This is a genomic window from Pseudomonas sp. GM21 (assembly GCF_000282215.1).
Classification (GTDB): domain Bacteria; phylum Pseudomonadota; class Gammaproteobacteria; order Pseudomonadales; family Pseudomonadaceae; genus Aquipseudomonas.
On sequence record NZ_AKJS01000142.1, the window covers coordinates 1 to 57,671 of the forward strand.

The 57,671-nt window shown below is 54.5% G+C and carries 50 protein-coding genes and 4 pseudogenes (1 of these 54 running past the window's edge); 33 read left to right on the forward strand and 21 right to left on the reverse strand.

Translation table 11 applies throughout. The annotated features are described in order from the left end of the window. Positions 1-28: 28 nt before the first annotated feature. Positions 29-1,228 carry a tyrosine--tRNA ligase gene (gene tyrS, locus PMI22_RS06325; protein WP_007947965.1) on the reverse strand — a complete coding sequence of 400 codons (1,200 nt, stop codon included), beginning with the start codon at positions 1,226-1,228 and terminating at the stop codon, positions 29-31. A 213-nt stretch (positions 1,229-1,441) separates the two neighbouring features. Between tyrS and PMI22_RS06320 the strand changes: the two genes are divergently transcribed. Continuing rightward, positions 1,442-2,854 (forward strand): peptidoglycan DD-metalloendopeptidase family protein, encoded by a 1,413-nt coding sequence (locus tag PMI22_RS06320; protein ID WP_007947967.1) that lies wholly within the window; start codon positions 1,442-1,444, stop codon positions 2,852-2,854. A 3-nt stretch (positions 2,855-2,857) separates the two neighbouring features. Beyond that, positions 2,858-3,949, forward strand: coding sequence for an anhydro-N-acetylmuramic acid kinase (locus tag PMI22_RS06315; protein WP_007947968.1), 1,092 nt, complete (start codon positions 2,858-2,860; stop codon positions 3,947-3,949). 69 nt (positions 3,950-4,018) lie between these two features. On the opposite strand, the gene erpA is transcribed toward PMI22_RS06315, so the two are convergent. Together erpA and argC are read right to left on the reverse strand one after the other, a co-directional pair. Then, a complete protein-coding gene (gene erpA / locus PMI22_RS06310; RefSeq protein WP_007947969.1) occupies positions 4,019-4,369 on the reverse strand; it encodes an iron-sulfur cluster insertion protein ErpA in 351 nt (116 codons plus the stop codon). Positions 4,370-4,524: 155 nt separating this feature from the next. After that, a complete protein-coding gene (gene argC, locus PMI22_RS06305; protein WP_007947970.1) occupies positions 4,525-5,559 on the reverse strand; it encodes an N-acetyl-gamma-glutamyl-phosphate reductase in 1,035 nt (344 codons plus the stop codon). 135 nt (positions 5,560-5,694) lie between these two features. Between argC and hemJ the strand changes: the two genes are divergently transcribed. The 6 genes from hemJ to coq7 all read left to right on the forward strand — a co-directional run bounded on the left by hemJ (position 5,695) and on the right by coq7 (position 10,226). Continuing rightward, entirely contained in the window at positions 5,695-6,123 is a 429-nt protein-coding gene (gene hemJ, locus PMI22_RS06300) for a protoporphyrinogen oxidase HemJ (RefSeq protein ID WP_007947971.1), read from the forward strand. A gap of 33 nt (positions 6,124-6,156) precedes the next feature. Continuing rightward, positions 6,157-7,125, forward strand: a complete 969-nt coding sequence (locus tag PMI22_RS06295) for an NAD(P)H-dependent flavin oxidoreductase (protein ID WP_007947972.1) — start codon at positions 6,157-6,159, stop codon at positions 7,123-7,125. A 97-nt stretch (positions 7,126-7,222) separates the two neighbouring features. Beyond that, the gene (locus PMI22_RS06290; RefSeq protein ID WP_007947973.1) at positions 7,223-8,200 is read left to right on the forward strand and encodes a DUF805 domain-containing protein; all 978 of its coding nucleotides are present in this window, start codon (positions 7,223-7,225) and stop codon (positions 8,198-8,200) included. A 61-nt stretch (positions 8,201-8,261) separates the two neighbouring features. Further along, entirely contained in the window at positions 8,262-9,050 is a 789-nt protein-coding gene (locus PMI22_RS06285; RefSeq protein WP_033049586.1) for an SDR family NAD(P)-dependent oxidoreductase, read from the forward strand. Between the two features lie 81 nt (positions 9,051-9,131). Continuing rightward, positions 9,132-9,470: a histidine triad nucleotide-binding protein gene (locus PMI22_RS06280; protein ID WP_007947975.1), complete on the forward strand. Its 339-nt coding sequence runs from the start codon at positions 9,132-9,134 to the stop codon at positions 9,468-9,470. Positions 9,471-9,578: 108 nt separating this feature from the next. After that, positions 9,579-10,226 (forward strand): 2-polyprenyl-3-methyl-6-methoxy-1,4-benzoquinone monooxygenase, encoded by a 648-nt coding sequence (coq7, locus tag PMI22_RS06275; protein ID WP_007947976.1) that lies wholly within the window; start codon positions 9,579-9,581, stop codon positions 10,224-10,226. A gap of 57 nt (positions 10,227-10,283) precedes the next feature. On the opposite strand, the gene PMI22_RS06270 is transcribed toward coq7, so the two are convergent. Continuing rightward, a complete protein-coding gene (locus PMI22_RS06270; RefSeq protein WP_007941657.1) occupies positions 10,284-10,706 on the reverse strand; it encodes an OsmC family protein in 423 nt (140 codons plus the stop codon). A gap of 236 nt (positions 10,707-10,942) precedes the next feature. Between PMI22_RS06270 and crp the strand changes: the two genes are divergently transcribed. Next, positions 10,943-11,587, forward strand: coding sequence for a cAMP-activated global transcriptional regulator CRP (crp, locus tag PMI22_RS06265; RefSeq protein ID WP_007947977.1), 645 nt, complete (start codon positions 10,943-10,945; stop codon positions 11,585-11,587). Here crp and PMI22_RS06260 read toward each other — a convergent pair. The 4 genes from PMI22_RS06260 to PMI22_RS06245 form a co-directional block, all read right to left on the reverse strand. Next, the gene (locus PMI22_RS06260) at positions 11,584-12,285 is read right to left on the reverse strand and encodes a lipoate--protein ligase family protein (RefSeq protein ID WP_007947978.1); all 702 of its coding nucleotides are present in this window, start codon (positions 12,283-12,285) and stop codon (positions 11,584-11,586) included. The genes crp and PMI22_RS06260 overlap by 4 nt on opposite strands. Positions 12,286-12,430: 145 nt before the next feature. Beyond that, a complete protein-coding gene (trpC, locus tag PMI22_RS06255; RefSeq protein ID WP_007947979.1) occupies positions 12,431-13,261 on the reverse strand; it encodes an indole-3-glycerol phosphate synthase TrpC in 831 nt (276 codons plus the stop codon). Beyond that, positions 13,258-14,307, reverse strand: a complete 1,050-nt coding sequence (gene trpD, locus PMI22_RS06250; RefSeq protein ID WP_007947980.1) for an anthranilate phosphoribosyltransferase — start codon at positions 14,305-14,307, stop codon at positions 13,258-13,260. Before trpD ends, trpC begins: the two co-directional genes overlap by 4 nt. Before the next feature lie 9 nt (positions 14,308-14,316). After that, the gene (locus PMI22_RS06245; RefSeq protein WP_007947981.1) at positions 14,317-14,910 is read right to left on the reverse strand and encodes an aminodeoxychorismate/anthranilate synthase component II; all 594 of its coding nucleotides are present in this window, start codon (positions 14,908-14,910) and stop codon (positions 14,317-14,319) included. Between the two features lie 810 nt (positions 14,911-15,720). Between PMI22_RS06245 and PMI22_RS06240 the strand changes: the two genes are divergently transcribed. From PMI22_RS06240 to PMI22_RS06215, 6 genes are all read left to right on the forward strand, one after another. Then, the gene (locus tag PMI22_RS06240; protein WP_007947983.1) at positions 15,721-16,050 is read left to right on the forward strand and encodes a hypothetical protein; all 330 of its coding nucleotides are present in this window, start codon (positions 15,721-15,723) and stop codon (positions 16,048-16,050) included. A 70-nt stretch (positions 16,051-16,120) separates the two neighbouring features. Further along, entirely contained in the window at positions 16,121-17,089 is a 969-nt protein-coding gene (locus tag PMI22_RS06235; RefSeq protein ID WP_007947984.1) for a DUF932 domain-containing protein, read from the forward strand. An 81-nt stretch (positions 17,090-17,170) separates the two neighbouring features. Then, a complete protein-coding gene (locus PMI22_RS06230) occupies positions 17,171-18,175 on the forward strand; it encodes a YqaJ viral recombinase family nuclease (protein WP_007947985.1) in 1,005 nt (334 codons plus the stop codon). A gap of 106 nt (positions 18,176-18,281) precedes the next feature. Further along, on the forward strand, positions 18,282-19,202 hold the full coding sequence (locus PMI22_RS06225) for a recombination directionality factor (protein WP_007947986.1): 921 nt from the start codon (positions 18,282-18,284) through the stop codon (positions 19,200-19,202). 36 nt (positions 19,203-19,238) lie between these two features. Next, entirely contained in the window at positions 19,239-19,736 is a 498-nt protein-coding gene (locus PMI22_RS06220; RefSeq protein WP_007947987.1) for a JAB domain-containing protein, read from the forward strand. A 308-nt stretch (positions 19,737-20,044) separates the two neighbouring features. Beyond that, positions 20,045-21,604, forward strand: a complete 1,560-nt coding sequence (locus tag PMI22_RS06215) for a GGDEF domain-containing protein (protein ID WP_007947988.1) — start codon at positions 20,045-20,047, stop codon at positions 21,602-21,604. 77 nt (positions 21,605-21,681) lie between these two features. On the opposite strand, the pseudogene PMI22_RS32140 reads toward PMI22_RS06215, so the two are convergent. After that, a pseudogene (locus PMI22_RS32140) lies at positions 21,682-21,794 on the reverse strand (inovirus Gp2 family protein); the annotation flags it as partial. 391 nt (positions 21,795-22,185) lie between these two features. Between PMI22_RS32140 and PMI22_RS06210 the strand changes: the two are divergent. Next, positions 22,186-23,136 carry a YagK/YfjJ domain-containing protein gene (locus PMI22_RS06210; protein WP_007947989.1) on the forward strand — a complete coding sequence of 317 codons (951 nt, stop codon included), beginning with the start codon at positions 22,186-22,188 and terminating at the stop codon, positions 23,134-23,136. 84 nt (positions 23,137-23,220) lie between these two features. Here PMI22_RS06210 and PMI22_RS32145 read toward each other — a convergent pair. Then, positions 23,221-23,994: pseudogene (locus PMI22_RS32145) on the reverse strand (IS5 family transposase); the annotation flags it as partial. 292 nt (positions 23,995-24,286) lie between these two features. Here PMI22_RS32145 and PMI22_RS06200 point away from each other — a divergent pair. The 12 genes from PMI22_RS06200 (at position 24,287) to PMI22_RS06155 (ending at position 42,587) form a co-directional block, all read left to right on the forward strand. Further along, positions 24,287-25,228, forward strand: a complete 942-nt coding sequence (locus PMI22_RS06200) for a glycosyltransferase family 2 protein (RefSeq protein ID WP_033049590.1) — start codon at positions 24,287-24,289, stop codon at positions 25,226-25,228. 129 nt (positions 25,229-25,357) lie between these two features. After that, positions 25,358-26,194, forward strand: a complete 837-nt coding sequence (locus PMI22_RS06195) for an ABC transporter permease (RefSeq protein ID WP_007947994.1) — start codon at positions 25,358-25,360, stop codon at positions 26,192-26,194. Beyond that, positions 26,184-27,608: an ABC transporter ATP-binding protein gene (locus tag PMI22_RS06190; protein ID WP_007947995.1), complete on the forward strand. Its 1,425-nt coding sequence runs from the start codon at positions 26,184-26,186 to the stop codon at positions 27,606-27,608. Before PMI22_RS06195 ends, PMI22_RS06190 begins: the two co-directional genes overlap by 11 nt. Before the next feature lie 4 nt (positions 27,609-27,612). Further along, positions 27,613-32,007: a glycosyltransferase gene (locus PMI22_RS30020; RefSeq protein WP_007947996.1), complete on the forward strand. Its 4,395-nt coding sequence runs from the start codon at positions 27,613-27,615 to the stop codon at positions 32,005-32,007. Between the two features lie 21 nt (positions 32,008-32,028). Beyond that, positions 32,029-34,488 carry a rhamnan synthesis F family protein gene (locus PMI22_RS06185; RefSeq protein ID WP_007947997.1) on the forward strand — a complete coding sequence of 820 codons (2,460 nt, stop codon included), beginning with the start codon at positions 32,029-32,031 and terminating at the stop codon, positions 34,486-34,488. A gap of 1 nt (position 34,489) precedes the next feature. Further along, complete coding sequence (locus tag PMI22_RS06180) at positions 34,490-35,422, forward strand: NAD-dependent epimerase/dehydratase family protein (protein WP_007947998.1); 933 nt, start codon at positions 34,490-34,492, stop codon at positions 35,420-35,422. Further along, positions 35,419-36,405: a glycosyltransferase family 2 protein gene (locus tag PMI22_RS06175; protein ID WP_007947999.1), complete on the forward strand. Its 987-nt coding sequence runs from the start codon at positions 35,419-35,421 to the stop codon at positions 36,403-36,405. The genes PMI22_RS06180 and PMI22_RS06175 overlap by 4 nt, the downstream gene beginning before the upstream one ends. 2 nt (positions 36,406-36,407) lie before the next feature. Then, positions 36,408-37,739 carry a rhamnosyltransferase WsaF family glycosyltransferase gene (locus PMI22_RS0129705; RefSeq protein ID WP_007948000.1) on the forward strand — a complete coding sequence of 444 codons (1,332 nt, stop codon included), beginning with the start codon at positions 36,408-36,410 and terminating at the stop codon, positions 37,737-37,739. A gap of 139 nt (positions 37,740-37,878) precedes the next feature. Next, a complete protein-coding gene (locus tag PMI22_RS06170) occupies positions 37,879-38,859 on the forward strand; it encodes a glycosyltransferase family 2 protein (protein ID WP_007948001.1) in 981 nt (326 codons plus the stop codon). Continuing rightward, positions 38,840-39,514: a class I SAM-dependent methyltransferase gene (locus tag PMI22_RS06165; RefSeq protein ID WP_007948002.1), complete on the forward strand. Its 675-nt coding sequence runs from the start codon at positions 38,840-38,842 to the stop codon at positions 39,512-39,514. The genes PMI22_RS06170 and PMI22_RS06165 overlap by 20 nt, the downstream gene beginning before the upstream one ends. Beyond that, the gene (locus PMI22_RS06160) at positions 39,495-39,908 is read left to right on the forward strand and encodes a GtrA family protein (protein ID WP_007948003.1); all 414 of its coding nucleotides are present in this window, start codon (positions 39,495-39,497) and stop codon (positions 39,906-39,908) included. Before PMI22_RS06165 ends, PMI22_RS06160 begins: the two co-directional genes overlap by 20 nt. A gap of 93 nt (positions 39,909-40,001) precedes the next feature. Next, entirely contained in the window at positions 40,002-42,587 is a 2,586-nt protein-coding gene (locus tag PMI22_RS06155) for a hypothetical protein (RefSeq protein ID WP_007948004.1), read from the forward strand. A gap of 103 nt (positions 42,588-42,690) precedes the next feature. Here the strand turns inward: PMI22_RS06155 and PMI22_RS06150 are convergent, their stop codons facing one another. The 7 genes from PMI22_RS06150 to rfbB all read right to left on the reverse strand — a co-directional run bounded on the left by PMI22_RS06150 (position 42,691) and on the right by rfbB (position 49,274). Further along, the gene (locus PMI22_RS06150; RefSeq protein WP_033049593.1) at positions 42,691-44,076 is read right to left on the reverse strand and encodes an FAD/NAD(P)-binding protein; all 1,386 of its coding nucleotides are present in this window, start codon (positions 44,074-44,076) and stop codon (positions 42,691-42,693) included. Continuing rightward, complete coding sequence (gene cysC / locus PMI22_RS06145) at positions 44,073-44,666, reverse strand: adenylyl-sulfate kinase (protein WP_007948007.1); 594 nt, start codon at positions 44,664-44,666, stop codon at positions 44,073-44,075. Before cysC ends, PMI22_RS06150 begins: the two co-directional genes overlap by 4 nt. A gap of 557 nt (positions 44,667-45,223) precedes the next feature. After that, positions 45,224-45,370, reverse strand: coding sequence for a hypothetical protein (locus PMI22_RS32545; RefSeq protein ID WP_443200814.1), 147 nt, complete (start codon positions 45,368-45,370; stop codon positions 45,224-45,226). Between the two features lie 68 nt (positions 45,371-45,438). Beyond that, complete coding sequence (locus PMI22_RS06140) at positions 45,439-46,362, reverse strand: glycosyltransferase (protein WP_007948008.1); 924 nt, start codon at positions 46,360-46,362, stop codon at positions 45,439-45,441. A 55-nt stretch (positions 46,363-46,417) separates the two neighbouring features. Next, positions 46,418-47,308: a glucose-1-phosphate thymidylyltransferase RfbA gene (rfbA, locus tag PMI22_RS06135; protein ID WP_033049605.1), complete on the reverse strand. Its 891-nt coding sequence runs from the start codon at positions 47,306-47,308 to the stop codon at positions 46,418-46,420. Continuing rightward, positions 47,308-48,201: a dTDP-4-dehydrorhamnose reductase gene (rfbD, locus tag PMI22_RS06130; protein WP_007948010.1), complete on the reverse strand. Its 894-nt coding sequence runs from the start codon at positions 48,199-48,201 to the stop codon at positions 47,308-47,310. Before rfbD ends, rfbA begins: the two co-directional genes overlap by 1 nt. Further along, on the reverse strand, positions 48,198-49,274 hold the full coding sequence (gene rfbB / locus PMI22_RS06125) for a dTDP-glucose 4,6-dehydratase (RefSeq protein ID WP_007948011.1): 1,077 nt from the start codon (positions 49,272-49,274) through the stop codon (positions 48,198-48,200). Before rfbB ends, rfbD begins: the two co-directional genes overlap by 4 nt. Positions 49,275-49,635: 361 nt before the next feature. Between rfbB and PMI22_RS32550 the strand changes: the two are divergent. From PMI22_RS32550 to rfbC, 3 genes and pseudogenes are all read left to right on the forward strand, one after another. Continuing rightward, positions 49,636-49,764, forward strand: a pseudogene (locus PMI22_RS32550) (dTDP-glucose 4,6-dehydratase); the annotation flags it as partial. Next, positions 49,765-49,911 (forward strand): annotated as a pseudogene (locus PMI22_RS06120) (dTDP-glucose 4,6-dehydratase); the annotation flags it as partial. Between the two features lie 83 nt (positions 49,912-49,994). Then, entirely contained in the window at positions 49,995-50,540 is a 546-nt protein-coding gene (gene rfbC / locus PMI22_RS06115; protein WP_007948013.1) for a dTDP-4-dehydrorhamnose 3,5-epimerase, read from the forward strand. A 389-nt stretch (positions 50,541-50,929) separates the two neighbouring features. Here rfbC and PMI22_RS06110 read toward each other — a convergent pair whose 3' ends face one another. Genes PMI22_RS06110 through PMI22_RS06105 form a run of 3 tightly spaced genes read right to left on the reverse strand, consistent with a single transcriptional unit; the run spans position 50,930 to position 54,308 of the window. After that, positions 50,930-52,135, reverse strand: a complete 1,206-nt coding sequence (locus tag PMI22_RS06110) for a hypothetical protein (protein WP_007948015.1) — start codon at positions 52,133-52,135, stop codon at positions 50,930-50,932. 22 nt (positions 52,136-52,157) lie between these two features. After that, entirely contained in the window at positions 52,158-53,093 is a 936-nt protein-coding gene (locus tag PMI22_RS30030; protein ID WP_007948016.1) for a helix-turn-helix transcriptional regulator, read from the reverse strand. Between the two features lie 15 nt (positions 53,094-53,108). Then, a complete protein-coding gene (locus PMI22_RS06105) occupies positions 53,109-54,308 on the reverse strand; it encodes a tyrosine-type recombinase/integrase (protein ID WP_007948017.1) in 1,200 nt (399 codons plus the stop codon). 223 nt (positions 54,309-54,531) lie between these two features. Between PMI22_RS06105 and PMI22_RS31470 the strand changes: the two genes are divergently transcribed. Next, on the forward strand, positions 54,532-54,885 hold the full coding sequence (locus PMI22_RS31470) for a hypothetical protein (RefSeq protein ID WP_157214456.1): 354 nt from the start codon (positions 54,532-54,534) through the stop codon (positions 54,883-54,885). A gap of 12 nt (positions 54,886-54,897) precedes the next feature. Continuing rightward, complete coding sequence (gene estP / locus PMI22_RS06100; protein WP_007948018.1) at positions 54,898-56,808, forward strand: esterase EstP; 1,911 nt, start codon at positions 54,898-54,900, stop codon at positions 56,806-56,808. 170 nt (positions 56,809-56,978) lie between these two features. On the opposite strand, the gene trpE is transcribed toward estP, so the two are convergent. Next, positions 56,979-57,671 carry the final stretch of an anthranilate synthase component I gene (gene trpE / locus PMI22_RS06095; RefSeq protein WP_007948019.1) on the reverse strand. It continues 789 nt past the right edge of the window, so the window shows 693 of its 1,482 coding nt (coding positions 790-1,482); the start codon falls outside the window, past its right edge; the stop codon is at positions 56,979-56,981.

The window sequence follows — 57,671 nt, forward strand, 5'->3', positions numbered from 1 at the left end:
AATCTGCCGTCAAGCATTGATTGCAGCTTTACTCGGATTTCAATGTAATACGCGCAAATGACTTCTTACCGGCCTGGCAAACGTGCGTCGCACCCAGTACGTATATAAAGGTGCGATCGACCACTTCACCATCTATACGTACGCCGCCAGAGTTCAGCAGGTCACGCGCCACTGCCGAATTCTTCACCAGCCCGGCCTTATTAAGAACAGCCGCAATCGGCATATCTTCGGCAGCAGTCAATTCGATTTCCGGCAGATCATCTGGCAGCTCGCCTTCTTTCATACGATTACCCGCCCCGCGGTGAGCACTGGCCGCAGCCTCCTCGCCATGGAAACGCGCAACGATCTCTTCTGCCAGTTTGATTTTGATGTCACGCGGGTTTGCACCAGCCTCGACATCCGCACGGAATGCATCGATCTCATCCATGGAGAGAAAGCTGAGCAGTTCGAAGTAGCGCCACATCAACGCATCCGGAATGGAAACCAGCTTGCTGTACATGACACCCGGTGCTTCCTGGATACCGACGTAGTTGCCCAAGGACTTGGACATCTTCTTCACCCCATCCAGGCCTTCGAGCAACGGCATGGTCAGAATGCACTGCGGCTCTTGGCCGTACCCGCGCTGCAGCTCGCGCCCCATTAACAGGTTGAACTTCTGATCGGTACCGCCCAACTCAACATCCGCGCGCAACGCCACCGAGTCGTAACCCTGCACCAGCGGATAGAGGAACTCGTGAATAGCGATTGGCTGATTGGTGGTGTAGCGCTTGTCGAAGTCGTCGCGCTCGAGCATGCGAGCAACCGTGTACTGGGAAGTCAGGCGAATGAAGTCTGCCGGCGCCATCTGGTCCATCCAGGTGGAGTTGAACGCAACTTCGGTTTTTGCCGGATCAAGAATCTTGAAGACTTGAGTCTTGTAGGTCTCGGCATTCTCGAGAACCTGCTCACGGGTGAGCGGCGGACGAGTTGCACTCTTGCCACTCGGGTCACCGATCATCCCGGTGAAGTCCCCTATCAGGAAGATCACTTGATGCCCCAGCTCCTGGAACTGACGCAGCTTATTAATAAGCACGGTGTGACCCAGGTGCAAATCCGGCGCGGTCGGATCGAAGCCAGCCTTAATACGTAGCGGTTGGCCACGCTTGAGCTTCTCGATCAGCTCGGACTCAACCAACAGTTCTTCCGCACCACGTTTAATCAGCGCTAGCTGCTCTTCAACCGACTTCATAACAGACCCGCAAGGCTCGAATTCAAAGGGGACCAACCATACAAGATCACGCGTCAAATACAAAGTTTGGCCGGCGCAATGACGCCAATCCGCTGGCAGAGTGTCCGCGGACTTGCTTCAGAGATGATTTGGTTATATTTTATACAGTTATTTCATCTTCATCATGTCATTCATCTTTTCCAATTCATCTTTTTCAAAGTCAAAAAATCACTTATGACCAAAGAATCGTCTAAAGCGCCGCCGCTTTACCCGAAGACCCACCTCCTCGCAGCAAGTGGCATCGCCGCCCTGCTGAGCCTGGCGCTTCTGGTATTCCCTTCCAGCGATGTTGAAGCCAAAAGGACAACCCTGAGTCTTGAACTTGAAAGCCCTGCCGAACAATTGTCACAAGACCAAGACGCTGCTGACGCCGCTCAAGCCACAAATGAGCCTGTAGTCACCCCTTTCGCGCAAATCGAAAACAGCACCGAAGAACCGCAGGAGACCGCTCAAGCCGAGCCGGTGGTCGAAGAAAAGAAGCCTTCAAGCCACAGGGAAGTGATCGTTTCCAAAGGCGATACGCTGTCCACGCTGTTTGAAAAAGTCGGCCTCCCGGCCACATCGGTGCATGAAATTCTGGCCAGCGACAAACAAGCCAAACAGTTCAGCCAGCTTAAACGCGGCCAGAAGCTCGAATTCGAACTAAACCCCGAAGGCCAACTGACCAACCTGCACAGCAAGCTCAACGACCTCGAAAGCATTACCCTGACCAAGAATGACAAGGGTTATGTGTTCAACCGCGTCACCGCCAAACCTACCGTGCGCTCAGCCTATGTTCATGGCGTGATCAACAGTTCGCTATCGCAATCCGCCGCTCGCGCCGGGCTCTCCCACAGCCAGGCCATGGACATGGCCAGCGTGTTTGGCTACGACGTCGACTTCGCCCAGGATATTCGCCAGGGTGACGAGTTCGATGTGATCTACGAGCAGAAAGTCGTCAACGGCAAGGCTGTCGGCAACGGGCCGATACTCTCCGCGCGGTTCACCAACCGCGGCAAGACCTATACCGCCGTGCGTTATACCAACAAGCAAGGCAACGCCAGTTACTACACCGCTGAAGGCAACAGCATGCGTAAAGCATTCATCCGCACGCCGGTTGACTTTGCCCGCATCAGTTCGAAATTCTCCATGGGGCGCAAGCACCCAATCCTGAACAAGATCCGCGCCCACAAAGGCGTCGACTACGCAGCACCACGGGGCACACCGATCAAGGCTGCGGGTGACGGAAAAGTATTGCTGGCCGGTCGCCGCGGTGGCTACGGCAATACCGTAATCATCCAGCACGGCGCCACCTACACCACGCTGTATGGCCACATGCAAGGCTTCGCCAAAGGCGTAAAGACCGGCGGCTCTGTGAAACAAGGCCAGGTGATCGGTTATATCGGCACCACCGGGCTCTCCACCGGTCCGCATCTGCACTACGAGTTCCAGGTCAATGGCGTGCACGTCGACCCACTAGGCCAGAAGGTGGCGATGGCTGATCCAATTTCCAAAGCCGAGCGCGCACGCTTCCTTGCGCAGAGCCAACCGCTGATGGCACGCATGGATCAAGAGAAATCCACCCTGCTGGCTTCGAGCAAGCGCTAAGCCATGACGCTCTATATAGGTGTGATGTCCGGAACCAGTCTCGATGGCCTGGACATCGCGCTGGTCGAGCTCTCCCCGGCGATCAAGTTGATTGCCACGCACTACATTCCCATGCCCGAATCCCTACGCAATGAGCTGCTTGGCTTGTGCGCCAGCGGCCCGGACGAGATTGCCCGCTCAGCCATCGCCCAACAAAACTGGGTAAAACTGGCCGCCCAGGGCATTCATACCTTGCTTAAACAACAAAACCTGAAGCCCGAAGACGTTCGCGCGATTGGCAGCCACGGCCAGACCATTCGCCACGAGCCGGCGCGCGGTTTCACGGTGCAGATCGGCAACCCAGCCCTGCTGACCGAGTTGACCGGCATTACCGTAGTCAGCGATTTCCGCAGCCGTGATGTAGCGGCTGGCGGGCAAGGTGCGCCACTGGTTCCAGCCTTCCACGAAGCCTTGTTTGATGAGCGCGCCGGTCATCGCGCGGTCTTGAACGTTGGTGGGTTCAGCAATCTCAGCCTGATCGAACCCGGCAAACCCGTTGCGGGTTTCGACTGCGGTCCGGGTAATGTGCTGCTGGATGCCTGGATCCATCAACAGCGCGGCGACAACTTTGACCGCGACGGCCAATGGGCTGCCAGCGGCAATGTCCAACAGGTATTGCTGAATGAACTACTGAGTGATCCCTTCTTCGTGACCAAAGGCCCCAAAAGCACCGGCCGCGAAGTGTTTAACCTGCCATGGCTGACACAGCACCTCGCGAAACTACCGGCCTTCGCTGCCGAAGACGTGCAATCGACCCTGCTTGAACTCACCGCGCTGACCATCGTCGAGTCACTGCAACACGCTCAATCGGACACTCAGGAATTGCTGGTCTGTGGCGGTGGCGCACACAACGTTACGCTGATGAAGCGCTTGGCCGAGTTGCTGCCTAATGCGCAAATCAGCAGCACCGCCACGCATGGTGTGGACCCCGACTGGGTTGAAGCCATGGCGTTCGCCTGGCTGGCCCATTGCTGTCTCGAAGGCATCGCTGCCAATCGCCCCAGCGTCACCGGCGCCCGCGGCCTGCGCGTACTTGGCGCTATCTACCCCGCGTAAACATCAGACAGCAAAACGCCGCACAACCCAAAAGGTTCTGCGGCGTTTTGCATTGCGCTGAAAATGCGATCAGATCGAGAACGAAGAGCCGCAACCACAGGTTGTGCTGGCGTTCGGGTTCTTGATCACGAAGCGCGAACCTTCCAGACCTTCCTGATAATCCACCTCGGCACCTGCCAGGTACTGGAAACTCATCGGATCCACGACCAGGCTCACGCCTTCGCGCTCGACGATGGTGTCGTCATCGGCCACTTCTTCATCGAAGGTAAAGCCATACTGAAAACCTGAACAACCGCCGCCCGTAACGAATACGCGCAGCTTCAAGCGATCATTCCCCTCTTCATCGACCAGGCTCTTCACCTTGTGCGCGGCACCGTGGGTGAATTGCAAAGCCGTGGGGGTGAAGGATTCGACGCTCATGCTGACTATCTCCCGGCGTTACGCCGCCATAATGCGTGATGACGCGCATTATCCGCTTGTCCTAGAAAATCGGTCAACTATTTGAGGAGCAGCTGCAAGCTTCAAGTTGTTAGCTTCAAGCTTGCGGCTTACAACTTGAAGCTTGTAGCTGCTCTTTAAGGCAACATACCCGCGTGGGACAAGCCCAAGCGCTCATCCAGACCAAACAGGATGTTCATGTTCTGCACCGCCTGACCCGACGCCCCTTTGACCAGGTTGTCGATCACCGACAACACCACCACCAGATCTCCATCTTGCGGGCGATGCACGGCGATACGGCACACGTTGGCACCGCGCACGCTACGTGTTTCCGGATGGCTGCCGGTGGGCATTACATCGACGAACGGTTCGTTGGCATAACGCTTTTCAAAGAGTGCCTGCAGATCGACCGAGCGATCCACGACGGTCGCGTAAAGCGTCGAGTGAATGCCACGGATCATTGGTGTCAGGTGCGGAACGAAGGTCAAACCGACATCCTTGCCCGCGGCGCGACGCAGCCCCTGGCGGATTTCCGGCAAGTGACGGTGACCCTTGACCGAGTAGGCTTTCATGCTTTCCGACGTCTCGGAGTACAGCGATCCTACAGAGGCGCCACGCCCGGCACCGCTGACGCCGGATTTGCAGTCAGCGATCAAACGAGTGGTGTCGGCCAGGCCGGCTTCGAGCAAAGGCAGGAAACCCAATTGTGTAGCGGTCGGGTAGCAACCCGGAACGGCGATCAGGCGAGCATCCTTGATTTGCTCGCGATTGACTTCCGGCAAGCCGTAGACCGCTTCTTCCAGCAGTTCCGGCGCACCGTGCGGTTGACCGTACCACTTGGCCCACTCCGCGGCGTCTTGCAGACGGAAGTCAGCCGACAGGTCGATGACCTTGGTCCCGGCCGCCAACAGTTCGCCGGCCAGCGCATGGGCAACACCGTGTGGGGTGGCGAAGAACACCACATCACAGGCGCCCAGCGTCTTGATGTCCGGAACACTAAAGGCCAGGCCGTCGTAATGGCCTCGCAGGTTCGGGTACATGTCGGCAACGGCCAGGCCCGCCTCGGATCGGGAAGTGATCACTACCACTTCAGCTTGCGGATGCTGTGCCAACAGACGCAGCAGTTCGACACCGGTGTAACCCGTGCCGCCGACGATACCGACCTTGACCATAAAACTGCCCTCAACGAACCCACTGGAAAGCCGTCGATAATAGGGTGCGTATCGTTCTGCGACAACCGGCAAGGTGACGTGCGGACGCTCAAGCCTCTACTATCCGGACTACCGTGAACCTGGGAATAACCAAAAATGCTTTATCTGTGGCTCAAAGCGCTTCACATCGTCAGCATGGTCTGCTGGTTTGCCGGCCTGTTCTACCTGCCGCGCCTGTTCGTTTATCACGCGCAAAGTGAAGACACCGTCAGCAAGGAACGCTTCAGTATCATGGAGCGCAAGCTGTACCGCGGCATCATGGGCCCGGCGATGATCGCCACCCTGATTTTCGGCATCGCGCTGATCGGCCTCAACCCGAGCATCTTCAGTCAGGGTGGATGGATTCACGCCAAACTGACGCTGGTTGTGATCCTGATTGGCTACCACCACATGTGCGGCGCACAGGTGAAGCGTTTTGCCCGTGGCGAAAACACCCGCAGCCATGTCTTTTATCGCTGGTTCAATGAAGTCCCGGTTCTGATATTGCTGGCTATCGTAATTCTGGTCGTGGTTCGGCCGTTCTAACGTCAATAAGCACAACTCACCGGGGTACCTCCAATGTCGCTGCCCGCACTGCTCGAACAACGTTTGCGTCTGCCCGTGGTGGCTGCGCCAATGTTCCTGATTTCCAATCCGCAATTGGTGCTCGCCTGCTGCCGTAATGGCGTGGTCGGCAGTTTCCCCGCGTTGAACCAGCGCGAGAGCAGCGGCTTCAAGGCTTGGCTGGAAGAGATCGAAGCAGGCTTGGCAACACTGGAGAATCCGGCGCCTTATGCGGTCAACCTGATCGTCCACAACAGCAATCCGCGCCTGCAAGCGGACCTGGAGATCTGCATCGAGCACAAAGTGCCGATTGTGATCACAAGCCTGGGGGCCGTGAAAGAAGTGGTCGACGCCGTGCATAGCTATGGCGGCCTGGTGTTCCACGACGTGACGACTCGCCGTCATGCGGAAAAAGCCGCCGAGGCCGGTGTGGATGGCTTGATTGCAGTGGCCGCGGGCGCCGGTGGGCACGCCGGTACCTGGAGCCCGTTCTCGCTGATCGCAGAAATTCGTCAGTTCTTCGACAAAACCCTGCTGCTTGCCGGCTGCCTGAACCATGGCCATGAGATTCTTGCCGCGCAACTACTCGGTGCGGATTTGGCCTACTTCGGAACGCGATTTATCGGCACCACTGAAAGTCATGCGCCTGACGCCTACAAAGAGATGTTGCTGACTTCCCGGGCGGCGGACATTGTCCATACGCCGGCGGTGTCCGGCGTACCGGCAAGTTTCATGCGTCAAAGCCTGGAAGCCGCCGGTTTCGATATGGCAGCCCTGCAAAACAAGGCTGAGGTCAACTTCGGTTCTAAACTCAAACCGATCAGCGATGAAGCCAAGGCTTGGAAAACCGTGTGGTCTGCGGGCCAGGGCGTCGGGGAAATCGATGATTTGCCGAGTGTCGATCAATTGCTCGCCCGTCTGGACGCGGAATATCGAAAGGCACTGGAACTGGCGGCACAGTTGCCAAAACGCTGGCCGCGCTGAGATAAAAGTTTTGGCCAGCCCCTTCCGGCTGGCCCTACACTCCATCCATGCCCGCAAGATTTTCTAATTCAATCACTCGCGACAAGGATGCCTCGCAATGAGCGAAAACCGTTTCAAGATCGTATTCGACGGCGCTCTGCTGCCCGGTGTTGAGCTGACTACTGCCAAACAGAATCTCGCCGCGCTGTACAAAAGCAAAGTCGCTGCGGTCGAACGGCTGTTCTCGGGCAAGACTGTCACGCTCAAGCAAGGTCTGTCACAAGTCGAGGCGCAATCCTACCTTCAGGCACTGACGAAAACCGGCATCAATGCGCGGATCGAAAGCGAATCGCCCATGGAGCTGAGCTTGACCGACGCTCAGGAACACCTTCCCGCCAAGGCTCAACCGGTCTTCCACGACCCGGTGTCCCCTTACGCTCCGCCGCAGGCCAGCGTCGGTGAAAACCTGCCCGCGTTCTCCACACTCAAACCGTTCAGCGTCGAAGGGCGTATCGGCCGTTTGCGTTATCTGGCGTGGACGATGGTCCTGACCCTTGTGATGCTGGGTGTCGGATCGGCACTCGCCGTTTTCGCCGTTGCCCTGATCAGCGCAGACTCGAGTGCCGGTCTGATTGTCGGTGGACTGGTGGCGCTGATCCTGTTCATCGGGATCGTGGTGGTCAGCATTCAGATCAGCGTGCAGCGCTTGCACGACATCGGCTGGTCCGGATGGCTTTGGCTATTGAACTTCGTCCCGTTCGTGGGCAGCCTCTTTCCGTTCGTGATCATGGTCATCCCCGGCTCCAACATCGCCAATCGCTACGGCCCGCCGCCACCGCCAAACAGCACCGCCGTCAAAGTCCTGTCTTCGTTGTGGGTGGTGTTTATCGCCATCGTCTTCGTGGCGGCGCTGTCCGGCGGTTTTACTGTGATTCAGCAAGAGTATGAAAGCGCTACTGAAAGCAGCTATGACAGCGGCTCGGTGACGAATGACGAGATGGACGTCGAGCCGGCCGAAGTCATCGATACCGCACCGGATTCTGCAGACGATGAAGCCGAAGAAGCCCCGTCCCCTGTAGACTCTGCGAAAGAATAAACAGCGCTCCCCGCCCGTGACACCTGCGTCGCGGCGCGGAGCTGTTGCGATGGAGAACTGCATGACCCGTTACACTCTGATCACCGGCGCTTCCAGCGGCATCGGCCTGGCGATGGCCGAAGCGCTGGCCCGGCGCGGCCGCAGCCTTATTCTGGTGGCCCGACAGCGTGATCAGCTGGAAAGTATTGCGATTGAACTGACTCAACGTTTTGGCGTGGAGGTGCTTTTCCGTGCCTGTGACCTCGGCGAGCCGCTGCGGCTGTCGGGGTTTCTGCTGGAACTGGAGGAAGGTGACCGTCAGATTGATCTGCTGGTGAACTGCGCTGGAATAGGCACCTGCGGTCCCTTTCTCGCTCAAGACTGGATGACCGAGCAGGACCTGATCGAAGTGAACATTCTGGCACTCACCCGACTCTGCCATGCCATTGGAAACAGCATGGCGTTGCAGGGTGGCGGGCAAATCCTCAATGTAGCCTCGGTCGCCGCATTTATTCCCGGCCCGTGGATGAGCACTTACTACGCGAGCAAAGCGTATGTGCTGCATTTTTCCGAAGGTTTGCGTGTCGAGTTGAAGAAATGTGCAGTCAAGGTCTCGGTGCTCTGCCCCGGCCCGACGCGCACCGGTTTTTTTCGCACCGCGCAGTTGGACACAAGCAAACTGGCCGACAGCAAAATGCTGATGAGCCCCGAAGAAGTGGCGCTGTATACCGTGCGGGCCCTGGAGAAAAATCGCGCGATCATTATTCCGGGCCGAAGCAACCGTTGGCGGGCCTTTCTGCCGCGGTTCGGTTCTCGCTGGTTAAACCGGACAATCGCGGGCATGGTCAACAAGGTTTACTGCCCGCGCTAAATGCGTCCTGCGGTAAAACGCTGGGCGCGGGCATCCCCCATGAGTACACTCACGCCAGCCAAAACAACGGAGAAAACAGCTGTGGATACTCTGTTCACCAAGATCATCAACCGGGAAATCCCGGCGAAGATCATTTACGAGGACGACCAGGTACTGGCCTTCCACGATATCGCCCCACAGGCACCCGTGCATTTTCTGGTGATCCCGAAGAAACCCGTGCGCACCCTCAACGACCTTACCGAGGAAGACAAGGCGCTGGCCGGGCATATTCTGTTCACCGCGCAGCGTCTGGCGCTGGAACTGGGTTGCGAAAAAGGCTTCCGCGTTGTCATGAACTGTAATGAGGAAGGTGGGCAGACTGTCTATCACATTCATATGCACGTGCTCGGTCAGCGCCAGATGCATTGGCCACCGGGCTGATTGCACATTGCACCAAGGGAGTGGCCAGCCACTCCCCCATGACCCAGCTCAAACCTTCCCCGGCCGATTGGGTTAAACTGGCCGCCGAGATTTTTCCCGGAGGTCAGCATGACTACCCAACGTCACTACTCGCCGATTGACCGTCTTCTGCTGCAAGCCGACGCCGCCATGCGCACCCTGCTGCCTTCCAGCGGCCAGCCCTACCGTCCGTCGCCGGCCATCGTCCAGCCCGATGCGACATTGAGCGATGAGGACACCCGGCACGTTGCCGGCCTGATGCGCATCAACCATACCGGCGAAGTCTGTGCTCAAGCGCTGTATCAAGGGCAAGCCCTGACCGCCAGGCTCCCGCATGTACGTGCGGCCATGGAGCATGCTGCCGAAGAAGAAATCGACCATCTGGTCTGGTGCGAGCAACGCATTCATCAGTTGGGCAGTCACACCAGCATTCTCAATCCGCTGTTTTATGGCATGTCGTTCGGGATTGGCGCGGTGGCCGGGCTGATCAGCGACAAAGTCAGCCTGGGGTTTGTTGCCGCCACCGAACATCAAGTGTGCAAGCACTTGAATGAACACCTTGAGCAATTGCCGGTCGAGGACGAAAAGTCCCGGGCGATTCTTGAGCAGATGCGTATTGATGAAGAACAGCACGCGGAAAGTGCGCTGGATGCCGGAGGGTTCCGTTTTCCGGCGCCGGTGAAGTTCGGGATGAGTCTGTTGGCCAAGGTGATGACCAAGAGTACTTATCGGATCTGACCGTTGAGCAATAAAAAAGGCGACTGCCGTGAGGGAGTCGCCTTTTTTGTGCCTGGCTCAACCGAGTTCGATGATCTCGTAATCGTGGGTGATCGCCACGCCTGCCGCACCCAGCATGATCGAGGCCGAGCAGTACTTCTCTGCCGACAACTCGATGGCCCGTTTGACCTGGGCTTCTTTCAGCCCACGGCCCTTGACCACGAAGTGCATGTGAATTTTGGTGAAGACTTTAGGGTCCTCGGTCGCACGCTCGGCTTCGAGGAAGGCTTCGCAGCTTTCGACAGCCTGACGGGACTTCTTGAGGATGCTGACCACGTCGAAATTACTGCAACCGCCAACACCGAGCAGGAGCATTTCCATCGGCCTGACACCCAGGTTGCGACCGCCGGCATCGGGCGGACCGTCCATGACCACTACGTGACCGCTGCCGGATTCACCGAGGAACATGGCTTCGCCAGCCCATTGGATGCGTGCCTTCATCGCCAAGACTCCACTGTCTAAAAAAGGGTCGCCAGCTTAGCACAGGGGCCTTGATCGACAGCGTCTGACCTTCCTAAGACGCAAGTGTCTACGTCGTAGGTAAATTCTCAAATCTTCAAGGAAGTGTCTGTTAAGCTGGCGCCAATCCACTGGCGCATGGCCAGCTTTGCATTGACCGTTGTCGGCGACTCATCAGAAAACCAATACACACCGCGAAGTCTTTTCGGGATACAACCATGGTTGCTATTACCCCAGTACCCAAAATCAAAAACCTCGACAAGCTGTTGATGCATTGCCAGCGCCGTCGCTATGCGGCCAAGAGCAACATTATTTGCGCGGGCGATCGCTCGGAAACACTGTTCTTCATTATCAAAGGCTCGGTCACGATCCTGATCGAGGATGACGACGGTCGCGAAATGATCATCTCCTACCTGAACGCCGGGGATTTTTTCGGGGAGTTGGGCCTGTTCGAACAGGCCGGCCAGGAACAGGCACGCAGCGCCTGGGTGCGCGCGAAGATCGAATGCGAGGTCGCGGAAATCAGCTACGCGAAATTCCGTGAACTGTCCCTGCAGGATCCAGACATTCTTTACGTCCTCAGCGGACAAATCGCACAGCGTCTGCGCAACACCACACGCAAGGTCGGTGATCTGGCGTTCTTCGACGTGACAGGTCGCGTTGCCCGTTGCCTGCTGGAACTGTGCAAGCAGCCGGACGCGATGACCCACCCGGACGGCATGCAGATCAAAGTGACCCGTCAGGAAATCGGCCGGATTGTCGGCTGCTCGCGTGAAATGGTCGGTCGCGTGCTCAAGGATCTCGAAGAACGCAACCTGGTGGACGTCAAAGGCAAGACCATGGTGGTCTTCGGTACGCGCTAAGCGTGGAACATGTCTGCCAGCAACTGGCGATAAAGCGTATCGAGCCGCCCGAGGGCATCGGGCGCGGCGAACTTCTCATGCAGGGCGATGTGGCTTTCGGCGCGAACGCGCTGTTCCAGACCGCAGGCTTCATTGAAGCGATTGACCGCCGCGACCATCGAATCGCGCTCGTTATCCAGCAACAACGCACCGTGAACCAACCCGACCGGACGCGTACCGCCCTTGCTTTGGCGCCAGCGCTGAGCGGTGCCGACCATCTTGCGGCCGTCCAGGTTGACGTTGAAACGGCCATCGCAGAATGCGCCCTCGATTTCGCCGAGGGACGACACACCGCCGAGCTCATCCAGCAACTGGCAGATCGGATCACAGAGTCGGCGATAGGCTGTTTCGATACGGTTCTGGTCGCCTTCAGTACGCGGCGGTGCGTAGACCAGTGCGATGTTGATGGTTGATGCCGATTGCGGCACCGGTTCGCCGCCGGTTTCACGCAACAGCACAGGCCAACCGGCAGCGGCTGAGACTTCGCAGGCAGCGTCGAAACCGGGTAGGCGGTTCAAGCGGCGCGGCATCACCAAGGCACGATCGCTTGGCTGCCAAAACAGCAGACCGAACTCTGAGTCGCCGGCACAGACCGACGCCAACAGATCCTGTTCGGCTTGCAGGCCGGCTTCGACATTCAAAGAGACGATTGGGGTCATAAGGTATTCCGTTGGACATGAAGTCTGTGGTGTTTCTTATGCCGCCATCGCGAGCAGGCTCGCTCCCACATTGGATCTCCGGTGTCAGTAGATCTCCTGTGGGAGCGAGCCTGCTCGCGATGGGGTCGACTCGGTCTGGAAGAAATCAGTCGAGTGTAGAACCACTTACCGCGCGCTCAGGAAAGAACAGACGCTGCAATTCAGTCCCCGGGCTTTCGGCACGCATGAACGCTTCGCCAACCAGGAACGCATAAACGTCGCTGATTTCCATCAGCTCGACATCGGCACGGTTGAGGATGCCACTCTCGGTAATCACCAGGCGATCACGAGGGATACGCGGCAACAGGTCGAGCGTGGTTTCCAGGCTGACGTCGAAGGTGTGCAGGTTGCGGTTGTTGATGCCGACCAGCGGGGTGTCGAGGGTTTTCAAGGCCCGCTCCAGCTCGTCACCGTCGTGAACTTCCACCAGCACATCGAGGCCGACACTTTTTGCCACGGCCGCCAGTTCGGCCATTTTCACGTCATCCAGCGCGGAAACGATCAACAACACGCAATCGGCGCCCAGTGCCCGTGCTTCGACGATCTGGTAAGGATCGATCATGAAGTCCTTGCGGATCACTGGCAGTTTGCACGCAGCCCGGGCCTGTTGCAGATAGGCATCGGCACCCTGGAAGTAATCGATATCGGTCAGCACCGACAAACACGTCGCGCCGCCCTTCTCGTAGCTTTTGGCGATGTCGGCGGGAACAAAGTTCTCGCGGATCACGCCCTTGCTCGGCGAGGCTTTCTTGATTTCGGCAATCACCGCCGGCTGCTTGAGCTTGGCTTGCGCCAACAACGCCCGGGCAAAACCACGGGGTGCATCGGCCGCCTTGGCCAGACTTTCCAGCTCGGCCAGGCTCACACGAGCGCTACGCTCGGCGACTTCCTGGACCTTGCGCGCCAGAATGTTTTCCAGAACCGTCGGTACACTCATCCTTCATTCTCCACTTTGAATACCGCGGTAAATGCACCCAACTCCTCCAGTTTCTCCCGAGCGAGGCCTGTGTGCAGCGCATCGTGCGCCAGGGCAACGCCTTCTTTCAAACTGGTTGCATGGTCGGCGGCGTACAGCGCGGCACCGGCATTGAGCATGATCATCTCGGCGGCTTTCTGACCGCTTTCGGTTTTGCGTTTGCCCAAGGCATCGCGTATCAGCTCCAGCGAGGCTGCCGGGCTTTCGACTGCCAGCCCGTGCAGGCTCTGGCTCTTCATGCCCAGGTCTTCCGGCTCGACCCAATATTCGATGATCTGGTCGTTCTTCAATTCCGCCACGAAGGTCGGCGCCGCCAGACTGAATTCGTCCAGGCCATCCTTCGAGTGCACCACCAGCACGTGCTTGCTGCCCAGTCGCTGCAAGACCTCGGCCAACGGCCGGCACAGCGCCTGGTTGAACACGCCGACTACCTGATGCTTCACACCGGCCGGGTTCGTAAGCGGGCCGAGCATGTTGAACAGGGTACGCAGGCCAAGGTCCTTGCGCGGACCGGCGGCGTATTTCATCGCACGGTGGTGAGTCTGGGCGAACATGAAACCGATGCCGACATTGTCGATGCAACGTGCCACCTGAACCGGCGTCAGGTTGAGGTAGATGCCCGCCGCCTCCAGCAAATCGGCGCTGCCGCTTTTGCCCGAAACCGCACGGTTACCGTGTTTGGCCACGGTGCAGCCGGCCGCCGCGACCACGAAAGACGAAGCGGTCGACACGTTAAAAATATTGGCACCGTCACCGCCGGTCCCGACCACATCGACCACGCCGTCGAGGGTCTTGAGTTCGACCTTGTCCGCCAGCTCGCGCATGACCGACACGGCGCCGACGATTTCGTCGATGCTTTCGCTCTTCATGCGCATGGCCATCATGAACGCGCCGATCTGCGCATCCGAGCATTGGCCAGTCATGATTTCGCGCATCACATCACGCATTTCATCGGTGCTGAGGTCGAGGTGATCGACGATACGGCCCAGGGCTGTCTTGATATTCATGAAAAGTCCTTAGCGCGTGCCGCCGGTTTGTTTGAGGAAGTTAGCGAACAGTTCGTGGCCCTGCTCGGTGAGGATCGATTCAGGGTGGAACTGCACGCCTTCGATGTTCAGTGTCTTGTGGCGCAAGCCCATGATCTCGTCGACCGAACCGTCTTCAAGCTGGGTCCAGGCAGTGAGCTCCAGGCAATCAGGCAGGGTTTCACGCTTGACGATCAGCGAATGATAGCGCGTCACCGTCAGCGGGCGATTCAGGCCTTCGAATACGCCCTTGTCCTCGTGGAATACCGGGCTAGTCTTTCCGTGCATCACTTGACGGGCGCGAACCACATCACCGCCAAACGCCTGGCCGATGGACTGGTGGCCGAGGCAGACGCCAAGAATCGGCAGTTTGCCGGCGAAATGCTTGATCGCTTCAATCGAGATCCCGGCTTCGGTCGGGGTGCAAGGACCGGGGGACACCACGATGCGCTCCGGGTTGAGGGCTTCGATTTGAGCGATGGTCAGTTCATCGTTGCGCACGACTTTGACCTGGGAGCCGAGCTCACCAAGGTATTGCACAACGTTGTAGGTAAAGGAGTCGTAGTTATCGATCATCAGCAACATATAAGACCTAACTCATTGATCTAATTGGAAATATTAAATGGAATAGATTGCAAATACCCCCTTTTGTACCCCCATTTGTATCAATGAGCACGGAGTATGGGCACCAGCTGAAAAGTTGATCATTTTGACCGTTTTCACTCAGCAGTTAAACCTTTATGCAACGGTGGCACGGCCAAGCGCGCCCAAGCACCTTCACAGCCATGTCTCAAACACATCGCCACGCTACCAGGATCAGGCCCGTGAAAACTCATCGTCACGGGCCACAACGGCCATAAGTGACGACTCCGCCCTGGCGCATCCTTCATAGATGAGAGCCCCGCCACATCACTCGACAGCCTAAACCGTCGCAAACCGTTTGCAGGTACTCCAATTCAAGCTGGTTACTCATTGCAGCGGGGGGTCGCCCGTCTATGGAGTGGCTCTCGACCTTCTCCACTGCCACCGAAACACCTTCAGTTAGCGCCATCCAACACAGAAGGAACGGCCTACCGAACCTGGAGCCCCCCTCCCCCAGACGCTCCGCGCGGATGGAGCTCACCTGACCGAAAGGCGTTGTACAAATATGGCTCTCTCTAAAAAACACGCGATAAATATTTACTACTAACACGATAAACCTAGATATTTACACGCTTAAAACATCTTAATTATGCGATTTTATCGATTAAAAATACGTAAGCCATTGATTTATATAGAGCTAAAATCGTTAAAGCTTCGGATTGAAGTTTTTTTCAGACCTATATCACCCGTATGAACGCTCAACGACGAGCGAATCATTTAGCCCTTACGCGTGAAATAGAGAGGAATCCCTGTATGTACACTCCATGCCCAAGCTGCAACTCTGGACGAGTCGTCACTAAAAATATCGGTAAACAAACGGGTGGTTTGATTGGAGCAGCAGGCGGTGCGGCCAATGGAGCCGCCGGTGCCCTGTCGGGTGCGGAAGTCGGTGCGGTGCTGGGCGTGGTCGGCGGGCCGGTCGGGATCGCCATTGGCAGTATTGCTGGGGCTCTTCTCGGTGGACTGTTTGGCGGAGTGGCTGGCGGGATAGCCGGGGCCACGATTGGCGAACAAATGGATGACAAGGTGCTGAACAACTACCAGTGCCTGGAGTGCGGTTACAGCTTCAGCGTCAACCGTTAAGTCGTTGTGAACAGGCGTCGTTTGTTGATGAAACGACGCTCTTTCCACTCATCCGTCAGGAATCATTCCCATGGCTCATCTCGTTGAACAAATGGCTTACGTTGGCGCAACTCCCTGGCATGGCCTGGGCAGTCGCCTCTCCCCCAAACAGCCGCTCGAAGTCTGGCAGCGCGAAGCGGGTATGGACTGGCAGATTAAAGAAAGCCATGTTCACTTCAAGGCCGACAGCATCGGCCCACTGGGCACCATCCACTCGTTCCCGGAACAAAAAGTGCTATACCGCTCCGATACCAAGGCACCGCTCTCCGTCGTGTCCAACCGCTACCAAATCGTACAACCGCGCGAGGTATTGGAGTTCTATCGAGATCTGACCGAGGTTTCCGGATACGAGCTGGAAACGGCCGGGGTACTGAAAGGCGGACGCAAGTTCTGGGCCCTGGCCCGTACTGGCCAAACTACTGCTTTGAAAGGCAACGATCAGGTCAATGGTTATCTGCTGCTGGCCACTTCCTGTGACGGCACCTTGGCCACCACGGCGACCCCCACCACGGTGCGGGTCGTCTGCAACAACACGTTGACCATTGCCTTGGACGGTACGACCAAGGCGATCAAAGTGCCGCACAACACCCGCTTTGATCCGCAAGTGGTGAAGAAACAGTTAGGTATCGCCGTCTCGCAATGGGACGAGTTCATGCACCGCATGCGAATGCTGTCTGAACGCAAGGTTCAATGGCATGAGGCCTTGGGGTTTTTCATGAACGTATTGTGTGATGCCAGCCCCAACAGTCCACTACCAGCAGTACTTCCTAACGAGCGGGCGCTGCGCAAGGTACAGAGTCTGTATGAAGGTCAGGGGCGTGGCGCCACACTGGTGTCTGCCCAAGGAACCGCGTGGGGCTTGCTCAATGCAGTGACCGAGTACGTTGATCACGAGCGTCGCGCCCGAAGTACTGAATACCGCATGGACTCGGCCTGGTTTGGCCAAGGTGCTGTGATCAAACAACGTGCTCTGCAAGCCGCGCTGCAACTCGCCGCCTAGCTCCACTCACTTACTCAACTATTAAAGCGCCTGGTTAGCTTCTGCTGGCCGGGCGTTTTTTATGCCGCACAGGAAAACATCATGAGCACGCAAACTCTGCAACAACCCAGTAGCAAACCCCGTCCTGCCCTACGCCTGGTGGGCACCAAACAACTGCCGCGCGAGGACTGGTTGACCGTGCGTAAACAAGGTATCGGCAGCTCGGATGCAGCCGCCGCCGTAGGACTCAATCCTTACAAATCCCAACTGGAGCTGTGGCTGGAGAAAACTGGCCGTGATACCTCACTGCCCAAGCTCGATCCGCAGGATGAAGAGAGCCCGGCTTACTGGGGCAACATCCTGGAGCCGATTGTCGCAACACATTACACCCGGCGCAGTGGTCATCGGGTCCGCCGAGTCAATGCGGTGCTGCAACATCCTGATCCTAAACTGCCCTGGATGCTGGCCAACATCGATCGCGAGGTGATCGGTGCGCCAGAGGTGCAGATCCTCGAATGCAAAACTGCCGGTATCAATGGCTCTCGCCTCTGGAAAGAGGGTGTACCCGAGTATGTGCAGCTGCAAGTCATGCACCAGCTCGCCGTCACCGGTAAGCAGGCCGCTGATGTGGCGGTACTGCTCGGTGGTCAGCACCTGGAAATCCATCGCATTGAGCGCGACGAGTCACTGATTGCTCGGCTGATCGACTTGGAGCGGCTGTTCTGGGATTACGTCGTCAGTGATACCCCGCCGCCGGCAGATGGTTCTGCCTCGGCGGAGCAGGCGTTGCGCTGTCTGTATCCGCAGGACAGTGGGCAAAGCCTGGACTTCAGCCAGGACACTCTGCTCTGTACGACCTTTACCGAACTGCAGATCGTGCGCGAGTCGATTGCTCTGCAGGAGAAGCAGGAAGCTCAGCTCAAGCAAACGTTGCAACAGGCCATGGGCGATGCCAGTCGGGCGACCTTCGCAACTGGCTGCATCACTTGGAAGAAAGCCAAAGACAGCGTGGCCCTGGACATCCCCCGTCTGCTGAAAGAAAAGCCCCATCTGCAAGTGCGCTACTTGACCACCAAAACAGGCAGTCGGCGTTTTCTGCTGACTTGAACGCTCGTTCGCTTCTCCCTTATTCCCATGCCCTTTCTCTCCAACGCCACCCTGGTCGCTCGCGCGGTCTCGGTGGCGTTTTTATTTCAAATACAGGAGAACTCCCATGCTCAAAGGTTTAGCCATCACGCCCCCGATTTTGGGCCGAATTTCCATAGGCAAGGTCGTCGAGAAAAACGGCAAACGTCTGCCGGAGAAAGATGATCAGTTCACCATTACTTCGCAGGTACAGAGCCGCGACGGCTGGCTGCTGCATCCCCTTAACGAAGAGCTGCGCAATGGCCAGGACGGCAAGCTGCGCAGTATTCCGATCCGGCTGCTGTTCAACGAACCTGACCTCAGCTTTCGGGCTGACTACAGCCTGTTTGACCGTAACACTGGCCGGCCGCTGTGCGTCGGCAACGGTGAGACCTGCAAGCGTTTGACCAAGGACGGCATCCAGTCATTGCCCTGCCCTTCACCGGATGGCTGTTCACTGGCTCAAGGCAATGCCTGCAAGCCTTACGGCCGGCTGAACGTGGTGATTGGCGATGACGATCCGCTGGGCAGCTTTGTCTTCCGTACCACCGGTTTTAACAGCATTCGCACTCTGGCGGCACGCCTGCACTACTTGCAAGCCATCTCTGGCAATCGCTTGGCCTGTCTGCCGCTGGAGTTGCGTCTGCGTGGTAAATCCACCCGCCAGAGCCATGGCACGCCGATCTTCTACGTGGACATCACGGTACGCAGTGGTCTGAGCCTAGAAGACGCCTTGCTGGAAGCCAAGCAGCAGGAGGAAACCCGGCAAGCCGCGGGCTTTGACCAGAGCGCCTTGGATCACGCGGCCCGGCAGGGTTTTAACAATGGGGCCTTTGAAGACAGCGAGGAGGACACCGGTGCCATCGTCGAGGAGTTCTTCCCCGCTGTTGAAGATCAGCCCAGCACGATAGCGCCCCAAGCCCAACTGGCAGTGCCTGCCAAACCCTCACTCGCCCAAAAGCTGGAGTCGCAAGCCACGCGGCACAGCAGCAGGCCACAGACCCAGTAACGCCCTTCTCCCCCCCATTCGTACAGGAATACCGTCATGAAATATCACAAACTCCGGGCTGGAGAGGCATCCGGCACCTACGTAATGGAATCCCCCGTCACCGAAGCCGACATCCTGCAGATGGCTCAACAACTGGCAATGAGTCGTCTGTCTAAAGGCCGGGCATTGACTGAGCCCAATCAGGTCTTCAGCCACCTGCAAACCCTACTGCAGTACCACGAGTACGAAGTCTTTGCTTTGCTATTGCTCGATTCCAAGCACCGGGTGATTGGTTTCAGGGAGCTATTTAGAGGCATGCTGGATGGAGCCAGCGTGTATCCACGGGAAGTAGTCAAGATCGACCTGGAGCACAACGCTGCGGTCATAATTTTGGTTCACCATCATCCCTCCGGCGACCCGGAGCCCAGCCAAGCCGATCGCACACTGACCACCCCCCTCAAGAACGCTCTGAACATGGTCGGCACCCGACTATTGGATCATGTCGTGGTGGGCTATGAAGGTTGCGTATCGTTGGCCGAACGAGGATATTTGTAAAAGGATGGCTAACTGCCTCTATGGTTGCCTTTGGCTGAGTCCAAAGGCCGCCACCGAGGCGGCTGACGAGGCACTTTATTTTTTTACGTTAAGTCCGGCTAACGACTGGATACCCATATGTATTTTGGCAATGAGTAACGAGATGGCTTCAATCAGCCAGAAGCAGAAGGCCTGCCGACGTAATTTTTCGGTGAGCCCAATGCTCCCAGGCAATCACCAGCATCCGAGCCATCAGTCTCAGTTCCAGTAAACCTCATAGAAACTGGCCAAGGCACGATGTGCCATTTACGTGTTGTGGGATAGGAATAATGCTGACTAAACGCCGGCGTTCTCTCGTGGGAGTCATCATCCTGGCCGTCGGCCTCATTGGTTTCTCGGCCCAGTTGCTGTTGAAATCCGAGATTCACCGCTGGGAAACGCGCTTCTCCGAATGCGTGCAGAATATTTCCAGTGACGTGCGCAATCAACTCGATAGCAATGAAGCTGTCTTGGCGGGCTTCTCCGCATTTCTCCAAGCCGTTGACCAGAGCGACGCGGATGCTGCGGCCCGCTATGCCGCAGCCGTTTTGGCCGCTTACCCTCATATTTACATGATCGAGGTAGCACGTGGGGTACCCATGTCCGAGCAGGCGGCCGTTGAAGCGCTGTTGCGCCGCACCTGGCGACCGGACTTTGAGCTTAAGGATTTCCCGAGTCTTACCCACCAACCTGCCCAGCGCCAAGTATATCTTGGCAAGACCTGGCCTGTACTGTTCATGTATCCGGTACTCACGAAAGCCCATGCGATATACGGCGCTAAACTGGAAACCGTCGGCTATCTGTCCTACGCGCTGGCCCAGACCCACAATAATCTGAAGCCTGTCGTATCGCCGGTGTTCTCGATGTATGAAGGCGGGAATGCCTACATTCTGATGCAATCAGTCAGTCGACCGGAGCAGGCGCGAGAGAATTCCAAACCCAATTTTTTCGGCAGCACCATGGTGGCGTTGCTATTGATCAAGACGGACTCGTTACTGGAGGCCGTGAATCATGCGAATGCAGATCCCCTGGTGGGCATCAGTGCCTCCCTCACCACCGCCGCAGGTTCCGGCAGCTATGTGTTTTCAACGGAGACTGAGCAGGCGAGCATCTTGGACCGCCTGTACTTACCGCGCATGAACGACCGAGTCGAAATCAGGAGTGCTTCGCAACCCATGACCTTGTTGTTTGAGCGCCAGTTGCGTCTAGCGGATGTCCTTACTGAGGAAGCGCTGATGATCCTGGCGGTTCTAGCATTGGCCCTCGTTCTTATGCCGCTTGTACTGATTCGGCATTTCAAGGCGATCAAAATGGCAGAGCGTGAGCACGAGCGCTCGGCCTATCTCGCAACCCACGATGCGCTCACCCAACTGCCCAACCGCTACCTTTTTGCCGACCGCTTCGATCAGGCATTCTCGCGTTGGAAAAGAAACGGGGTTCCGTTTGCCGTGATGGTGATCGACCTGGATCATTTCAAGGAAATCAACGACAAGTGCGGCCATGTGGTCGGCGACCAGGTTCTCCGAGCTGTGGCAGATCGGATGCTTCAGGAAATTCGTTCGTGTGACACCGTTGCGTGCTACGGGGGGGATGATTTGGTTGTACTGGTGACGGATCTGGCCAACCCCGCAGATGCTGAAATCATGGGCGATAGGATGCTGGAGGCCATCGGGAAGCCCATCGTGACGACCGCAGGAGAACTGTCCGTCTCCTGCAGTATTGGTGTCTCACTATGCCCGAGCCATGGCCAGAGTCTCGATATTTTGCTTAAGGCGGCGGACCAAGCCATGTATAGCGTCAAACAACTGGGGCGGGAAGGGATTGCCTTGAGCGGTAACAATGTCCGATAGACTGCCCTGGCTGATGCCTAGGCGGTCATCGGCACGGTACCCCATCACTTATTTTTTTCGTGATCCAGCGGTTGTACTTAGCATCGGCTGCAGCCAAAACCATGGCTGCTGAACCATCACCAAAGGCCTTGGGAGCCGACTTGCAGAGATAGCTAGCTCGGTGAAAGAACGCTGTCTGCCCCACCGACTCTACCCAACCTGCCCATCGCCATCATTGAGTGCTAAAGACGAAAAGCACTCACTTGGCACCGGCATGCAGCAGCCACAGGGTTATGTCGAGGCACTGGATGGTTTCTTGTTTCATGACCGCAGCGACACAGACGCCCTGCTAGAAACTGAGCTGAGCCTCAGCCAACTCCCAAACATGCATAAGCCCACGCACGCTGAATCTTCAGGGCAGGAAATCGCCAAGACTACTGTTCGACTGGGGAAGTACAGATCAGTAGTATTCGTTCGACAGCTGGTTTTATTAATATTAATAACCATCAATCAATAAAGAATATAAATATATTATTTATCACCAAAGGTAATTTAACACATAGCAAGACACTAGTATGTACTCACACATACCAGGTCCCGTCATGCATCAAGTCAGTACCCAACAACCCAACTACCTGTCCCAATCACGAACTTCGATTCAAGTCCAAGAACTCGTACTGTCCATCGAACACACAGATGAGCCAGCCTTTCACATCACATTCGATGACTCTAGCCGTGAACAGATAAAGCCTACGTGTCTGTCTGCTTTACTGATGAATGCGCAGCAGCTCATCGAGCTATGCAGCCACTGCGAACAATACGATTACAGCGAACACTTAAAGGTGTTCGGGAGAGCCTGCCAAGACATCAACCTTGCCCTAGGTCCGGCAGGACCGGTCTGCCTAGACAGCAGCGGTTCGCGTTATCTCAGCTTCTACCAGAGCATGAACGTGCTGGTTGATCACATCCGACAATTAACCCGCAGCATCGGGTATCAGCGCAAAGCAAGTGATCGCCTCTATCAGGCAAGACAGAAGGCCATTGCACTGGAGGGCTATGTTCGAGCAGTGCTTAAGCGTTACTCGCGCACCGTAGTGGTCCGAGTGGATCTCCACTACCTGGACAGTGCAGATCCACTTCTACGCATTGAGCATCTCTGCACTGACCTGAAGGCACTGATTAGGGCACGTGAGCATAACCCGATCTTCGAACATGAAACGGGATACATCTGGTCGGTTGAGCAAGGCAAGGACAGGGGCTTTCATATCCATGCAGCGTTCTTCTTCAATGGCGCACACGTTCGTAGTGATTGGCATAAGGCCGATCAAATTGGCAAACTTTGGGAAAAGATCAGCGCCGGTCGCGGCTACTGCTACAACTGCAATGCCGACAAAGGCAAGTATGCAACCCTCGGCATAGGCACGATCAACCGCTCCGACGGCCAAGTCTGTAATATTGTTATCAAGGCTATGTGCTACTTGGCCAAGCAAGGTCAACATCTGCATATCAAACCCAAGGGGGCAAGAACCTTCGGGACAGGCCAGCTCACCTAAGAGGGTGCAGACAAAATAAATCAAGCCGTCAACCTGCGCGCCAGTAACCGAGCCTCGGTCAGCCATACCCAAGCCTCACGGACGCGGATACTTGTCGGCGACCCGTGCCATGGCTGCGGTGGCGGCAGCCCGATCCTGCCAGTTTGCGGCGCTGATACCGACAGCCAGGAGCAACCCTAAGGTGTCCACCACCAAACTGCGCTTGTGTCCCTTCACCTTCTTGCAGGCGTCATAGCCATTCCCCCCGCCCTGCGGCGAGGAACGCGCCGATTGCGCATCCAGGATCGCCGCCGAAGGAGCCGCATCCCGCTGTTCACGATGCCGCCACTTCGTCCGCAGGCAATCATGCATTTGCTCGAGCTTTCCTTGCTCGCTCCAGCGCCGGAATGTCTTGTATACATTGTCCCAATGCGGGAACTCACGAGACAGCATTCGCCAGGAGCAGCCGGTACAAACTACATAGCAGCACGCATCCAGTAATTGCCTTCTCGAATGGCGGGGTGGTTTTCCTCGATACCCCTCGCGCTCGAATAAGTCGGCAACCAGTTCCCATTCGGCTTGCGTCAGGCAACTCGGGTAACGCTGTTCCGGCAAGTGCCACCGATGGGCATCGTTGTAGCCTTACTCCTTGCGTCGCGCCGGAGGCTCAAATTCACGCTTGAGCTTCGGTTTGATCCGCACCACACCGGCCAGCTTCAGTGCCGCTGCGAACGTAGCCGAATGGCAGGAGATGCCCGTTTCTGCCAGGAAAAGCTCCATCAGCCCCGCCTGACTCGAGAGCGGGCTGGCTCGAACCGGCGAAACCACGATGGGGTAATGCTCTGGCATGACTCTCGGCGGACGTCCGGTCTTGGCCATCGTGTCGACTCCAGGAAAGGAGCTGACAGTCTACTTGACTTTGTCTACACCCTCTTAAAAGCAGCTATGGACGTCTTTTAGAAGTGACAGCTCGACTCCTCAATTTCCGGGGCTTGTGCGGCGGGGGGGAGGGCGGGGGATATGGCTACCTGTGCCTACGCTTCGCGGTGTAAAACATTGATAAATCCGGTACACTAACCAGCTTTGCTGCGATATCAGAACTTTACTCGCCACCATGGAAAGAGTGTTCAAACTTGTGCCGAGTCATCCGCCCCCCGCCGTCGCTACACCCATGAGCAGGCCTGCGGCAGCCTCCGGTTCCGTGGCTATATTGCTGTGTACTTTTAATGGCGAAAGCTTTCTCAAGGAGCAGCTGGACTCGATCGCAGCTCAAAGTCATAAGCACTGGGTGGTGTACGCATCGGACGATGGCTCAACGGTTGAAACGCTTGAGATTCTGCAGCACTATCGTGATGCTTGGGGCGATGATCGCCTGCTGATCAGCCAGGGACCTCAGCGTGGCTTTTCGAACAACTTCTTGTCCGTTCTGGGCAAGGCATGTGGTCATCATGCGTATTACGCCTTTTGTGATCAGGATGACCGCTGGCACCCCACAAAGTTGCAAAGAGCCCTAGATTGGCTGGAGCGTCAATCTCCCGAGGCGCCATCGCTTTATTGCGGTCGCACTCAGATTGTCAATGTCATGGGGGAAATCACCGGTTTGTCCCCATTGTTCAGGAAGCGCCCTAGCTTCAAGAATGCGCTGATGCAAAACCTGGCAGGCGGCAACACGATGCTGATCAACCAAGCGGCCTGCTCTATTCTGAACAAAACCCCTTCCGATACGCCGCTGGTATGTCATGACTGGTGGGCGTACTTGTTGATTACGGGCTGCGGCGGGAACGTTTACTACGACCCCACGCCGACAGTGGATTATCGCCAGCACACTCAAAACGTCATCGGTGCAAACACTTCGATCAAGAGCCGCGTGGCTCGCCTCAAGCGCATGTTTCAAGGCTCATTCGGCGAATGGAACGCCAAGAACATAGCTGCGCTGACTGCTCTCTCTTCCCATTTGACCCCGCATAACGCGGTGAGCCTTATGCGTTTTGAACAGGCTCGCAACGCTCCGCTTATCAGCCGGATCAAGCTAATGGTCGCCAGCCGCTTTTATCGACAAACCCTGATGGGCAACCTCGGCCTGGCATTGGCAGTTCTGGTCAAAAGAATCTAGTGATGAATACCCTCTTCAGGGATGATGCGCCGGCAGCCCCCAAGCTGTTCAGCCGTCTGCCGGTAAAATATTGACGTTGCCCTGCACAGATGCCATCGCCTTATCATTTTCATTCGTTTGGATATTTTAATGAGTGCTCCGCAAAAGACATCAAGCCTGTATGGCCTTTCCAAAAACTTGATATTGCACCGCCATCTAATTTTCCAGATGACCAAGCGTGAAGTTGTTGGCCGCTATCGGGGCTCGGTACTGGGCTTGCTCTGGTCGTTCCTCAATCCTCTTATGATGCTGAGCGTCTATACGTTTGTATTTTCCGTTGTATTCAAATCGCGCTGGGGAATTGCTCCTCCTGGCACCGAAGAGAGCAAAACCATGTTTGCGATCATGCTGTTTACCGGCCTGATCGTGCATGCCGTGTTCGCGGAAGTCATCAACCGCTCTCCGGGCATCGTGTTAAGCAACGTCAATTACGTCAAGAAAGTGGTCTTCCCTCTGGAAATCCTGCCAATCGTAACGCTGGGAGCTGCCCTGTTTCATAGCCTGGTCAGCCTGGCCGTCCTGATCCTGGCCTACGCGATCTTTCAAGGGGTTCCCCATTTGAGCATTCTGCTGGCCCCGCTTGTGATGCTGCCCCTGATCATCCTGACGCTGGGGCTTGCGTGGTTCCTGGCATCCCTGGGGGTCTATCTGCAGGATGTAGGACAGACCACCGCCATCATCACCACGGTCATGCTGTTTCTATCGCCGGTCTTTTTCCCCTTGCATTCGCTGCCCGAGCAGTATCAGACCATTATCCTGCTCAACCCATTGACCTTCATCATCGAACAGATGAGGGAAGTTCTGGTATGGGGAAGAATGCCTGACTTCATGGGATTGGGAGTCTATTTGATTGTTTCACTAATCGTCGCCGCTGCCGGATATGCGTGGTTCCAGAAAACAAGATCGGGTTTCGCTGATGTCCTCTGAAATGATTACCGTAGATGAGTCCGTGGCACCTGCTGCGCCGCTGGCAATTCGTGTTGAAAACCTGAGCAAGTGTTTTCATATCTACGAACGCCCACGCCACCGCCTACAGCAACTGGTACTCGCCCCAATTAAAAGTCGCCTAAAGGGTTCAGCCGTCAAGTACTACCGAGATTTCTGGGCGCTTAAGGACATCAATTTCGAAGTATCTCGCGGCGAGACCGTGGGCATCATCGGGAAAAACGGCTCCGGCAAGTCCACCTTGTTGCAGATCATCTGCGGGACTCTGGCAGCCTCCCAAGGCTCGGTAGAAGTCAATGGGCGGATTGCCGCCTTGCTGGAGCTAGGCTCTGGCTTCAATCCAGACTTCACCGGCAGGGAAAATGTTTATCTCAATGGTACGATACTGGGTCTATCCCGCCAGGAAATCGAAGACCGGTTCGCGGAAATCGAAGCCTTCGCTGACATTGGCGACTTCATAGATCAACAGGTCAAATCCTATTCGAGCGGCATGGCGGTGCGCCTGGCGTTCGCAGTGGCGATCAACGCCGATCCGGAAATCCTGATCGTCGACGAGGCACTCTCTGTAGGCGACGAATTATTCCAACGAAAGTGCTTTTCGAGAATTGAAGCCATTCGCCAAAAGGGCGCCACCATCCTCTTCGTCTCCCACGCCGGCAGCGCTATTGTCGAGTTGTGCGATCGCGCCATCCTGCTGGACAGCGGCGACAAGTTGACCGAAGGCGCGCCAAAGCAAGTGGTAGGTAACTACCAGAAGATGCTCTATGCCACAGCTGATCGACGGGCAATCATTCGCCAGCAAATCATCGATGGCGATTTAAGCACTGCCAGCGCGCCCGAGCCGAACAACGATAAAAATACAGATGACATTGCACAGGCGCAGCCTGTTATCGAGATGGACGAAAGCTATGATCCGGGCCTCAAGCCGGACAGCACAATCGAATACCAGGATCACGGTGCGCGAATCAGGGATCCGGGCGTTTTTACCCAATCCGGCGTCAGGGTAAACAACCTGGTTCGTGGTCGCCGTTACCTGTATCGCTACGCGGTGGACTTCTCCAGAGACTGTGAGCGCGTGCGTTTCAGCATGCTGATCAAGACAGTCAGCGGCGCAGAGCTGGGCGGGGCAATGTCTGCGGCATCGATAGGTGAATCAGTAGCCCTTGTAGAAAATGGAAAAACCGTCGAAGTGCAGTTCAAATTCACTTGCAACCTGACCCCTGGCCTCTACTTCCTAAATGCTGGCGTGATCGGTCTGACAAATGACACTGAAACCTTCTTGCATCGCGCTCTGGATGCTGCAGCGTTTCGTGTGATGACCGAACCCAACTGCTTAGCGACTAGCCTGGTTGATTTCCACTGCTCCCCGACACTGAATTTTGTCCAAGGACAATAACCTTATGGCCACTAAGAAAATCATTATTGTTCTGGGCATGCACCGCAGCGGAACCAGCGCCCTTACGCGCGCACTCAGCACCATGGGCGTCAGGCTGGGCGATACCTTGCATCCAGCCGGCGTGGACAATCCTACCGGTTTTTGGGAAGACAGAGACGTCATTGCCGTCAACAATAAGCTGTTAAGCCGATTAGGCTCTGCCTATGACAGGGTCGGCGTTCTGGATGTCGATCTGGATGGCGACGCCGTCATCGAAGAGATTTATCAAGAAGCCAAGGCTCTCATCGCCGATAAAACGGCTGGCATCCCAATGTGGGGCATGAAAGATCCACGGATCCCGCGACTATTGCCTTTCTGGCAGAAACTGCTTAAAGAACTCGAATTCAACATCAGTTATGTCATCGCACTGCGCAACCCATTGAACGTTGCCAATTCGCTGGCCTATCGCAATCAATTCGCCAGTCTGAAGTCGTATCTTCTTTGGCTGGAACATATGCTGCAGGCGGTTGCTTACACAACCTCCAAGAATCGACTGATCGTGGGTTACGATAACTTGCTGGGAAATCCCCGCCAGGAAATTCTTCGTATCTCATCGGCGCTTGACCTGCCAGCGCCGATCGAAGATGATATATCGACTTACATCAATGAGTTTCTCGACCCTGGCTTGCGTCACGCCCAGCGTTCCGAGAGCGAATTACTCAACAGTCAGATTGAACCCAAGCTACTTGCCGATACTTATGTGCTGCTCAATGAGTGCGCACTGGACAAGATAGCTATCAATAGTGAAACCTTTGAAGATCGCCTCAAGCCCATGCTGTCCGAGCTCAGAAGCATGCTGCCGATACTCGAGCTTATCGCAAGCTCAGAGCGCACTACCGAGGTGGAGAGCCAGAAAGTCCTGGAACTCAATGTGGCGTTGCACTCAAGCAATGAACATCTCCAGGCCGCACTGAAATCCCTTACCAATACCAACCTGGAAAACATTTCCTTGAAAGCGCAGTTCAATGCGCTGACTGCCGAGACTGAAGCGGTACACAACGTCACGACTGCAGAGACTCATAAGCTCATCGCGCAAAATCGAGGACTGGAGGCACTTAGCAACACCCTAAAATTCGAAGCCGAAAAGGCCGCCCTCAACTTACAACTCTTGCTTGCAGAAAAAGATGAAGCGATTGCGGCGTTAAGCAGTAATTTGCTGTCGACGCAGGCTATAAAAAACGATGAGCTGCTTAAATGTGACTCCGTCATCGCTCAACTAACGGTTGAAAATACCCGCCTAAAGTCGGAACTGGCGGAGTTGAACTCTCTGCACAAAAAACTGGAAATAAATCTGGACGCATGGAAAGCCTCTGAAATCCTTTCCGCGATCCATATCGAAAAGCTGGAAGCCTCATTAGCCGAGTCCAATCTAGCGGCCGAAGCCGACCTGCAAAAGTATCGATTGCTTGAGGAGCAGGTACAACGCGACGGTGAGCTGAAACAAGCGCATATTCAAACGCTGTCCAATTCCTGGACACATTTCTTTAACTCACGAACCTGGCGACTGATCAGCCTGTTAGGCATGAAAAGCAGCCTGCCTTTGATTGCTCTTAACAATGGCGAAGCTTTTGACGAGCGCTTCTACCTCGAGACTTACCCCGACGTGAAAACGGCGGGCATCCCGGCTGCCGAGCACTATCTGTGCTTTGGCATTCAAGAAGGACGATCGGGCTCTGCGAAATCGAAAGCGCCGGTTCAGTACGCCCCTGCAGAAGAAAAGCAGGTCATTGCTGTCGAGTTGATCGTGCAGAGTGATCATCTGCTCCATGAAAAAACGGAGCCCTTCGACGCTGACTTCTACTCGTCTATGTATCCGGATATCGCCAAGTCGAGTGTTGATCCGGAACGGCACTTCCTGGATCACGGGAAGGCTGAGGGCCGACTTGGAGTTGCTCCGTCTATTGCATTGAGTCGACCGATTGAATCGCTGCCCGCCCCTGCAGAAGAAAAGCAGGTCATTGCTGTCGAGTTGGTCGTGCAGAGTGATCATCTGCTCAATGAAAAAACGGAGCCCTTCGACGCTGACTTCTACTCGTCTATATATCCGGATATCGCCAAGTCGGGTGTTGATCCGGAACGGCACTTCCTGGATCACGGGAAGGCTGAGGGCCGACTTGGAATTGCTCCGTCTATTGCATTGAGTCGACCGATTGAATCGCTGCCCGCTGAAAAGCCCACCATTCTGCTGATCAGTCATGAAGCCTCGAGAACCGGCGCCCCTATTCTTAGCCTGAATATCGTCCAGCACCTCACCTCGCAGTTCAATGTCGTTGCGCTGCTGTTTGGTGGCGGTCCGCTGGAAGAGTCTTTTATCGAGGCGGGAGCAATAGTCGCCGGCCCCGTAGATCTTCGCCATCAACCGACCATCGCTGAATGGACAATGGGAGAGCTTCTCGATACGTACTCTTTTCAATTTGCGATCGTAAACAGCCTCGAGTCCTATGTAGCGCTGAAACCCTTGGCCGATCGCTATATCCCGACAATCAGTTTGATCCACGAGTTCGCGGTATACACCCGCCCACGTACAGCCATCCAAAATGCATTGTTATGGGCAAGTCAAACCGTTTTCTCTGCCGATGTTACGCTTGAAAACGCAACGCTGGTATTGCCCGAGCTGACTGAATGCCGCCTTCCTGTTCTATCGCAAGGCAAAAGTATCGTGCCAGGTGAGGCTCATGACCTGGAACATCTTGAAGCAGAGAAGGCAATGTTGCAGCGGGTTATGCGGCCTGACGCATCTGATGATGACACGATCGTTATTTTGGGCGCTGGCTGGGTACAGATCCGTAAGGGTGTAGACCTGTTTATTGAGTGCGCTACCCGTGTGCTCAACTCACCAATAGGTCATAAATGTCGTTTTGTCTGGATTGGCGATAACTACAATCCTGAACAAGACACTCACTACTCGGTTTACCTTCATGATCAGATTCACCGCGCCGGAATTGCGGAGCGATTCACGATCATTTCGGAAACAGCCGCCATTGAGCATGTCTATGCCCTGAGTGACATGCTGCTGCTGACCTCCCGGCTGGATCCATTGCCCAACGTCGCTATTGACGCTATGGTAAGAGGCCTGCCGGTTCTATGCTTCGACAAGACAACTGGCATTGCTGACATCCTTAAACGCAATGGCCTCCTGGAAGCGTGCGTTGCGCCTTACCTTGACACCCATAGCATGGCCGACAAACTCATCCGACTGGCCTCTTCGCAAGAAGCCCGGGATCACGTCGGAGAACAGGCGAGATCTCTGGCTGCACGCGAATTCAATATGTCCCGTTACGTCGGGCGACTGCTCTCCCTCACCGATGGAAACGCGACCTTATCCCGTCAGGAGCTGGTTGATACTGCAACGATACAGCAAGCTGAGGTGATCGACTTTGGATACTACCCTCCGGCAGCTATGCAATTTTCAGGAGCTACCGAGGCAATTCGTCGATATGTACGCTCATGGGCACGCGGCATACTGCGACGCAAGTTGTTCCCGGGTTTCGATCCGAGTGTCTATCAGGATATAAACGGCTCGACGATCGGAGCTCAGGATCCGTTGGCGCACTTTTTGAACGCAGGCCAACCCGACGGACCCTGGAAATGGCAGAACCTCTCATGGGAAAGGGATTCGACCGCATCCATCAACAAAAGAACGCTGATGTTCATCAGCCTTCGATCTGCCGACTTCATGGTGCAAATACTCGATCTGCTCGACTCAAAGTCAGCCGATACCAATGTCGTCATTCTTGTTCCGGATGAGTTGGTTGCTCTTGCCATGAAGCAACGCCTTCAAGATGAGCGAAACTCGCAGCTCAGGATACTGGTGAGTGAAGACCGGCCATTGCTTGCGATCCTCACACATCTGACGAGCGCTCCTTACCAGGATTACGCTGCGATTGCCCATATCAACCTGAACACCGACCCGATCGATATAGATTTCAGCGACCGGGACACTTATCAGCAGTACCTGATCGAAAACATGATAGGTGGCAAGTACGACGCACTGGGTATCATCGTTGACAGTCTAAACAACGTTGCACCTGACACCGATCTAGGGTTGATTTTCCCTGAAGACCCTAACATTCATGAGGTTGGCGCCGACGCAGCGATAATTTCCGCTCTTTGCGAATCACTTGGATTCGATGCGCCAGTTTCAAACCTCCTCCCTTTCCCTGTGAACGGGTCGTTCTGGAGCGCTCCAGCAATTCTGAGCGGGCTGCTCGCTGGCACCGGCAGTTGGAAATCGACGTTCAAGAGCCTGAAGCTTACCGCCGTGGAGCAGGAAAGGATCATTGCCCGTCTACTGGCTCAAGCCTGTCGTAGCCATGGTAAAAATATTGCCACTACCGTGGTCTCGGGCATCACCTATTAACTTGAGTGCAGTAGATTTTTTATGAGCCAATCCAAGAAAAAATTAATACGTAGTAACGTCGTTCGCATAAAAAATTTGGCGAACCACGTGATTAAAAATCTGTATGCGCGCTCCTATGTATTCATGAATCGCGCGAAGATCCAGTTTGACCCGGATTTTTATCTCTCCCAGTACCCGGATATCGGAGCGGCGGGAGTCGATCCATATCGACACTACGTGTTTCACGGCAGACGCGAAGGTCGTATGGGGCAATCACCAAAGCTGGAAATCACGAGAGATATTGCTCTGCTCGACCCATCGAGAGAAACAGTGCTGGTGGTCAGTCACGAGGCGTCGCGCACTGGCGCGCCGATTTTGAGCCTCAATCTCGTGATGATGTTGCAACGTCGATATAACGTGATTGCATTGGTGCTGGGCGGTGGAGAACTGCTTGATGATTTTCAGAAGTCTGGCGCCATCGTTATCCACTCAAGTGGACTTCGCTCGAGTCCGGACCATGCTCGCCTGCTAATTGACAAGCTCTGTCAGCTGGTAACAATCAAGTTCGCATTGATTAATAGTATTGAGTCACGTGTTGTATTACCAGGCTTGGCCATCAACTTTGTCCCGACCATCAGCCTCATTCATGAGTTCGCCGCTTACATCAGACCCAAAACTGCTTTCGGGGACATCATGTTCTGGTCGACGGAGGTTGTTTTCTCTTCAACGGTGATTCATCAGAGCGCAATCAAAGAGTTCCCTTCGCTGGCAGAACGTCCTGTGCACATCTTGCCGCAAGGGCGCTGCGAGGTGACATTCACCGAAACCGATGATCTTGAATTTTCGAGTGAAGGGGAAAAACTGCACGCGGTGTTTAAACGACTGAAGGGCAATGGCAAGAAAATTGTTCTCGGTGCGGGAATGATCCAGCTACGCAAGGGCGTGGACCTTTTCATTGACTGCGCACTACGAGTCCTCGAGCGCGGAGAAATGGAGGGCATGCACTTTGTCTGGGTAGGCAAAGGTTATGACCCTGAACGGGACGTCCTGTATTCAGCCTATTTGTATGATCAGATCTTGCGGGCGGGACTTGAGAGTCATGTCACCTTTCTTCCGGAAACGCCTGCCATCAATGTGGCATACGAACATGCCTCGGTTGTTTTGATTACATCTCGGCTTGATCCCCTGCCCAATGTCGCTATCGACGCCATGTGCCTGGGCGTGCCGGTCCTCTGCTTCGAGCGCACGACAGGGGTGGTCGACTTCCTGGATCAATGCGGCCTTGGCGACGCTTGCGTAGCCCGCTATCTGCATGTACCGGAACTGGCAGACAAGGTGATCGCCCTGCTTCGCGATCCTGAGGCAATGATTAGCGCAGGTTCCATTCTGAAAGAGAATGCCTTGCAGGTCTTCTCGATGGATACCTACCTGCAGGAATTGGAGGCGATTGCGGATTCGGCAGTGGTTCACGCTGCGCAGGAAAAACTGGACTCAACCACCATCAACGAGTCCAGTGTGTACAGAGAGGACTTTGTTGCCCGTCACTTGAGAGCCAATACTCGTTTTGACACGGTGCGGTTCTATGTCAGAGCCTGGGCCAGCGGCGTTGGAAAACGTAAATTGTTTCCAGGCTTTCACCCGGGAGTATTTGCTGATCAATATAGCGACTATCGCCCAAACCAGGACCCTCTTGCCAGCTACCTGCAAAACAATCAACCCAAGGGGCCTTGGTCACACGACGTGATCACGCCAAACACGATCGCTACAACTAAATCATCGACAACCAAAATCGCACTTCACGTGCACGTTTATTACATCGATCTGTTTAATCAGTTGCTTGAGTGCTTGAATAACAACAAAGCACGTCCTGATCTTTTTCTCAGCGTGCCTGATGAGCTGGTCAAGAACGGGTTGCAAGCCAGTTGCAATCGATACAAAGGCATTGTAATTGCCATTGAGGTCGTTCCAAACAAAGGAAGGGATATCGGCCCCTTCCTCACCGCGTTCGACAAACGACACCTGACTGATTACGAGATTGTTGGCCACCTTCACACAAAGAAGACGAAAGACTACAAGGACCCTGAGGTAGGGCAGATCTGGTACAGTTTTCTATTGGAAAATCTACTGGGCAAGACGCATCCAATGGCCGACGTGATTCTGGCGAAGATGATTGAAAACCCACAAATCGGAATGGTCTTTGCCGATGACCCCAACGTGGTCGGCTGGGATGCAAACCGACCATATGCGGAGCTGTTTGCTGCCAAGTTAGGCCTGCCCTCACTGCCCTCGAGTATCGTATTTCCCATCGGTACGATGTTTTGGGCTCGCACTGAAAGTCTCAAGCCGTTTGCTGCGTTAGGGCTGACGTGGGACGACTACCCAGAGGAACCCCTTCCCTATGACGGCAGCATCCTGCACGCACTGGAAAGACTATTCCCCGATGTAGTGAAATCCCAAGGCTACAAGATTTCATTAACTAATATTCAGGACATCACGAGATAAAATGAAAATTTTAATTTTTGGCGGCGGTGGTTTCATTGGTTCAGCTATCGCTGATCGTCTCTTGGCTGATGGTCATGCACTGCGCATCTTCGAGCGCCCAAGAGTAGAACCGTACCGAAAGTTTTCTACCGGTGAGTCCGTTGAATGGATCACCGGCGACCTGATGAGCAACCACGATGTCAGCGAGGCGTTGGATGGCATGGATGCGGTGCTGCATCTGGTCTCGACCACGCTGCCAAAGACCTCTAACGACGACCCTATTTACGATGTGCAGAGCAATCTGATTGCCACACTCCAAATACTCAATGCGATGGTCGCAAAGCGCGTTTCCCGGATCGTTTTCATTTCCTCCGGCGGAACCGTCTATGGCCCACCTACGTATTTGCCGGTGGACGAGCTTCACCCAACCGAACCACAGGTGTCGTATGGCATCACCAAGTTGGCGATAGAAAAGTTCCTGCTGATGTATCAGCACCTGCATGGCATCAATGCAACGGTGCTACGAGTAACCAATCCCTATGGCGAACGACAGCGCGTCGAAACCGCCCAAGGCGCGGTTGGCGTATTCCTGAGCCGCGCGCTGAAAGACGAGTCGATCCAGATCTGGGGTGACGGCAGTGTGACCCGCGACTACATCTATGTTTCGGATGTCGCTGAAGCCTTCGCTTTATCCCTGAAGTATGAAGGCCCTTACAGCGTGTTCAACATCAGCTCCGGCACCGGTGTCAGCATTAATGATCTGATTGAGCGGATCGAGACCGTAGTCGATGGAACCATTGCCAAAGAATACCTTCCAGGCCGTCCTTACGACGTTCCTGTGAGTATTCTGGACAATGCATTGGCCGGCAGAGAGTTGAATTGGTCACCCACGGTCAGTCTGGATGACGGGTTGAAGCTGACCACTGCCTGGATGAAGAGAACGATGGGCAAATGATGGATGCTTCCGGTATCAGAGTGTCGGTAGTCATCCCCACGAAAAATGGTGGAAGCCGCTTCAGGTCAGTCTTGAATGCCGCTCTGGAGCAGCAGACAGAATGGCCCTTCGAAGTCATTGTTATTGACTCCGGATCGAGTGATGAAACCTTGGCCATCGCCCGGGAAAACTCAACGGTCCGCGTCATTGATGTCGAACCTGCAGACTTTCAGCACGGACGCACGCGCAACGTCGCGATCCAGAGCGCGAGAGGCGAGTACATCGCCATGATCACCCAGGATGCGCAACCAGTTGCAAACACATGGTTGCGTACTCTGGTAGCTGACATCGAGGCAGATGAGCAGATTGCCGGAGTGTTTGGTAAACATGTTGCCTATGACGATGCCTCACTTTTTACACGCGAGGAACTTGTACAGCATTTCGCGGGCTTTGAACTGCAACCCGTGGCACAAATGACGAACCCGGAGAGGTACCTTCATGATGCCGGTTATCAGCAGTTCCTTTATTTTTTTTCCGACAACAACGCATTGATTCGGCGTTCGATCTGGGAGCGTTACCCCTTCCCGGAAGTGGATTTCTCCGAAGATCAGGCGTGGGCACGCATCGTAATCGAGGCAGGCTTCAAGAAGGCCTACAGTCGCGACGCCGTTGTTTATCACTCTCACAATTACGGGCTTTGGGAGCGCTTCCAGAGAAGTTTTGATGAAAGCATGGCCCTGGACGACCTCTTTCATTATGACCAGCCCAAGGGATTTCTTGTTTTACTGAGAAGCTGGGTCGGCCTGACGCTGCGAGATCTCAAGCTGATACGTCAACACCTACCCAAGGATGGCTGGAAGTTGATACTACCGGCGATAAGAATGCCAATTGACAACTTTATGCGGGTATCAGGCGGCTGGCTGGGAGCCCGGGCGGGATTTGAATGTCCGGCATTGATAGCGTTTTGTTCCCGTGACAAAAAAATTAAACGGGGGAAACGTTAAGCGTGAATACTCATTTACTTGCATCCCAAGTCAAAAAATCACTGAGTCACATTCGTCAGGAAGGCTTCTCTTCTTTCTTTAATATATTGTCGCGTCGTTTCAGAAGTTCCCGCTCGCTGTTCACCAAACCTGATGTTGTGTATGCCTACCGCTTCTTAAAGTTCGCACCGACTATTCAGCAACCGGACAACGCTCTGATAAACGCAGAAAAAACCATCAACTGGTACATCCCGCCGATTGGCAAAGGATCCGGTGGACACCTGAATATTTTCAGGTTCATGCAGCACCTCGGAAACCTGGGCTTCACCAATCGCGTAATTATTGTCGAAGAAGACAGTGCCCTTTCAGTCGCAAAGGTAAAGTCGACAATAATAGAGTGGTTCAACCTCGACAATATCGAAGTCTATTACATCGATTCATCCATCCCCTCTGCGGCGGCGTCAATTGCAACGTCATGGCAAACCGCCTACGCGGTTAAAAACATTAGCGCAAAGACTCATAAGTGCTACTTTGTTCAGGATTACGAACCCTGGTTCTATCCTGCCGGTACGGAGTACGCACTGGCAGAGCAGACCTTTCGGTTTGGCTTCCATGGGTTCACGGCTGGAGGCTGGCTGTCCAGCATACTGAACGAACGGTTCGGCATGCAGGCCACTGCGCTTGGTTTCTCCTATGACAGAGCGCTCTACAAGCCTCATCCCACTGCTGCTCGAGGAGCTGCCAAACGCATCTTCTTTTATGTCCGTCCACCTACGGCGAGACGGGCTTTTGACCTTGGCGTTCTCGTACTGGCGGAGCTTGCCCAGCGGGTTCCGGATATAACAGTTGTGATGGCCGGCTGGGGCGTGCACCACTACACGTTCCCGTTTGCCTGCGAGCATGCAGGGCTGCAGAACCCCGATCAACTTGCTAAGCTGTACAGCTCTTGCGATGCAGCGCTTGTGTTGTCGCTAACGAATCTGTCGCTGCTGCCTCTCGAGATCATGGCCTGTGGCGTGCCGGTTGTCAGTAACCGCGCCGAGTACACCGAATGGCTGCTCAACGACGACATCGCAATGTTGGCAGAGCCGACAATTGACGCACTGGCGAGTGCGTTGGAAAGGGTTTTGCTGTCACCGGAATTGACGCAGCCGCTCAAGGAGAACGCTTTCGCTTTTGCGGCATCCACCGCCTGGTCGGTGGAAGGGGACAAAATGGCTCAAAGGCTTCAGGAAATTTTATCCGGCCCCTTCCCTTCTGATTCCCGTGTGGCAGTTTCTGAGGCACAGGTTCCAAGCTTGGAAGCCGGCAAACCGAGCGGTTCCGAACCCCTTGGCACAGAAACCGAAAATTGACTCAATCTGCAGTCAACAACGCAATGAGATCATTCAGAAATCGGCCAGTGTACTGAGTCGATAGTTGATAGCATCGGTCGAGAGAAAGACCCGGAGCTTTCGTAAGAAAATGATAAAATCGTGAGACGGATGACTGAACATGATGATCATAGAAGATAAATATATAAAGTTGTCTATCGTTGTGCCTGTATACCGAAGCGCTACCATTTTGCCGACGCTGGTACAGCAGACACAGGACGCGATGGTTAAAGAGGGGCTTTCAGGCTCGTTCGAACTCATCCTCGTGAATGACGCAGGCCCCGATAATAGCTGGGCGATCATTCAGTCTCTGGCCGCGACTCATGATTTCATCCGCGGTATCAACTTACGAAAAAACGCCGGGCAACACAATGCAATCATGGCGGGTCTGAATCACGTTCGCGGCAAATTTGTCGCGATCATGGATGATGATCTCCAGCACCCTCCCAGCGCGCTCGGAGAAATGGTGCGAGCACTCGAAAATGGCTATGACGTCTGCTACACCCGGTACCTGAATCGGCAGCATGCCAAGTGGAAAAAGGCAGGCAGTCGCTTCAACGACTATGTCGCTACGATGTTGCTGGACAAGCCTAAAGGCCTTTACCTTTCCTCATTCAAGGCCATGCGGCGAGAGATCGTCGAAGAGGTCGTCAAGTACGATGGCCCTTATGCCTATATCGACGGCTTGATCCTGGATGTCACACAGTCCATTACAGCCATTGATATCGTCCACCTTGCCCGGCACGAAGGTGAAAGTAACTATAACTTTCGCCGTCTGTTATCGCTTTGGCTGAAAATGGCCACAAGCTTCTCGATTTTGCCTTTGAGAATTGCCACCTACCTCGGTTTTACCCTGGCAGCACTCAGCTTGGTGACCGCTGTTTTTGTGATTGTGGCGAAAGTATTACATCCCGAATATCCTCCGGGATGGGCATCGCTGATCGCGGTAATGTTATTTATCGGCGGCGTGCAGACTTTATGCATAGGAATGGTGGGTGAATACCTCGGCCGAACCTATTTGAAATTAAACTGCAAACAGCAGTTTATTATCGGCAGTACTACATGGCAAGGAACGGGATCACATGAACAAACCCGAGTTTGATAAGTTCGCAGATGAATACAACCAGGTTCTTGGCGAAACCATCCCCGACGCGTTGAATGAAGATGTTTACTTTGCCGAGTATAAGATAGCGCTTATGGCCTCCCGCCTGAAAGGCAAAAAGATCACCCGCATCCTCGACTTTGGTTGTGGCGCTGGCAGAAGTCTGCAGTTCATGAAGAACTATTTCCCGGATAGCGAAATTTGGGGCTATGATGTCTCCCCCGAGTCCTTGAAGGTCGCGTCGAGTCAATTACCGGAAGCCTTGCTGTTTTCGGACTGGTCGACCCTAGGCGATATTCAATTTGACGCTATCATAGCCGCCAATGTCTTCCATCACATTACAGTAGCAGAACGTCTGCCGGCGCTGGTACTTTGCCGAAAGTCACTAAGTGCCGAGGGGCAAATGTTCATGTTTGAACATAACCCTTACAATCCCATGACACGCTGGATTTTTGAACGCTGCCCGTTCGATACCGATGCCGAGATGCTGAATCTCAGCACCGCCCTCGATCTCGCGCGGAAGGCCGGTTATGCCTCAGAGCAACACTCCTACACATTGTTCTTCCCCAAGCAACTAGCCTTCCTGCGCAAACTTGAACCTTGGCTCAAACGCCTACCATTAGGAGCTCAGTACTATGTCCAGATGGCGGGCTGAGTCGACATACCTTGGGCGTTATATTGGAAGCGGCGCATTCAACACCTTGGTGGGCTTTGCAGTCATATTCCTGGCAATGTGGGCCGGCTTCTCGCCTTCCGCCGCCAATATTTCCGGCTATGCCGCAGGGTTTATATTGGGATTTGTATTGTCCAAAAAGATCGTATTTCGTAGCAACGGCAGCTTCGTAAAAGAAAGCGTACGCTACTTGATTGCGTTCTTGGGCGCATTCGCTTTGAACTTTATTGTTCTGCACATAGCATTGGACAAACTTGAGTTAGCGGCGGTGCTGGCTCAGATTGTCGCCGCGATCGCTTACACTCTGGCCATGTATGCCTTGACACGCTTTTACGTATTCTCGCCCGTCCTGGCTTCCAAAAGTACCCGTCAGTAACCGAACTGGACGATCGCCACAGAGCGTAGCAGCTCACCCGCCGCTCCTTGAACGTCAACTTGCACGGTACAAACAAGACAATGGAATTCAATAATGTCCAGTAAAAAATCTCTGATAATATCCGCAGTGATTGGAGCTTTGATCCTGGGACCGGTGTCCGTCGCGTTTTACCAAGCGCTGGGCGCGTTACCCTATAGCGTGCGCATGTTCAGTACCGGCCTCGCCATTACCATCTTCATCCTGGCATTTTTCTTGATCCTCCAACCCTTCCGAGAAATGGGGGCCGTTAAATATTGGTTACTTGGCGCCACGCTCCTGCTTGGATTGGGATTGTACGCCTCATCCGATATTGAAGTTCAGTCTGCGGATGTTGCTCAAGCGCACTACTCAGACGGCACGCAAATAGAAGATGTCAAACCCTCCAGCGTAAGCGCTTGGGGCCGCGCGGTCAGTGGCTACAATATGCACCCCGCGTACGGGACAGCAGTCGTTTTGAATTCCCTGGTAGCCACATTTGCGTCCCACCCCGGCAAGGTCAATCTGCTGTTCGCCAAACCCCCATATGCTTTATTCCAACGCGACGGCACGCCCACTGCGAGTGACGGCGTTTCTGTCGAACTCAGTGCCTTTGACGCAAAAGGCAATCTTGGCTATTCACAGACCTTCATGATTTCCCAGGAAAGTTTCCTGAAAGACAAGTGGATTGAGAAAGCCGTACGGATGGACGCCGGCATTGCTTCAATGAAAGTGACACTGGGATGGGGGCCTCCTGGAAGCACACCTAATTTCGATGCCACGATTGTCGGATTCCAGGTTTGGAATTGGCATACCTATGCCGGGTTAATCGGGAAAGTGATGCTCGTGTGCATTGGTTTCTTCGTCGTTGGACTGTTCCTGGTTCTCAACCTCAACTTTCCTACCAAAGGCTTTGTGGGCAGCCGGCAAACCGCATTCTCGCGGACCCTTTTCTTTTACGTTTTGGTGCTCGCCTGCGTGGTGCTTCTGGCCTATTGGTCCGAAAGCAAGACTTCATACGTGTTTTACTGGGACTTCCGAAACTACTGGGAAAAAACCGAGTCGCTGTATGAACTTTTCATAGCAGGCTCGTGGGCACAAGCTATAGGCATGTTCTCGTCTACTTACGCAACGGATTATTCAATGCTGCCGTCGGTGTTGCCGGCACTACTGAGCCTCGTGACAGGCTACCCAACACGAATCAACTACTCGCTCATCATCACGGTGCTATACGCTGTTCCGGCGTATATCATGGTGGCCTACCTCGCCAAAAGACTGATTGACGGGAAGCCCCTAACAGGCAATACGCCGCTGCGAAGCGGATGGGTTCTGGCAAGTTTTCCGGTCTTCTTTGGTCTACCCACCTACTTCGGGACAACGCTTTACCTGATGCCGGACATCGGTGGCGTCATCCCGTTTGTGGGCGCGTTACTGAGCGCCTCGACCTTGGTCGACGCGATCAGGGTAGAAGAGGATAAGACGCAGCGCTGGAAGATATCGACGACGCTTTTACGAGCCAGCATCAGCCTTGGCGTACTCTTCAGTCTCATGTTCGTTTTCCGGCGCTGGTATGTATTTGCTGCCGTTGGGATAGCATGTTCGCTGTTTGTTCTGGTACTGATTGAGATAATTCGCACTCAATCTCGGGGAAGGATAGCATTCCGCGCTATAAGCGCTGCAGTGCTAATGGCGTTTGCGGCTTTACCTCTGTTATGTTGGGTTCTGTTTGTCTGGTCGCGTGATTTTGGTCGGCATGACTACTCAACTTTGTACGCGGCTTATCAGTACTCACTAGGTTACGATGTTGAACTTTTCGGAGTCACATTCGGCTTCATTGCCCCTCTACTGTGCGTGGCTGGCGGCGCGCTTTTGTACCGACAAAGTAAAGCAAGGTCTCTCCTATTCCTGCTCACTGTATCGACATGTATTGCTTGCGTATTGTTTCTTCACGTGCAAAGTCCGGGAAGACACCACTTTCTCCTGCTCATGCCCTTGCTGGGTGCATGTCTGGCAGGGCTAATCTTACTGCTTGCTCGTCGCTTTGGCCCTATCGCACCCATTTGCCTGACTCTCCTCCTCGTAATTGGCAGCACGGTGACGACGCTATCCATAAAAACCAGGTTCGATACCACCGCTTTTGCCTTGGATTGGAAACCACAGCACCAGAAGTATTCTGGTGGATTTATCGAGCTTTCACAGTGGCTTGAATCATCAGAAAACAAGAATAAGAAATTTTGTTTGATCGCCTCCAGTCCTGCTATTAATCAAGGAGTATTCGGCCAACTTTGGCAACTAGTGCCGAGCATCCCCAAACACTCCTACGACCAACGCTTGATTCAACTGGGGCAAGTAGACAGTGTCAACGGTCCACCCATGCCGACTATCAGACAATGCGAAATTTTTCTGGTCGGTGTACCCTTTCAAACACACATGCCTCTTGGTCGGCAATCCACTTTAGAAATTGTTCAAAAAGACATGCTCAATGGAACAGGTATCGGTGCAGCTGTTGCACCGACTCCCAAGGTCTTCTCAATGGGCGACGGTATAGAAATGCGCGCGTATCAAACGGTACGAGACATAACCGATGAAGAGTATGCAGACTTGGTCAAGCGCTTTCTGGATGGCAAGGGGGCTGGCTATATCAATCCTGCCGCCAACCTATGAACCAGGTTTACTGAAGCCCTAAACTCAAAAGCCCCCAACCGTACCTGATCCATCTGGTACGGTTGGGGCTTTGGCAACTCTGGGTAATGCATGGAGAAACCGACTATATCGAGTCGGAACCCACGGGCGCGGTGAAAGCTTGAGCGACTTGAATAGCCAATGCACGAGCATGTTGGCGAAGCTCTGGGACAGCGGTGGCCTCCCACAATTGAGCTTTGAGCATAGGGCCTACGTAACTTAACCACCCTGAGCTTTTCCCTGAGCTATCCACAACCGCGTAGTCTTTACCGACATTGATTCCAAGGTTCAATGCATCAGCGCAGATCATTGCCTCTTTCGACAAGTACGAAATAAAGGTATCGGTAATTTTCCTGATGTCTGTGCATGGTCCTGTGCAGTTGATGACTTGATCGAATTGGCACTCAACAATATTGTCGGTGCCTCTAGTCTTGATTCGTACCGAAACGCATGGCTCTTCAAGGGCGATCGACATAATCCTCCCTGCGATCGATCTGACATCGGAAGCTGCGAGAGCATCTTGGTAAATCTGAAAAGTCTTTGGCGCCACGCGATGCCGATACACATCCCAATGGGGTTGCACGTGACGCAGGAATCGCTTGCGCTCATCAAGTGACAAACCTTCCCACAACTCGGATGTAATGGGCCTAATGGCGGCGACAACTTCCCGCCAGTGCTCCGGAGACCGGGCTATTTCCCGACGAATCAGTCTCATATAGGACAACACTGACCGCGGAGCGGTTAGAACATCAGCACAAATACTTGTAGAAAATCCCGCGGCTGGCATCCGTTCGCGGTGAGCCGTAGGCAACAATCCTCGACGCGAAACCATAGTTACTTTGGCATCAGGATGCGATTGACGCAGGGAGATCAAGGTATCGACCGCCGTCAAACCACTACCGACCAAGAGAACGCGCGGTGCTTCATGGGAGACCACCTTAGCCGTCGTAGACCATGGGTCTTCTATATAGGCGGAACAGCTATCGAGTTGCTGTAATCCGTGGGGCCTGACAGGGGAAAAATTGCCGAACGCCAAAACGACGTGATCCGCAACAATTCGCTCCCCTGTATGATTTTCTATTGTCACCCCCGTGCCAGTTGGCTGGATCGAAAGGACCTCTCCAGTGATGCGCGAGCATTGTACGCTGGACTCCGCTTCGGCCTGGCTTAACAGTTCGCTTAGATAAGCGCCATACATCTTCCGGGAAACGAAGCTGCCGGAATGCGTATCAGGGTCGATCCTTTGGCAAAAGGCAAGAAATGAGTCTGGACTATCCACCAGGGCGGACATATTGCCCGCAGGTACGTTCAGCAAATGATGAGGGCTGTTTGTGCCATAGGCGAGGCCACGCGCCATATTTCCTGATCGATTGACAATGATAAGCTGAGACCCCTTGGGTGCGCGCTTGAGAAACTCAATGGCTGTCACCGTCCCACTAAAACCTGCACCGATAATGACTAGCCGTTTCACTGAGCATTCCATCGTTCGAAATAGTCTATGACGATGTCTACACCGCCCTCTATTGAATGATTCAGGGTATCTATTCTTATCTGCGGAGAAGTGGGAGCTTCATAGGGTGAATCAATACCCGTGAAGTTTTTGATCAAACCCTGCCGCGCCTTGCTATAGAGCCCCTTGGGGTCACGTCGCTCGCATTCGCTGAGCGGTGTATCGAGGTAGACTTCGATAAAGGAGTCATCTCCGATCACACTGCGCGCGAGGGCGCGATCACGATGGAATGGAGATATGAAAGAGGTGATGACAATGAGTCCGGCATCCAGGAAAAGATTGGCAACTTCCGCGACACGCCTGATGTTTTCTTCGCGATCCTGATCTCCGAAACCAAGATCCTTACACAAGCCCATTCTTACGTTATCACCATCCAACAAATAAGTATGATAACCCTTCGATATGAGTCGTTGTTCAAGCGCATCCGCCAGAGAAGACTTTCCCGAGCCACTGAGACCGGTCAGCCAAATCACTACAGGGCGTTGATTTTTTTGCTCGCCACGCACACGACTGGTCGTCGAAATATGTTGACAAGTGATATTATTCTGCATAATTTCTCGCCATTTTGATGTCTTGACCGTTTTCCAGTGGCGCACCACACCGACTGATGAACGCTCAAAATTTTAGACCGCCCAGCATAGTGTAGCTAGGTCGCGATACCGGATCCTATCTGCAAAAGACCTGCGTGAGAGCGCTTTCCCATGCCTCTCTCAGGACGCTGTGAAAAGCGAATCCATTGCCCCGGCGAAGCGTCTTTAAGCGCAGCAGCGCCCGCGGGAGTAAAAACCATCACACAACCAGGCTTCTGCGTTTCTATTGAACCTTACCAGCTCTCAATCGGTAAGCGATGTAGATCAGAGGAGCAAAAGCAATAAAAACTCCACCCACTACGCTCAACTCGCTTAGCGCAACCAGTATCGAAACAGGCAGCAGGAAAAACACGGTTATTTCCACAACCGCCAGCGTGACCTTTCTATGCCCTACACGCTGAGCGGCGTTTTGATAGGCATGAGAACTATGCACCTGATCACCCTGTCACCACGAATCAACCGCCGAGCAAGTGTCCACGTTGCATCGACGACGAAAACACCAAGTAGAATGATCCAACTCAACAGCAGTTCAGATTTGCTCCACACAGTTTGAAGCGCCAAAACACCCATAACGACACCAAGAAAACCACTCCCCGCGTCCCCATGAAAATCCGTGCTGGCGGAAAATTCCACCACAGAAATCCCGACACTGCTGCCGCCAACATCAGCGATACCCAGATCAGTTCGATCACTTCCACAAAACCAGTAAACCAAGCACATCCCTAAGCAGACGCTATTTAGCTTTATTTCCTATCAACGCGACGGCCCAGCAGACACAAAAGAAGAAGACTTTATCGCGAACTCGGCGCCGGCATTTCCAGGCGCTGAAGGACAACGTCATTAGTTGCCAACGTCGCAGTGGCAACCAAGCCTGAACGAACGGTTCAGCGCCCATCCCCACCAAGCGTGTGATCAACCGAACCTGATTGAACCACCAACCGTCGTGAATGATTTTATAGCGGGAGATAAGCGGGCTCAACCCAGTATTGGCGCCGACTTGATTGCTCTCGTGCTGGCGATAGTCCATCGACGGTGCAGGATCGATGTACCAGCGGTGACCATGACTACGGGCAAAAGCGTAGCAGTACCAGTCATGCAGGCCAACGTTCTGCAGCTCCTGCCAATTGGCGAGTATTGAGGCCTTCAGTGCCTCTGCCAGCTCTTTGTTCAACACGTAGGTGCAGCCGGGACCTGCCGCTTCGAACAAAAAGTCCCAGCTGACTTGGGACTGTGCCTTGTCCAGCAAGTGGGTTCTACCATTTGGCCAAAAAGCCGTGACGTTGCTGGAGTAGGCATCTACTTGACGGGTTTGAATCGCTCGGGTCGCCCGCTGTAATTTGTTTTCATGCCAGACATCGTCCTGATCGGCAAAGGCGACGAAGTCGTAACCGTCTAGGTCGAGATCGCGGATCAGTCGGAAGAAGTTGCGAGAAGCGCCGCCGAAGCTACCGGCGGCCGGCAAGACGACAACGCAGGGATGCTGAGCGGCATAGGCCGCGCACCAAGCTTCGGTACCGTCAGTGGAGGGGTCGATACTGATGTGCACGTTTACGTCGACGACTGATTGGCCGAGGATCGAGGACAACTGCTCCTCGATCCACTGCATGCCATTGTGGGCAGCCAGCAAAACCGCAACCTTGGGATGTTTTACTGGCATACCAATCCTGCTTAAACGGTTCGAATGTTGGCGCCCGGAAGGCAACGCGATCGACTTAGTGGGAAGGCGAGTCCAGCAGCTTCTGCAGGTACTGACCGTAGCCGGTCTTCTTCAGAGCATCGGCTTGAGCACCCAACTGCTCGGCAGTGATCCAACCGTTGTGGTACGCAATCTCTTCCAGGCAAGCCACTTTCAGCCCTTGCCGCTGCTCAATGGTGTGCACAAAGTGACTGGCTTCAACCAGCGAATCGTGGGTACCGGTGTCCAGCCAGGCGAAGCCGCGACCGAGCATTTCGACATTCAGCGTCTTTTGCCCAAGATAGGCGCGGTTGACGTCGGTGATTTCCAGCTCTCCGCGCTCGGACGGTTTGATGCTCTTGGCAATTTCGACGACCTGGTTGTCGTAGAAATACAGCCCGGTGACCGCATAGCTGGATTTTGGCTTAAGTGGCTTCTCTTCGATGCTCAGCGCGCGCCCCGAGCCATCGAACTCAACCACACCGAAGCGCTCCGGATCGGAAACGTGATAACCGAAAACCGTTGCCCCATGGGTTTGAGTGCTAGCAGAACGCAGATTGTCCGAGAAGTGCTGACCGTAGAAAATGTTATCGCCCAGAATCAGACAGCATGGATCTTTACCGATGAACTCTTCGCCAATGATGAACGCCTGTGCCAGGCCATCAGGGCTAGGTTGCTCGGCGTAAGTCAGCTGGATACCATAGAGACTCCCATCCCCCAGCAGCTTGCGAAAGCTCGGCAGGTCTTCAGGGGTAGAAATGATCAAAATCTCACGCAGGCCCGCAAGCATCAGCACCGACAGCGGATAAAAGACCATCGGCTTGTCGTAGATTGGCAGCATCTGCTTCGAAACGGCGAGGGTCAACGGGTGCAAACGCGTGCCCGAGCCGCCTGCGAGGAGGATACCTTTACGATTTGTCGTGTTCATCATTTATTCAGAACTTCCATAAGCATTCGGGTTACGCCACTTTGCCAATCAGGCAAGTGCAGAGAAAAATTGTCACGCAGCTTCTGAGTATTCAAACGCGAATTCAGAGGTCGACGCGCAAGTGTTGGGTAGGCCGTGGTGTCGATCGGATTGATTGCCGTCACCGCCAGTTGTTCGCCATGGCTGCGGGCGAATTCGATCACATGACTAGCATAGCCGTGCCATGACACGTCGCCACTGGCCGCCAAGTGATACAGGCCTTCGAGTTCTGGATGCTGTATGACTTTCTGAATGGCCTGGGCCGTTACGTCTGCGATCAGATCCGCACCGGTGGGTGCGCCGATCTGGTCTGCGATGACACTAAGGGCTTCCCGATCCTTGGCAAGACGCAACATGGCCTTGGCAAAGTTGTTGCCGCGCGCGCCGTAGACCCAACTGGTGCGAAAGATCAGGTGTTTGCAGCCCGAAGCGGTAATGGCCTGCTCGCCAGCGAGCTTGCTCGCACCGTAATGATTCACTGGCGCAACCGCTTCATCCTCTTGCCATGGCTTTTGCCCGCTGCCGCTGAACACGTAGTCCGTCGAGTAGTGAATCAGCCAGGCATGAAGGGACAATGCTTCCTCGGCCAGAACCTGGCTCGCCAGTGCATTTACGCGAGTTGCAAGTTCAGGCTCTGATTCAGCTTTGTCCACCGCGGTGTAAGCTGCAGCGTTGACGATGACGTCGGGATTGACCTTACGAATCGTTGCGCACAGTGAGTCAAGTTCGGACAAGTCGCCACACAGCCCATAGACCGTTTGACGGTCAAGAGCAATTACCTCTCCGAGTGGTGCAAGGGAGCGCTGTAGCTCCCAGCCGACCTGGCCGTTCTTTCCAAGCAGAAGGATTTTCATGCTTCGCTTGAGCGGTCGGCGTAGTTTTTATCAATCCACTGTTGATAGCTGCCGCTTTTCACGTGAGCAACCCATTCAGTGTTCTCGAGGTACCACTCGACGGTTTTGCGAATGCCAGTCTCGAACGTTTCTTCAGGAACCCAACCCAACTCGCGCTGGATTTTGCTGGCATCAATTGCGTAACGCTGGTCGTGGCCTGGGCGATCTTTAACGTAAGTGATCAAGCTGGCGTGGGGCCGATGCATGGAGTCCGGACGCAGCTCATCAAGCAAGGCGCAAAGGGTGTGCACCACTTCAATATTCTGCTTTTCGTTGTGACCGCCAATGTTGTAGGTCCCGCCGATCACGCCTTTGATCACGACCTGATAGAGCGCACGGGCGTGGTCTTCAACGTAGAGCCAGTCACGCACCTGGTTACCCTTGCCGTAAACCGGCAGCGGCTTACCTTCCAGCGCATTGAGAATGATCAGCGGGATCAGCTTCTCAGGGAAATGGCATGGGCCGTAGTTGTTCGAGCAATTGGTGACTAGGGTTGGCAAGCCATACGTACGGCTCCAGGCACGAACCAGGTGATCTGAACTGGCTTTACTGGCCGAATACGGCGAGCTTGGCTGGTAAGGCGTGGTTTCGGTGAAGAGGTCTTCCGGCCCCTCTAGGTCGCCGTAGACTTCGTCGGTCGAAATATGATGGAAGCGGAAGTTGGCTTTCCGCTCATCATCCATGGCACTCCAATAGTGGCGAGCAGCCTCTAACAAAGTGTAAGTGCCGATGATGTTGGTCTGGATGAACTCGGAAGGGCCGGAGATCGAGCGATCGACGTGGGATTCAGCCGCCAGGTGCATGATCGTATCGGGCCGGTGCTCGCGCAGGACGCGATCCACCTGATCCCGGTCGCAGATATCCACTCGCTCGAAAACATAGCGCTCACTTTGAGCCGCTTCTGCCACAGACTCGAGGTTGCCAGCGTAAGTAAGCTTATCGAGGTTGATTACGGAATCTGCAGTATTGGAGATGATGTGGCGAATGACTGCTGAACCAATAAATCCAGCGCCGCCGGTTACTAGAATTTTCACGCGAAAGCCATACCCTTGAGTTGCTGACAGGGCTGCACACCGAGCGCTGTCTAATCCATGAATACAAAAGTTACCATATTAGCCGTAGCTTCTGACGAGTGATCCCTCCGTACCGATATAGAGACCCCCTATGGAATCTCCGGCTATTCAGACAGACGCGGCATTTTATATGATTAAAGAAGGATTTACTCACGGGCATAGACAAACAACGCGTAAAAAATTCGATGTGCACACCCTGCCTTTGTCGCAATCAGCGCCAAGCGCTTGCGTCGCGCTCGTGCGGTGCGACTGACGAACCAGCCGATCAACGGCCCAATCAGCATCCCTATCAACAACGCCACCTGCACACTATGCCCGCCATCTGATCCAGCACACCGAACACGAAGTGCTCAATTTGGACAAGCTGACCTACGCTGGCAATCTGGAGTCACTGACCAGCATCGCGACCGATACCCGCTATAAGTTCGTGCAGGCCGATATCGTCGATCGCTGGGTTCCCGAAGATACCTTCGAAAGCGGGCTGCGCAAAACCGTCGAGTGGTACCTGGACAACCTGGAGTGGTGCCAACAGGTCCAGGACGGCAGCTATCAAGGCGAACGCCTGGGTTTCACTGATTTCAAAGATCTGATTGCCTGATCAAGACGTTGTTCTAATATGTCCGTTTTTTTGGCCAATACCGGCCACGGCTATTACCCGTTCACTATCGCTGGAGAAAACCAATGAATGTAGCCACCACCGACCTGCCCGGTGTTCTGATCATCGAACCCAAGGTATTTGGTGACGAGCGCGGCTTCTTCTATGAAAGCTTCAATGCCAAAGCTTTCGAGAAGGCGACCGGCCTGAACACGCAATTTGTTCAGGACAATCACTCCCGCTCGCAAAAAGGTGTGCTGCGCGGTTTGCACTACCAACTGGAAAACACTCAGGGAAAGCTGGTGCGGGTCATCGCCGGTGAAGTACTCGACGTCGCAGTGGACATCCGCCGCAGCTCGCCGCATTTCGGCCATTGGGTTGCGGTGCGTTTGTCGGCTGAAAACCATCGCCAGCTCTGGGTCCCGGAAGGCTTCGCCCACGGTTTCGTCGTGCTGAGCGACTTCGCGGATTTTCTCTACAAAACCACCGACTACTACACGCCATCGGCCGAGCGCTGCGTTCGCTGGAACGACCCGACACTGGCCATCGACTGGCAGCTCAGTGAAACGCCACAGCTTTCGGCCAAGGACCAGACAGGCAAAACCCTGCAAGAGGCCGATCTGTTCCCGTGAGCGTTCTCGGGCGGTCGCGGCTAGACATAATGCGCCTGCATCCAACTCTACCGGGCGGCGAGGCCGTCGATGGATTTTCGAAAGTCCACGAGTTTGGGGTAGAGGTACACTTTTTCAACTTTGGCGTCGGGACGCATCATGGTTGCGGGATCCTGAAAGAGATCGGGAACACAGCACCAGGCTTCAATTCGCTGCGTTGAATGTGTGCTCGGTGGATCGCTTACAAAGCATCCGTCCTGATGATCTCCTGCGCGGAGCGCCTTGGTCTCCAAATTGCTGAAACGAAACCACGCGGGTGTGATATCGAGTGAGGTATACAAGCCACTGAAGAAAGATATCGGATCGCTCTTCAGCCTCACACTGATAGAGAGCCTACAGCAAGTAGGCTCTCAAATACTGGCCGGCTCCATCGGTGGGAGCGTCAGCATAGGAAGCCGTGAGTTGGGTACCTTGGGTTTCGTCTCCCCACGCGCAGCCTTTTTCCCCACAAGAGCAGAGGTACTGAACAATCGTGCGCGCGGCTCAAGATTTACGCACATTATGAAGTTTGCAAACGCAAGATACTCCAAATACTCCCTGAAAAGCTTGGCATTATTGCGTGCAACACTTCCATCAGAGGGGAGCATAGAGGCGCCTTGCCTGCTCGGACCATAACGACCTTTTCCTGATATGTAACGCAAACCGTAACCAACATCCTGCTGAAAGATTGGGAACGTATCGTAGCATCCTTGGACACCTTGCCGCCGCGCCAAGTCCTTCCAAAGGTTACCCAAGTAATGCACCAGATAATGGTCAGTCCGTGCAAAACTTACATCAACAAAGAAAATGCAGTGGCAATACAAGCCCCGACCTCGACTAAGACGAGAAAAATTCATATACCCCGATACACCATGCCACTCCGAAGACGTCTTGGAAATCGTGTTTGCAAACTTTCCAAAAAGCTTGGCTAGCACATCATGCACATGATTTAACTGCCCATCAAAATCCACCAGGCCGCTCAGATAAAAATTAATTTTTAAAATCCGAGCAGCATCACTACGCACCATCTGTGCCGCGTGAGAAATACACTTATCAATGCATCGATTGGCTTTCTCTAAACGGACTCGAATTTTCTGTTTGAAAGCAAACAGGGAAAAGCAATCAGCCAATTTATAGAGAAAGTCAGAATTCACTCGATGGTCATGAGCGTTCGTAACCTTCTTGAATACGGGAGGAAAGCCAACCACATTAACCCCCGCACTAATGGCTGCCGAATAAAAGGCAGACAAGAGTGGATTATAGTCAAACTGCGGGTTGGGGGGCAGAATCCAACCTTTCCCTAGGAATCCAGAAAGAGACTTAACTTCATTATCAACAAACATTCCTTCCCACTCATGCCCTGAGAGAGATCGCCTCAATCGAAAGTCAGTCAACTTAAACACTGTAAAGCACATCATATTTGCCAAACCGATAAACTCAGTAGTGATTTTTTGAGCAGAAGAATCAAATCCAAGCTCACGGCACCTATCCGCCTCTGCATATTCAAAAGCTAGAGCATGCAAGTGCCGAAATACAAACGACTCGTTGAGATCTCGTATTGAGAGTTGAGAATCCATAATCATCTCCTGCAGAACTTCATCATGCTTTCAGTTTGCGGGAAGCAATCCAGCCCCTGATCTCCGACTCACGCCAGCGCACTGCCGTCGATCCAGTATCGATTGGCCTCGGAAAGGTTGGGTCGTAACCTTTATTTTGCGAACTCCGGAGATTATTGATCTTAGAGCGACTAAAACTCATTATCTCTATCAAGTCTTTCATGCTTAGCAGCCTGTCAGACTCGCCATACGAGGTTTGCAGCGTCGGCACCTCCGTCACTGCCGCCACTATTGCCTCCTCCGAAGAAGATGAAAGAGAGACGACTACATTAGTTTGAACGACGCTCTCTGCTGCCAAACTTAGAGCTGAGACGAGCTTAGCTACGCCATCCGAAGTAATACACAATTCCTGCGTCGTGATTGAAATATAAGACGGCGCGCTATAATAAAAACTTAGCCACGCGAGCTCAGGAGAACTCCCTGCTGGGTAGGCGCCAAAGCACCATTGCACAGAATCGTCAAAGCCAGCCAATTTGTAACCCGGATTACTGTCCGGCTTGACCAAGCTATAATCCCCACCACCATCCACGCCTATTCCACAATCAAAAACCTGCTGCGAAACAGAAAAATTCTGGCCATTCCTCAAGGCTTTCAACATTTGCTTAACACACAGTTTGCTCACTCGTAGCAGGCGTATTTTTTCGGGTAATGCATGCGGCACACTGATAGCAGGCCGCGCCTCAACCGAGGCAAACTCAGAATAAGCAAGCAGGTAAGTTGGAATATCCAGTTTCGTTGTGGCCGCATCAATGCAATACACATCAAAGTGAGCACCGACATCCACAAACAAGTCCATGACGCCATGCTCGGCAAACCCTAGCATCTTGTCAAAATGCAGACCGTGTTCAGCCATTACACTCACTAGGCTAACCACCCCCAAAGCCGAACCGACCGCCACCCCATCAATACGCACAACCATCGATTACCAGACCATTCAAACAAGTTGATTTTTAGTAACGGACTCGACCATATGCGCCCAGTCTTGCATCATTTTTTTACGTTCAATCATATATTCAGCCTGGTTGTAGCTGGCTCTAACTTTATTTCTATCCTTATGCGCCAACTGCCTCTCAATTACATCCGCGCGATAACCCATTTCGTTCAGAATGGTCGATGCCGTAGCTCGAAAAGCATGTGCAGAAACATCCATTGTGCCTTCTCCGTTGAGTTTCATTCTCTCAAGAGCTCTATTGAGAGTAGTGATGGTCATGCACTCAGCCGGCCGTCTGTGGTTCGGAAACAACTGCCGCTGTGCTCCCGAGATAGCCTTCAGTTGATCAAGCAGCAGCATTACCTGAGTGGAAAGCGGAACAATGTGCATCTCGCGCATTTTCATGCGTTCAGCTGGGATGCGCCACTCCGCACGCTTAAAGTCGAACTCATTCCACTCCGCCTGCCTCAGCTCTCCAGGCCTGACGAAGGTCAGCAGAAGCAGCTTCAATGCAATCACGGTCGCCTTACTTCCACCATAGCCATTCGCGACCTCGACGAGCTGCAAAACCTGCTCACGGGTCAACGGGCGTCTGTGTTGTACCCTTGGCCGGGTAACGATCCCTTTCAGCGCCGCAGCCGGGTCATGATCAGCCCTAAGGGTAGCAACGCCGTATCTGTAGACTGCCGATAACCACTGCCGTACCAGAAGCGCCACTGTCGGCGCACCACGGTCATCCACTCGCTTGACGATAGCAAGCAGCTGCGCCGCCGTGACCTTGCGCATGGCCTGCTCGCCAATGAACGGATAAATATCATTATCGAAAGCGGTCTGCACTTGCTTCAAGTAATACGCACTCCAGACTGCCTTCCGCTTATCTATCCACTCCTCCGCCACCGTTTTGACAGTATTTGCATTTTCTGCCTGCCGGAGCGCCTGTTCGGCCTTGCGCTGCTGAGCAGGATGAATGCCCTGAGCTACCAAAGTCCTTGCCGCATCCTTCGCTTTACGTGCCTCCGCGAGGCTGACATCGGGGTAACGCCCAATAGCGAAGACGTTCTCCTTGCCATGTATGCGGTACTTCAATCGCCACAGTTTCGATCCGCTGGCTCCCACCAAAAGAAAGAGTCCCTCTGAATCAGTCAGTTTGTAGGCTTTTGATTCAGGCTTGGCGGTACGAGCTTTGATGTCGGTAAGTGGCATGCGGGTTCAATCAAGGTGGTGGCTCGTACCACCAACCGTACCCCCAATTAATTTGGCTGGCAATGTACAAGGCAGTACTCAATAAACACGAAAGCCCCGCTGCACGGGGCCTCAAATAAAACTTAAAGACCTGAAAAACTAAAAAAGATCAAGATGTCAATTATCGATCATCAGCAACATGGCGTTTTGAACCTCTTGAATTCACTGACTTTAAAGATGGCCTTTGAATGATTTACCCGCAGAGCGCTGCGCTTTGTCAGGTGCTGGAGCAGCGCCAGCAAAGCGGCATTTCAAACAGGCAAAGAAGGCAAAGCGGTACAGGGCCGACGGGGCCGGCAAAAAGAATTCAGGCGCGCCAACGCCAGCGGGCGTGTGCCTTGATGACTTGATCCAGGAGTTTACTGATGATCAACACGGAGAAGGTCTCTTTCATACGTCCGGGCACAGTAACTTAGCCGGGCAGAGCGTGCAATATGGCCGGGGCTACTGCTCGCGAAACTATCAAAGGCTGCGCGACAGATGGCAAAAGGCTGGAAGTTTTTGGTACTGTCGTTTTGTTCACTACAACAATAAATAAATGGACTTGCTCATGATCAAACAGACGTTGTTTGTACCGCTCGCAGGATGCTTGCTCGTGATGGCCTGCGCCCAAGCGAGCGCAGTACCGAATCCTTACACCGGTTTCGTCGTCTTCGGCGACAGCCTCAACGACGCCGGGACCTTTGCCGACACCGGCGGACCTGCCGGGTCGACCCAACGTTACACCAACCGGACGGGGCCGGTTTATCTGGATGGCAGCGGCGAAGTCCGCTCGCTCAACTCCACGCAAATACTGGGTGGAAAACTGGGGTATTCGGCGGACCAGACCGCGTCATCGAATTCGGCGGTTCGCGCCAGCAATGGTCAGCCCGATGGCAACAACTGGGCCGTCGGCGGTTATCGCACCGATCAGATTCTCGATTCGATCACCACCACTTCCGCCACTGGCGAGCGTACCCGGGCGGGTTACCTGCCTTCGAACAACTTCCGTGCCGACCCGAACGCGCTGTATTACCTGTCGGGTGGCGGTAACGACTTCCTGCAAGGCCGCGTCACCAGCCTGCCTCAGGCCAGTGCCGCCGCCGACCGATTGGCCAACAGCGTGCAGACGCTGCAAACCACCGGGGCCAAATACATCATGGTCTGGCTGCTGCCCGATATCGGCCTGACGCCAGCAATCAACGGCAGCCCGCTGCAAGCGTTCACCTCTCAGCTCAGTGCCCAATTCAACACCGAATTGGTGAGCCGACTGCAGAACATCAATGCCGAAATCATCCCGCTGAACATCCCGGTGTTGCTCAATGAAGCTTTCGCCAACCCGGCCCAGTTCGGCCTGGCGACCGATCAGAACCTGACCGCCACCTGCTTCAGCGGCAGCGGCTGCACCGAGAACGCCCGTTACGGCATCAACAGCGCCACCCCAGACCCGACCAAGCTGATCTACAACGACTCGGTACACCCAACCGAAGCCGGGCAACGTCTGATCGCCGATTATGCGTACTCCCTGTTGTCAGCACCGTGGGAGCTGACGCTGCTGCCGCAAATGGCCCAAGGCACCCTGCGTTCTCACCAGGACGAACTGCGTAACCAATGGATGGCTGACTGGGAAAACTGGCAAGGCGTCGGCCAATGGCAAGCCATTGTTGCAGGCGGTGGCCAGCATCAGGATTTTGACGGGCAGGACAGCGTCGTCAGCGCCGACGGTAATGGGTACAACCTGAACATCGGTGGCAGCTACCGCCTCGACGATGCCTGGCGCGTCGGTGTGGCGGCCGGTTTCTATAACCAGAAGCTCGAAGCCGGGACTAACGACTCCGACTACAAGCTCAACACTTACCTGGGTACGGCATTCGCCCAATACCAACAAAATCGCGTATGGGCTGACATGGCGTTGACGGCCGGGCATCTGGATTACGACAGCCTCAAACGTAAATTCCAGCTGGGCGCCAACGAACGCAGCGAAAAAGGCGACACCAGTGGCTACGTCGAAGCCGCTAGCGCTCGCCTCGGCTACGACATCGCACAGCAAGTCAGTAGCCCTTGGCACTTGTCGCCGTTTGTCAGCGCCGATTTCTCCAAGGTAAAAGTCGATGGTTACTCGGAGCAAGCCACTGATTCCACAGCGCTGAATTTTGCCGATCAGGAAAGTATTTCCCGACGTCTGGGCGTCGGTTTGCAGGGCAAATACCAGATCACCTCACAAACCGAGGTATTCGGCGAAGTGGCTCACGAGCGTGAGTACAACGACGATGTTCAGGACGTGACCATCAGCCTCAATAGCCTGCCCAACAATCAGTTCACGCTGGAAGGCTACACCCCGCAATCCAATCTGAACCGGGTGAACCTGGGTGTGAGCCACAACCTCACCAAGGAGCTGGCACTGCGCGCCAGCTACAACATTCGCAAGGATGATGACTTTACTCAGCAAGGGATTAACTTAGGGGTTGCGTTGGACTTCTAAAATCGCGAGGTAAAAAAAACGCGGCGTCCTTACAGGCGCCGCGTTTTTTATGGCGTGAGCACAATCATGTGGGAGCGAGCCTGCTCGCGAAGGGGTGGTGTCAGTCGACATCAACTTCGCTGATACACCGCTTTCGCGAGCAGGCTTACTCCTACAGGTATTGCGTGGGCTCAGGTATCCGGGGTTTGCTCGGCCAGGGCCACGGCACGGAACATCGCGCGGCGTTTGTTCAGGGTTTCTTCCCATTCCAGCGCCGGTACCGAGTCGGCGACGATGCCGCCACCGGCCTGCACGTGCAGCTCGCCGTTTTTGATCACCGCCGTGCGGATTGCAATGGCGGTGTCCATATTGCCGTTCCAGGCAAAATAACCCACCGCACCGCCGTAGACGCCACGTTTCACCGGTTCCAGTTCGTCGATGATTTCCATCGCGCGAATCTTCGGCGCACCCGACAACGTGCCCGCCGGCAGAATCGCCCGCAGTGCATCCATCGCCGTCAGACCGGCCTTCAACTGCCCGGTGACGTTGGACACGATGTGCATCACGTTGGAATAACGCTCGATGACCATCTTCTCGGTGAGTTTCACCGAACCGATTTCCGAGACCCGACCGGTGTCGTTACGACCCAGGTCGATCAGCATCAAGTGCTCGGCAATTTCCTTGTCGTCGGACAGCAGGTCTTTTTCCAGTGCCAGGTCGGCTTCTTCGTTGGCGCCGCGTGGGCGGGTGCCGGCTATCGGGCGCACGGTGATCAGGTTGTCTTCGACCCGCACCAGCACTTCCGGCGAACTGCCTACCACATGGAAGTCGCCGAAGTTGAAGAAGTACATATAAGGCGTCGGGTTGAAGCAACGCAGCGCCCG

Bases quoted from the DNA above. Each gene is read 5' to 3' on its own strand.
- PMI22_RS06180 (WP_007947998.1), top strand. From the start codon at position 34,490: ATGAAAATTTTAATTTTTGGCGGCGGTGGTTTCATTGGTTCAGCTATC.
- PMI22_RS06105 (WP_007948017.1), bottom strand. From the start codon at position 54,308: ATGCCACTTACCGACATCAAAGCTCGTACCGCCAAGCCTGAATCAAAA.
- PMI22_RS06270 (WP_007941657.1), bottom strand. From the start codon at position 10,706: ATGAAGGCACGCATCCAATGGGCTGGCGAAGCCATGTTCCTCGGTGAA.
- estP (WP_007948018.1), top strand. From the start codon at position 54,898: ATGATCAAACAGACGTTGTTTGTACCGCTCGCAGGATGCTTGCTCGTG.
- trpD (WP_007947980.1), bottom strand. From the start codon at position 14,307: ATGAATATCAAGACAGCCCTGGGCCGTATCGTCGATCACCTCGACCTC.
- PMI22_RS06160 (WP_007948003.1), top strand. From the start codon at position 39,495: ATGTCCAGATGGCGGGCTGAGTCGACATACCTTGGGCGTTATATTGGA.
- PMI22_RS06285 (WP_033049586.1), top strand. From the start codon at position 8,262: ATGACCCGTTACACTCTGATCACCGGCGCTTCCAGCGGCATCGGCCTG.
- rfbC (WP_007948013.1), top strand. From the start codon at position 49,995: ATGAATGTAGCCACCACCGACCTGCCCGGTGTTCTGATCATCGAACCC.
- PMI22_RS06185 (WP_007947997.1), top strand. From the start codon at position 32,029: ATGAGCCAATCCAAGAAAAAATTAATACGTAGTAACGTCGTTCGCATA.
- PMI22_RS06235 (WP_007947984.1), top strand. From the start codon at position 16,121: ATGGCTCATCTCGTTGAACAAATGGCTTACGTTGGCGCAACTCCCTGG.
- PMI22_RS06220 (WP_007947987.1), top strand. From the start codon at position 19,239: ATGAAATATCACAAACTCCGGGCTGGAGAGGCATCCGGCACCTACGTA.
- PMI22_RS06320 (WP_007947967.1), top strand. From the start codon at position 1,442: ATGACCAAAGAATCGTCTAAAGCGCCGCCGCTTTACCCGAAGACCCAC.
- erpA (WP_007947969.1), bottom strand. From the start codon at position 4,369: ATGAGCGTCGAATCCTTCACCCCCACGGCTTTGCAATTCACCCACGGT.
- PMI22_RS06295 (WP_007947972.1), top strand. From the start codon at position 6,157: ATGTCGCTGCCCGCACTGCTCGAACAACGTTTGCGTCTGCCCGTGGTG.
- PMI22_RS06175 (WP_007947999.1), top strand. From the start codon at position 35,419: ATGATGGATGCTTCCGGTATCAGAGTGTCGGTAGTCATCCCCACGAAA.
- coq7 (WP_007947976.1), top strand. From the start codon at position 9,579: ATGACTACCCAACGTCACTACTCGCCGATTGACCGTCTTCTGCTGCAA.
- PMI22_RS06110 (WP_007948015.1), bottom strand. From the start codon at position 52,135: ATGGATTCTCAACTCTCAATACGAGATCTCAACGAGTCGTTTGTATTT.
- PMI22_RS06290 (WP_007947973.1), top strand. From the start codon at position 7,223: ATGAGCGAAAACCGTTTCAAGATCGTATTCGACGGCGCTCTGCTGCCC.
- PMI22_RS06165 (WP_007948002.1), top strand. From the start codon at position 38,840: ATGAACAAACCCGAGTTTGATAAGTTCGCAGATGAATACAACCAGGTT.
- PMI22_RS06155 (WP_007948004.1), top strand. From the start codon at position 40,002: ATGTCCAGTAAAAAATCTCTGATAATATCCGCAGTGATTGGAGCTTTG.
- crp (WP_007947977.1), top strand. From the start codon at position 10,943: ATGGTTGCTATTACCCCAGTACCCAAAATCAAAAACCTCGACAAGCTG.
- PMI22_RS06210 (WP_007947989.1), top strand. From the start codon at position 22,186: ATGCATCAAGTCAGTACCCAACAACCCAACTACCTGTCCCAATCACGA.
- PMI22_RS06225 (WP_007947986.1), top strand. From the start codon at position 18,282: ATGCTCAAAGGTTTAGCCATCACGCCCCCGATTTTGGGCCGAATTTCC.
- PMI22_RS06260 (WP_007947978.1), bottom strand. From the start codon at position 12,285: ATGACCCCAATCGTCTCTTTGAATGTCGAAGCCGGCCTGCAAGCCGAA.
- tyrS (WP_007947965.1), bottom strand. From the start codon at position 1,228: ATGAAGTCGGTTGAAGAGCAGCTAGCGCTGATTAAACGTGGTGCGGAA.
- hemJ (WP_007947971.1), top strand. From the start codon at position 5,695: ATGCTTTATCTGTGGCTCAAAGCGCTTCACATCGTCAGCATGGTCTGC.
- rfbA (WP_033049605.1), bottom strand. From the start codon at position 47,308: ATGAACACGACAAATCGTAAAGGTATCCTCCTCGCAGGCGGCTCGGGC.
- argC (WP_007947970.1), bottom strand. From the start codon at position 5,559: ATGGTCAAGGTCGGTATCGTCGGCGGCACGGGTTACACCGGTGTCGAA.
- PMI22_RS06200 (WP_033049590.1), top strand. From the start codon at position 24,287: ATGAGCAGGCCTGCGGCAGCCTCCGGTTCCGTGGCTATATTGCTGTGT.
- rfbD (WP_007948010.1), bottom strand. From the start codon at position 48,201: ATGAAAATCCTTCTGCTTGGAAAGAACGGCCAGGTCGGCTGGGAGCTA.
- PMI22_RS06195 (WP_007947994.1), top strand. From the start codon at position 25,358: ATGAGTGCTCCGCAAAAGACATCAAGCCTGTATGGCCTTTCCAAAAAC.
- PMI22_RS06170 (WP_007948001.1), top strand. From the start codon at position 37,879: ATGATGATCATAGAAGATAAATATATAAAGTTGTCTATCGTTGTGCCT.
- PMI22_RS06140 (WP_007948008.1), bottom strand. From the start codon at position 46,362: ATGCCAGTAAAACATCCCAAGGTTGCGGTTTTGCTGGCTGCCCACAAT.
- PMI22_RS06240 (WP_007947983.1), top strand. From the start codon at position 15,721: ATGTACACTCCATGCCCAAGCTGCAACTCTGGACGAGTCGTCACTAAA.
- PMI22_RS06315 (WP_007947968.1), top strand. From the start codon at position 2,858: ATGACGCTCTATATAGGTGTGATGTCCGGAACCAGTCTCGATGGCCTG.
- PMI22_RS06215 (WP_007947988.1), top strand. From the start codon at position 20,045: ATGCTGACTAAACGCCGGCGTTCTCTCGTGGGAGTCATCATCCTGGCC.
- PMI22_RS30030 (WP_007948016.1), bottom strand. From the start codon at position 53,093: ATGGTTGTGCGTATTGATGGGGTGGCGGTCGGTTCGGCTTTGGGGGTG.
- PMI22_RS32545 (WP_443200814.1), bottom strand. From the start codon at position 45,370: ATGTTGGCGGCAGCAGTGTCGGGATTTCTGTGGTGGAATTTTCCGCCA.
- PMI22_RS06245 (WP_007947981.1), bottom strand. From the start codon at position 14,910: ATGTTGCTGATGATCGATAACTACGACTCCTTTACCTACAACGTTGTG.
- PMI22_RS30020 (WP_007947996.1), top strand. From the start codon at position 27,613: ATGGCCACTAAGAAAATCATTATTGTTCTGGGCATGCACCGCAGCGGA.
- trpC (WP_007947979.1), bottom strand. From the start codon at position 13,261: ATGAGTGTACCGACGGTTCTGGAAAACATTCTGGCGCGCAAGGTCCAG.
- PMI22_RS06190 (WP_007947995.1), top strand. From the start codon at position 26,184: ATGTCCTCTGAAATGATTACCGTAGATGAGTCCGTGGCACCTGCTGCG.
- cysC (WP_007948007.1), bottom strand. From the start codon at position 44,666: ATGCAGAATAATATCACTTGTCAACATATTTCGACGACCAGTCGTGTG.
- PMI22_RS06230 (WP_007947985.1), top strand. From the start codon at position 17,171: ATGAGCACGCAAACTCTGCAACAACCCAGTAGCAAACCCCGTCCTGCC.